The following is a 54,246-nucleotide window of genomic DNA, read 5'->3' on the forward strand; positions in this document are numbered from 1 at the left end:
TGACGCTTCGTCAGTGAACGAAATATGGCGGGAGAGAAAATAAAAAGGCACGCATTGCGCGTGCCTTTCAGCATTAATAGCGGGCTATTTTTCTTCAGCAGGCATATGGCGATACATATAAACGCCGCTCAGCAGGGTGAAAATAAGCGTAAGCGCCGTTAACCCAAAGACCTTGAAGTTCATCCATACGCTCTCCGGCAACCAGAAAGCGACATAAATATTGAGCAAGCCGCAGGCGATAAAAAAGACCGCCCAGGCGAGGTTGAGTCGCGTCCAGACGCTGCCTGGCAGCGTAATCTCTTTACCGAGCATGCTCTGGATAAGCGGTTTTTTCATTACCCACTGGCCCACCAGAAGCGCACCGGCGAAAAGCGCATAAATGATGGTTACTTTCCACTTAATAAACTCAGAATTATGGAAGTAAATAGTCAGGCCGCCGAAAACCGCAACCAGCACAAAGGTAACCAGCGTCATTTTTTCAAGTTTGCGGAACTTGTACCAGCTGTAAACCAGCGCAATGGCGGTTGCCACAATCAGCGCGCCGGAAGCGACGAAAATATCGTAGAGCTTGTAGAAAACGAAAAAGACAATAAGGGGCAAAAAATCGAGTAACTGCTTCATACTTCGGTTCCGTAAGAGAGGGCCTCCCGACTATAACGCCTCGGCCGGGAGGGCGGAAGTTTATTGACGAATAAGCATATATAAACGGAAAAGATAAATGAGCAACAGAGCGGAAATGAGGTTGCTCAGCGTATTAGCAACTATCGCGCCGATGTTAGGGGTCATGGCAGCAAAAGCTGGCGCGATAAACAGCAACAACGTTTTCGCCAGCAGCCAGCCGATAACCGCCGGCGCCACCAGACGCATGTTCCGCCAGGCCAGCTGCATACTGCCGCGCATGGCGGCGAAAACGCCCATTTTATCCTGCACCAGCATCACCGGCGCGAAAGCCAGCACAATCGCCAGCAACACGCCTGGCACTACCACCAGCATAATCCCCATTTGCACAAGAAAAGTGGTCAGGAAGATGAGAATGAACAGGCGCGGCAAAACCGGCGCGGCTGCGCCAATCGCTCTGAGGGCGCTAACGCGCTGGCCTGCGGAGATGAGCTGGATGACCAGCAGCACGCCGCCCGCCAGTATCGCATTGCCAAACAGCCCGGCGAAAGTGGAGGCAGCCGAGGCTTTCAGCAGCACCTGCTGCTGCTCCGGCGTCATGTTGCGCACCAGATCGAACAGGCTGGCGCTGCCCGCCAGATTGTCACCCTCGCTGAGGATCGACATTTCTTCTTCGCCAGGCGTAAAAGCATGCCCGATGATAAGCGTAATAAATGCACAGAGCAGAGCAATCAGCAGCAGGGTAACAAACTGATTACGAAAAAAATTCCCCGTGTCACGGTAAACGGACTTTGCCGTGATAGACATGCACTCTCCTTGAGTTTTAGCGGATGTTAATCTGCGGCCAATTGTACCCTGGATGGCTCCACAGTGGCAGCACTGAGAGGAATGCCGGGCAGCGACGGTATTTCATCCAGCGGCGGCAAGCCCCAGGCGGCGCGCGCCCGGTTGCAGGCATCATTAACAACGCCGTTTTCACCCGACATAGCGAACTCGCGACAAGGGGTGGGACGGTTCTCATAGATAGTGCACCGCACCGACTCGCCGGGCTGGCCTTCCAGCGCCACGCACCGACAAGGCTTTTGCAACGTGCCGCTCATGCAACGTAAAAAGGGGGTGACCTGATCGGTCAGATGGGATGGCACCACGCCGCCGGCATCGTCGCCTTCGGCCCAATAAAAAGAGACTCTAAACCAGGCGCAGCAAGCGCCACACGTCATGCACGGATTCAACTCGCTCATTTCTTACCCGCAACTACATCACGCCAAAAGCCACTAAGAGGAAGCAGCTAAATTAGCCAGCGCCGTGTAAGGCAGCAAGTGAGCGGAATCACAAAATTTTGTTAATTTTTATATGGTCACTGCGTAAATATCAAAAAACGGTTTCTTGCGGATAACCAGGAAATTAATGCAGATCAATGAATGTTAAATTACCGGTTCGAATGTGATCTGCGGCAGATCACTTTATAACTCAATCTGGGTATATTCACCGCGCCAATAAAACCACAACAAGGGAGCGGGATATGAAAAAGTGTGCAATGGCATTAGTGGCGTTGAGCTGTTTGTCGGGCGTGGCGTCGGCGCATGAGCAAGGGGAGTTTTTTATTCGCGCCGGTAGCGCAACCGTACGTCCGACCGAAGGGTCTGATAATGTGCTGGGAATGGGTGGTTTCAACGTCAGCAACAATACCCAACTTGGGCTGACCTTTACCTATATGGCAACGGATAACGTGGGTATTGAGTTGCTGGCTGCAACGCCGTTTCGCCATCGCGTGGGGTTAGGCGCCACGGGAGATATCGCGACCGTGCATCAGTTACCGCCAACATTAATGGCGCAGTGGTACTTCGGCGATGCGCAAAGCAAAGTGCGTCCCTATATTGGCGCAGGTATCAATTACACCACCTTCTTTGACGAAGATTTTAACGATACAGGTAAAAAGGCCGGGTTAAGCGATCTGAGCCTGAAAGATTCATGGGGGGCGGCAGGTCAGGTTGGCGTGGATTATCTTATTAATCGCGACTGGCTGTTGAATATGTCGGTCTGGTATATGGATATCGACACCGAAGTAAAATTCAAAGCGGGCGGCGAACAGCAAAAGATCGATACGCGTCTCGACCCATGGGTGTTTATGTTCTCGGCGGGTTATCGTTTCTGATGGCGCACAAAAAGAAAGAGAAAGCGGTCGCTTGCCGCTTTCTCTTTCTTCACGAAGGGGCGTCAGACGTTCACTGGCTGCCATACATGGCGGTTTCGTCTGGCAAAGTCGGCGAAACGCTGTGGCGCTCTGCCGGTGATACGTTCCACTTCATCTGTCAATCTCGCTTCGGCGCCTTTCGCTATAGCGGTATCCATAGCTGCAAGTGTTTGAGCGTACTCCTGTGGCATTCCCGCATCGATAAAGCGATGCGCCAGCAACGCTTCGCTGAGATTGACATGGCGGACAGGTTTATTAAGCACGCATGTTAGCTGTTGCGCTATATCGTCATAGCTCAGCAATTCAGGCCCGGTTAAGATCGCGTCGCGGTTAAGGGCCGGACCCAGCAACGCTTTTGCGGCCACGGCCGCAATATCTTCTGTATCAATAAACGGGATCTTACCCTGGTCAGTAGCGGAATAAATTTCGCTACTGCTGATAAGCGTTGCAGCGTGCTGTTGTTCAGAGAAATTTTGCATAAACCACGTTGGACGAAGCGCTGCCCATTCTGGGGTATTTTCTTTCAGCCACTGATGTACGGCGCCCATCATCGGCCCGCCGCAAGGAAGAGTCGACGCGCTGAGCAAGACGAAACGACGTACGCCGTGTCGTAGCGCCAGTTCGAGGAAAGGCCGCATGGCCAGCAGCATGGCGGTACTTTCCTGCGGCGCGACCAGATAAAGCGCGTTTATACCCTTTAAGGCTTCACGCCACGTCTCTTCGCGCTGCCAGTCAAACCCGACCAGATGCTTTCCGCCATGGGGATAACGGGTCGCCACGCGATGCTCAATACCCTGCGTCATAAGCAAGCTGGCGAGGCGGCGTCCTGTTTTACCTGTACCCCCCGTGATAAGCACCGTCATGCCTGCTCTCCTTTAAAGGCTGAAGTTAACGACGCCAGGCCGCCCACCGCCTCGAGTACAGTGAGCGGGTTCCAGTAATCGACATAGCGGCTGATGAAGCCATTGTTGGTTGTAATAACCGAAATGTAACGCTGCGAATAAGGCCTGCCTGTGTTTATGCCGCGCCCTTCGCAACGGAATTCCACAATAGTTACATCAGGTCGGTCTGTGCGATAAATCTGTTGGAGTGAAAGCGTGTGAAGCTCAAGCAAGCAGCTAAAAGCACGAAGATAATCCACAACGGCCTCTCTGCCGATGAGTTTTTGTATCGCGCCAGGCGGGGCATAAGGAAATTCCATTACGCCATCGCTCGCGAGCATTTCAGGGAAACTATCACAGCGAGGATCAAGCTGATCCTGTAGCGCCGATTTAAGCAGGGCGGCAAAGGTATCCAGTTCGCTTGCAGGTTTTGTCATAATCAGTTATCACTTTAGTTAGTTGGAACGCAGTCGTTCCATCCAAAATAGAGCTTGAATGAATGGAACGCAAACGTATCGACGAAGTGAAAGCATTAAAGGTTAAACGTCAGCCGAGCGGGGCGGCAGTCATCAAGGAAGAAAAAACGCGGCAGTTGGAAAAGGCGCTTTTTGAGGAGTGGGCCGCAACAGGCTATGCGGCGATGAATATGGAAAATATCGCGCGTCGCGCAGGCGTCGGCAAAGCGGCGCTATACCGGCGGTGGGGGGCAAAGTTTGAAATGGTGAGCGACGTTTTGCCGCGCGTGGGGATAAAGCTTTCCCGGGCAAAAGATACAGGCTCGCTGCATGGCGACCTTACGCTTATGCTGCGTTATTTGCGCGCCTTGCTCCGTCATCGGCTGGTGCAGAATATTTTGCCGGATATCCATGCAGAGATGCTGCGCAACCCACCGCTTGCGGCGATTGTACGAACCGAATTACAAACAGGGCGCAGAGCGCAGGCGGAGCTGTTGTTTCAGCGCGCGGTAACACGCGCAGAGTTACCCGCTGACATCGATGTCGATATCGCCTGCGATCTTGTTGGCGCGCTGGTTTACTGGCGGCTGATAGTGACCCATCAGCGGGCAGATAACCATTGGCTTGAACAATTAACCAAGCTGATTATTCAGGGGTTAGGGGGACAAAAGACAACACCGTCGCAAAATCCGGCCTGATAAAAAAGGCGCGATGATCGCGCCTTTTACCGATCTGGGCCGTTAAGCCGGGCGGCTGGCCGCTTTCATCTGCTGCGCGAAAGCTTTCAGTTCATCCAGCATCGCGTTGTGGTTATTGATGTTGCGCTCAATGATTTTCACCGTGGCGGACCCGGAAATCGCGCCAGCAGCGCCAGCCTCTATAGCGGCTTTCACCTGCGAGGGTTCGGAAATGCCGAATCCCTGAAGCGGCGGCGCGGCGTGGTATTCCGCCAGCTTCTCTATCAGGTGGTGCAGCGGCAACGCGGCGCGGTTTTCCGCACCCGTTACCCCGGCGCGAGAGAGCAGGTAGGTATAACCGCGACCGTAAGAGGCTATCTGACGCAGTAAATCGTCATCAGCATTGGGCGGGCAGATGAAGATAGGGGCGACGTTATGGCGCATCGCCGCCTGGCGAAACGGCGCAGACTCTTCGACCGGCACATCCGCCACCAGCACGGAGTCGACGCCGACTTTTTCGCACTGGGCATAGAATTCATCAATGCCGCGACTGAACACCAGATTAGCGTACATCAGCAGGCCAATCGGAATGGTCGGGTGTTTCTGGCGAATAGCAGCCAGCATTTCAAAACACTGACCCGGCGTAACGCCCGCGGCAAATGCCCGCAGCGTGGCATCCTGAATAGTCGGGCCGTCCGCCAGCGGATCGGAGAAAGGAATGCCCAGCTCCAGCGCATCGGCGCCGCCTTCAATCAGCGCGTCAATGATTTTAAGCGATTGCTCCGGCGAAGGATCGCCAAGCGTCACGAAAGGAACAAATGCGCCTTCCTTACGGGCTTTAAGGTCTGCGAAAAGCCGATCGTAGCGTTCCATTACATTTCCCCTCGTGCTTTAAAAATATCGTGAACGGTGAAGATATCTTTGTCACCGCGACCGGAAAGGTTCACCACCAGCAACTGCTCTTTTTCCGGGTTTTCGCGCATCATTTTCAGCGCGTGCGCCAGCGCGTGAGAAGACTCCAGCGCCGGAATAATGCCTTCGCTGCGACACAGCGCTTTAAACGCCTCCAGCGCTTCGTCATCGGTAATAGAAACATATTCCGCGCGACCGGTGCTGTTAAGGTAAGCATGCTGCGGCCCGACAGAGGGAAAATCCAGCCCGGCGGAAATAGAATAAGACTCTTCAATCTGCCCCTCGTCGGTCTGCATCATCGGCGCTTTCATGCCGAAATAGATGCCAACGCGACCATGCTTAAGCGGCGCGCCATGCTCGCCGGTTTCGATGCCGTGCCCGGCGGGTTCAACGCCAATCAGCCCGACCCGGGTTTCGTCGATAAAATCAGCAAACATGCCGATGGCGTTAGAGCCGCCGCCCACGCAGGCGATAACCGCGTCCGGCAGCCGACCCTCTTTTTCCATAATCTGCGCTTTGGTCTCTTCGCCAATCATGCGCTGAAATTCACGCACAATGGTCGGGAAGGGATGCGGGCCTGCGGCGGTGCCAAGCATGTAATGCGCATTTTCATAGCTGCCGGACCAGTCGCGCAGCGCCTCGTTACAGGCATCTTTCAGCGTGGCCGAGCCGCTGTGCACCGGGATCACTTCCGCGCCCATTAACTTCATGCGAAACACGTTCGGCGACTGACGCTCCACATCCTTGGCGCCCATATAAATGCGGCATTTGAGACCGAGCAGGGCGCTGGCAAGCGCCGACGCAACCCCGTGCTGGCCTGCGCCCGTTTCCGCGATGATTTCCGTTTTGCCCATGCGTTTGGCGAGCAGCGCCTGGCCTAATACCTGGTTAGTTTTGTGTGCGCCGCCGTGCAGCAAGTCTTCGCGCTTGAGATAAAGCGTGGTTTTTGTTCCCGCGGTCAGGTTCTGGCATTTAGTCAGCGCGGTGGGGCGGCCCGCGTAGTTTTTCAGCAGATCGGTAAACTGCGCCTGAAATTCCGGGTCGCTCTGGGCGCTGACAAAAGCCGCTTCCAGCTGGCGCAGCGCGGGCATCAGGATCTGCGGCACATACATGCCGCCAAATTCACCAAAATAGGGGTTCAGTAGAGTCGTCATTCATCGCTTCCTTAATAAGCCCGCAGCGTTCTGAAAACTGCCGCCAGCTTGTTGGCATCTTTGATTCCCGGCTCGCTTTCCACGCCGGAGTTAAAATCGAGCCCTGCGCAGCCAAGCTTCGCCGCCGCCACGCAGTTGTCGGCGCCAAGGCCGCCCGCCAGAAATACGTTATCGAGCTTCTCGCCCGCCAGTAGCGACCAGTCGAAACGCTGACCGCTGCCGCCCTGGCCGTTATCCAGCACATATTTCGCTACATGGTTGAGGTTACGCGGCGGGACAGCCTGCGCCACGCTTAATGCTTTCCAGATCTCCACATTCGCTGGCAGTGCCGCGCGCAGGGCGTCGATATACGCCTGGTCTTCGCTGCCGTGGAGCTGAACCGCGGCGAGCGAAAGGGCGCTGGCAGCCTTAACCACTTCATCCGCAGAGGCATTGCGAAAAACGCCGACATAGCGCAGCGGCGCGCCGCCACTCACCGCTTTCGCCTGCTCAAGGGTGACTGCGCGCGGTGAAGAGGAAACGAATATCAGCCCGCCGTAAATCGCCCCCGCTTCGTACGCCGCCTTTGCGTCTTCCGGGCGCGTTAGCCCGCACACTTTATTTTCACCAAGCAGCACGCGTTTCACGGCGGCGTCGAGATCGGCTTCTTCCATCAGCGCTGAGCCAATCAGAAAGCCGTTGGCGAAATGGCTGAGTTCGCGTACCTGCGCATAGGTGTTAATGCCAGATTCGCTGATAACCGTTACGCCAGCGCCAGTACGCGGCGCCAGTTCGCGGGTGCGGTTGAGATCGATAGAGAGATCGCGCAGATCGCGGTTATTAATGCCCACCACTTTCGCTTCAAGGCGGATAGCGCGCTCCAGCTCGTCTTCGTTGCTAACCTCCGTCAGCACGCCCATATTCAGGCTGTGCGCCACGGCGGCAAGCTGACGGTACTGCTCATCATCCAGCACTGACAACATAAGCAGGCAGGCATCCGCCTGGTAAAAGCGCGCCAGGTAAATCTGATAAGCATCGATAATAAAATCTTTGCACAGCACCGGCTGCGTGACGATGCCGCTGACGATGGGCAGAAAATCGAAGCTCCCGTGGAAATATTTATCATCCGTCAGCACGGAAATAGCCGAAGCGTGGTGCTTATAAACAGACGCAATGCGCGCGGGGTCAAAATCTTCGCGAATCACGCCCTTTGAAGGAGAGGCTTTTTTACACTCCAGGATAAAAGCGGTGCGGGCGCCCTGGAGCGCGTCATAAAAGCTGCGCGCGCTCGGGACCACCTCATTCTGAAAGCTTTCCAGCGGTTGCTGCTGTTTTCGCGCTTCCACCCAAATCGCCTTATCCGCGACGATTTTCGCTAATACGGTTTCCATGCCTTATCCTCTTGCTGCCAGTGCGGTCACACGATCATAAGCGCTGCCGCTGCGTAACACGTCAATCACCCGACGGGCGTTCTTTTTCAAATCTTCTTCGCCATGCAGGCGCATCAGCATCGCGACGTTAGCGGCCACGGCGGCTTCATGCGCGGCTTCACCTTTACCTTGTAACAGGCGGGTGAGAATGTCACGGTTTTCTTCCGGCGTGCCGCCCGCCAGGTCAGCTTGTTCATAGGGCGCCAGACCAAAGTCGTCGGCGCTTAACTGATAGCTGGTGATGTCGCCATTATTCAGCTCGGCGACAAACGTAGGCGCGTGCAGCGATACTTCATCCATCCCGCCGCTGTGCACTACCGCCGCGCGCTGGTAGCCCAGCACGCGCAGCGTTTCGGCAATCGGCAGCACCAGCTCCGGGCTGTAAACGCCAATCAGCGCCAGCGGCGGATGAGCCGGGTTAATCAGAGGGCCCAGCACGTTAAACAGGGTGCGGGTTTTCAACTGCTGGCGGACCGGCATGGCGTGGCGAAAGCCTTTATGGTATTTCGGCGCGAACAGGAAGCAGACGCCCAGTTCATCCAGCGCTTCGCGGGAGGCTTCGGCGTTCATATCCAGATTAATGCCGAAAGCGGCCAGCAGATCGGAAGAGCCTGAACGGCTGGAGACGCTGCGGTTACCGTGTTTCGCCACCTTCAGCCCCAATGCGGCGGCGACAAACGCGCTGGCGGTCGAGATATTAATGCTGTTGCTGCCGTCGCCGCCGGTGCCCACGATGTCAGCGAACAGGTAGTCCGGACGCGGGAAAGGGGCGGCGTCTTCCAGCAGCGCCGAGGCGGCGCCAGCGATTTCGTTCGGGTGTTCGCCGCGTACTTTCATGCTAACCAGCACCGCCGCCAGCTGCTCAGGCTTGAGTTCGCCGCGCACAATGGCGGAGAAAAGCTGGTGGCTTTCTTCGCGGCTGAGCGTTTGTGCCTGATAAAGCTTTTCCAGAATCGGTTGCAGGGAATTTTTCTGCTCGACGTTGGTTTGCGCCCAGGCGAGCGTTTGCTCAAGCAGGCGAGCGCCCTGCGTCGTCAGGATAGATTCCGGGTGGAACTGAAAGCCGCAAACGCGATCGGCGTCGTGACGTACCGCCATCACCATGCCATCGAAATGGGCGTTGACCGTCAGCCCCGCCGGAATATTGCTGCCCACCAGCGAATGGTAACGGGCGACAGGCAGCGGGTTCACCAGCCCGTTGAACATGCCCTGGCCGTCATGCTCGATGCTGGAGGCTTTGCCATGCAGAATTTCCCCCGCCTGGCCGACATAACCGCCATACGCTTCGACAATCGCCTGATGCCCAAGACAGATGCCGATAATCGGCAGCTTGCCGCGCAGGCGGGTTAACAGTTCCGGCATACAGCCTGCCTCAGACGGCGTGCCCGGGCCTGGGGAGAGCATCAGTACCGGGTTATCCATAGTCGCCAGACGATCAATCAGCGTCTGCGCCGGCACATGGTTACGGTAAATAACCACATTGTGGCCGCTCGCCCGCAGTTGGTCCGCCAGGTTGTAGGTAAAAGAGTCGAAATTATCGAGCAGCAGAATGTCGGCCATCAGAAAATCTCCTGTGCGTGATGCGCCTTGGCGATTGCGCGCAGTACCGCGCGGGCTTTGTTTCGGGTTTCATCCGCTTCGGACTGCGGCACGGAGTCCAGCACTACGCCTGCGCCAGCCTGTACGGTGGCAACGCCGTCTTCGACGTAGGCTGAGCGAATAACGATGCAGGTATCCAGATCGCCATGGGCGGTAAAGTAGCCCACGGCGCCGCCATAGCTGCCCCGGCGTTCGCCTTCGGCCGCTGCAATAAGCTGCATCGCGCGCACTTTAGGGGCGCCGCTGAGCGTGCCCATGTTCATACAGGCGCGATAGGCATGCAGCACATCCAGATCTTCCCGCAGTTCGCCTACCACGCGAGAGACAAGATGCATAACGAACGAATAGCGGTCGACCTTAGTCAGGTCCGCTACGTAGCGGCTGCCGGGCGTACAGATGCGCGCCAGATCGTTTCGCGCCAGATCCACCAGCATCAGATGTTCGGAAAGCTCTTTGTGGTCGGTGCGCATTTCAAGCTCAATGCGGCTGTCAAGATCCCTGTCCAGCGTACCGTCGGCGCGGCGGCCGCGTGGACGCGTACCGGCGATAGGGTAAATCTCAATCTGGCGCGAGGCAGCGTCATACTTAAGCGAGCTTTCCGGCGAGGCGCCGAACAGCGTGAAATCGTTATCCTGCATGAAAAACATATAAGGGCTGGGGTTGCTCTTTTTCAGCGTGTCGTACGCCGCCAGCGGCGAAGGGCAGGGCAAGGTGAAGCGACGAGACGGCACCACCTGAAAAATTTCGCCTGCGCGAATCGCTTTCTGCATGTCGCGCACCACCGCGCCATATTCTTCATCGCTCTGGCTGCATTCGCAGCGCATGCTTGCCACTTCCTGCACTGGCAACGGGGCGGCTTGCTGAGTCAACTGCTGTTTGATTTGCTCAATGCGATCCTGCAAACGCTGCTTTTCCTGCGCATGCGGCGTGAACAGGCTCGCCTGAATGCGGGTGCTTTTCTTTTGATGGTCGATAACCAGCAGCGTTTCAGCGAGATAAAAACAGTAATCAGGGCAGCTGTTCGGCGCTTTCAGCGCCGGAAGATCTTCAAACCCCGCGACCAGGTCATAAGCGAAAAGCCCGCCGAAGAACATCGCTTCACGTTCGTTTTCCGGCACGCTTACCAGGGTTTGCAGCATACGGAAAGTATCAAAGACAGAAACAGAACAGAGGCGGGCGTCTTCATCCAGCAACTGGCTTACCGGCGGAAAGCGAAGCTCAAGCCCCTGCGGCTGGCGGCGGTTTTCAACGCCCGCCGGTAAGGCTTCATCCAGCAGTGCAAGTAATGCCGTGCCGTTATCGGTCAGGGCGGAAAGCGTGACAGTGTCACCCATGGCGGTGATGCGCAGCGCGCTGTCTACCAGCAGCAGGCTTTTTAAATCGTTCTTGCTGTCAATATCCGCGGACTCAAGCAGCAGGGTTGCGGGGCGCGCGCCGCAAAGTTGGTTAAACAGCGCCGTTGGGTTTTCACGGTAAACCCCTTCGCTGCTGAGGAGTTCTAGTGCTGGTTTGGCTGTTTGCATTATCGGCTTCCCGTCTGTTCTGTTCAAAAAAAAGCCCGCTTTAAGCGGGCCGGGTATCTGTTTGCGTTACGCATGCGTGAAGACACCGCCCGATTCAGGAAGTACGCCACCCGCCATGCAGAGTCAATGTCGCTTTCATTTTCAGATACCTTTTATAGTGAACTTGCGTACTAGTTAACTGGTTCATGGCGGAATTGTCAACCTCGATTTCAGAAAAACATCAGGAATCGTTATGATGAGCGGCTAACTGAGGATATTTAATTGAGTGGGGCCGTTTTGAGCGAACCTGTTTTAGCAGAGATTTACGATCTGCATAGTCATACAACGGCTTCCGACGGGCGTTTAACGCCCGAGCAGCTTGTCCATCGCGCTGTCGAGATGCGCATTCATACCCTGGCGATTACCGACCATGACACCACGGCAGGCATAGGGGCGGCGCAAATGGAAATCGATCGCGCCGGTTTGCCGCTGCGGCTGATTGCCGGTGTGGAAATCTCCACGCTCTGGGAAAACCATGAAATTCATATTGTTGGACTTGGCATCGACAAGGATCATCCGGCAATGGTGGCTTTTCTTGCTGAACAAGCTGAACGACGTTTGCAACGAGCCAGATTGATTGCCGAGCGTCTGGAAAAGGCGCGTATTCCCGGCGCCTGGGAAGGGGCGCTACGTTTTGCGCAGGGAGGCATGATTACGCGAGGCCACTTCGCCCGTTTTCTGGTGGAAGCAGGGCGCGCAACCGAGCCGGCTAAAGTTTTTAAGCATTATCTTGCCCGGGGGAAAATCGGCTATGTTCCGCCGCAGTGGTGTACAATAGAACAAGCTATTGATGTGATTCATCATTCCGGCGGCCAGGCAGTGGTGGCCCATCCCGGGCGTTACGACCTGAGCGCGAAATGGCTTAAACGGTTGCTTGGCCACTTCGCCCAGGCGGGCGGCGAAGCGATGGAGGTGGCGCAGTGCCAGCAGGCGCCAAACGAGCGCACGCAGCTGGCGTCCTGGTCTAAACAGTTTGGATTGCTGGCCTCCCAGGGCTCCGACTTCCACCAGCCCACGCCCTGGATTGAACTTGGCCGCAAGCTTTGGTTGCCCGCTGGCGTCACGCCGGTATGGCAGCGCTGGACATCGCCGGAAGAAACAAAAGAGAGGGCAGTATGAGTCAGTTTTTTTACATTCATCCGGATAACCCGCAGCCGCGCCTGATTAATCAGGCAGTAGAGATTGTCCGTAAGGGCGGCGTGATTGTTTATCCCACCGATTCTGGTTATGCGCTGGGATGTAAACTTGAAGAAAAAGGGGCGATGGAGCGTATCTGCCGTATCCGTCATCTGCCGGATGGGCATAACTTCACCCTGATGTGTCGCGACCTGTCCGAGTTATCAACTTACTCGTATGTTGATAACGTGGCGTTTCGTCTTATTAAGAACAATACGCCGGGCAACTACACGTTTATCCTTAAAGGCACAAAAGAGGTGCCGCGCCGCCTGTTGCAGGAGAAGCGTAAAACCATCGGGCTTCGCGTGCCGTCTAACCCCATCGCGCTGGCGCTGCTCGAGGCGCTTAACGAACCGATGCTCTCCACTTCGCTGATGCTGCCAGGCAGCGACTTTACTGAATCGGACCCGGATGAGATTAAAGATCGGCTGGAAAAGCAGGTTGACCTTATTATTCATGGCGGCTATCTGGGACAGCAGCCCACCACGGTTATCGATCTCACTGATGACGCCCCGGTAGTGCTGCGTGAAGGGGTCGGCGACGTTAAGCCTTTCTTATAATGTTTTGCAAGGCTATACTACGCGCCCAAAAATCGGGGCGTTATGCGCCCCGAATCCTGTCCGACGCCTGGGAAGGCGACACCTGAAGGAAGCTCAATGAGCGAGAAATTACAGAAAGTGCTGGCGCGCGCCGGCCACGGCTCACGCCGGGAAATCGAAACCATGATCACCGCAGGACGCGTCAGCGTGGATGGCAAAATCGCCACCCTCGGCGACCGTGTGGAAGTGACGCCAGCGCTGAAAATCCGTATTGATGGTCATCTTGTTTCGGTAAAAGAATCGGTCGAGCAGATCTGCCGCGTGCTGGCTTACTATAAGCCGGAAGGCGAGCTTTGCACCCGTAACGATCCTGAAGGCCGCCCCACCGTGTTCGACCGTCTGCCCAAATTGCGCGGCGCGCGCTGGATAGCGGTTGGCCGCCTTGATGTGAACACCTGTGGTCTGCTGCTGTTTACCACTGACGGAGAACTGGCGAATCGACTGATGCACCCCAGCCGGGAAGTGGAACGCGAATACGCGGTGCGCGTGTTCGGCCAGGTTGACGATGCGAAAGTGCGTGAACTGGCGCGCGGCGTACAGCTTGAAGATGGCCCTGCGGCATTCAAAACTATCCGTTTTAGCGGTGGCGAAGGCATTAACCAGTGGTACAACGTCACCCTGACGGAAGGACGCAACCGCGAGGTGCGCCGTCTGTGGGAAGCGGTAGGCGTTCAGGTAAGCCGACTGATTCGCGTGCGTTATGGCGATATTCCCTTGCCGAAAGGTTTGCCGCGCGGCGGCTGGACAGAGCTTGATCTGGCGCAGACGAACTACCTGCGCGAGCTGGTGGGATTGCCGCCGGAAACCTCAAGCAAAGTCGCGGTTGAGAAAGATCGTCGTCGTATGAAAGCGAACCAAATCCGCCGGGCGGTGAAGCGCCACAGCCAGGTGAGCGGAAACCGTCGCAGCGGCGGCGGTCGCAGCGGCAGCTAATCTGCAAATAAAAACGCCCTCAAACGAGGGCGTTTTGCTTTTATTCGCTGTAACGGCAGAAAGCTAGTAATCGATGCCAATTTGCGCCTTCACGCCAGCTTCGAAAGCATGTTTAACCGGACGCAGTTCGCTTACGGTATCCGCATAATCAAGAATATCGCGATGACATCCGCGGCCTGTGATAATCACCGTTTGATGCGCAGGCCGATTTTGCAGCGCCTGCATGACCGTATCCAGCGGCAAGTAATCGTAGGCCACCATATAAGTGAGTTCATCCAGGATAACCATATCCAGCGCAGGATCAGCCAGCATCCGTTGCGCGTGTCGCCACACCTCCAGACAAGCCGCCGTATCGCTCTCACGGTTCTGGGTTTCCCAGGTAAAGCCTGTCGCCATTACCTGAAACTCCACCCCGTGCGGCTCCAGCAAGTTACGCTCGCCGTTAGGCCAGGTGCCTTTGATGAACTGGATCGCGCCCACTTTTTTACCGTGACCGACGGCGCGAGCGGCGGTGCCAAAAGCGGCGGTCGTTTTGCCTTTGCCGTTGCCGGTAAAGACGATGGTTATACCGCGCTCCTGTTGAGCGGCAGCCACGCGGGCATCTACTTTGTCTTTTATTTTTTGCTGGCGCTGCTGGTAACGATCTTCACTCATTCAGCTATCCCCGGTTTGCGGCCCGGCTGGGCGTCGAAACTCATGCCGGTTTTACGGCGGCTGTCATCGCCCATCAGCCACAAATAAAGCGGCATGAGATCGGCGGGTGTTTTAAGTTTATCGGGATCTTCCGTCGGGAAGGCGCTGGCGCGCATTTTCGTACGCGTGCCGCCCGGATTAATGCAATTGACCCGCAATTGTTTATGTTCATCCGCCAGCACCTGCATCATGCCTTCTGTGGCGAATTTAGAGACGGCGTATGCCCCCCATTGCGCGCGCCCCTGGCGCCCCACGCTTGAGGTTGTAAAAACCAGTGAGCCTGACTCGGCTTTCAATAGCAGAGGCAGCAGCGCCTGGGTCAGGAAAAAGGTTGCGTTAACATTCACCTGCATTACTTCAAGCCAGCGCTCCGGTGTTTGTTCCGCCATTGGCGCTATGTCGCCAAGCACCCCTGCGTTATGTAATATACCATCCAGACGGGGCACCACCGCCTCGATTTCACGCGCCACGCGCTGGCATGCCTCGACCGTGGCGCTGGCGTAATCCAGTAAAAACAGGCTGGCAGGAAGAGCGCCGAGACGCGCTATTTCTTCTGCAACCCGACGAAGCTTCTCTTCGTTACGGCCCAGTAAAAGCACCTGCGCGCCATAACGCGCATAGGTTAATGCCGCCTCGCGGCCAATACCGTCGCTGGCGCCTGTGACTAAGATTATGCGATTTTGCAGCAGGTTAGTTTGCGGTTGATAGTGCACGGGCAACTCCTTGGCGCAAGCGTCTGCGAACCAGGACGCTTCATTTGCACAAAAGCGCTTTATGCCTTAATCCGTTCGCCATTTCAATCAGCGATCCAACCATAAGCCCTTAGCTGCAACATTTTGCAACTATTTCATCGCCTTGAAAAAAATCATGAAGCTGACTCGCAGGAGCACGAGTTAACGCGAGACGCACGCGGGCGCGTCGGGTAGACTAACGCCGTTTTGCGATCGTAAAGACAAGGCGGAAACTGTGGATTTAGTTTATGAGTATGGGCTGTTTTTAGCGAAAATCGCGACGGTCGTCGTGGCGTTTGTCATCATTATCTCGCTGATTGCGAATCTGGCTCAGCGCAAAAAACATCAGCGCGGCGAGCTTCGCGTGACCCGTCTGAATGAACAGTATAAAACGATGAAGGAAGAGATAGCCGTCGCGCTGCTCGACCCGCATCAGCAAAAGCAGTGGCATAAAGAGCAGAAGAAAAAAGAGAAGCAGGAAGCGAAGGCGGCTAAGGCAAGGGCGAAACGCGGGGAAAGCTCGCCCTCCGACAAAGCGACGCTTTACGTACTCGATTTCAAAGGCAGCATGGACGCGCATGAAGTCACTTCACTGCGCGAAGAGATCACCGCTGTGCTGGCTGTCGCTAAACCGCAGGATGAGGTGTTGCTGCGCCTCGAAAGTCCGGGCGGCGTCGTGCATGGCTATGGCCTGGCGTCTTCTCAGCTTCAGCGTTTGCGCGAACGTAATATTCCCTTAACCGTTGCGGTAGATAAAGTTGCCGCGAGCGGCGGTTACATGATGGCCTGCGTCGCCAACCGTATCGTCGCCGCACCGTTCGCCATCGTTGGCTCAATTGGCGTTGTGGCGCAGGTGCCGAATTTCAACCGCCTTCTTAAACGCAACGACATTGACGTTGAACTGCATACAGCCGGGCAATATAAGCGCACGCTGACCCTCTTTGGCGAAAATACGGAAGAGGGCCGCGAGAAATTTCGTGAAGATCTCAACGAAACGCATCAGCTTTTTAAGCAGTTTGTACAGACCATGCGCCCTTCTTTAAACATCGATGAGGTGGCGACAGGCGAGCACTGGTACGGTTTGCAGGCCCGGGAAAAAGGGCTGGTTGATGAGATTCGCACCAGTGACGATCTGCTCGTGCAACTGATGCCGCAAAAAGAGCTGGTTAGCGTGCGCTATACGCGCCGTAAAAAGCTGATGGATAAGTTTACCGGCAGCGCGGCCCAGAGTCTGGACCGCTTACTGCTGCGCTGGTGGCAGCGCTCAGAAAAACCGCTGGTCTGAGAAATGAAACGAGGCGCACCGCCTCGTTTTTTAATCCAGCAGCGTATATTTTTCGGAAAGCTGGTGTGCGAGATGTTTAAACATGTTAAACACCGCCGTGCTTTTCGCGGTGGGTAAGCCTTGCTCATCAAGAAAATAGTTGCCCTGAAAGACCAGAACGCCATTTTTCTGTTCGACATGCGTGGCTTCCATACCCGCCAGGTAATCCTCATGCTCGCGGATGATTTTATTCGCATGGGCTAGCAACGTTTCACGATCGATAGGCTGAGTTTTTGCTTGCATAATCCTCTCCTTAAAGACTGCGCGTAGTGTACGCCTCGCAGGGGAAAGGTGGCAAATTTTCCCTGCCCTTCGCAGGGGGATTACGGGCTTTTCCGTGCTGGCATGAATCGCTTTTGCATGCTAATAAAGTTGCGTAACGAATTTTATCAGGTAGAGTGTGACGCTTTCGCAAATCTGGCAACAGAATTGCTTGACATTCAACCTGAAGTTCGTCGTGCCGGTTCAACCTGCACGAAAAACCTGTGGTCTCAACCACCTGACGCGTTTTGGGTCTCTGCGGGCTTAAGCGGTTTCAAGGTTGATATCCATCGACGCTGCCGCAATATAGTAGGCTCGTCGCCAGTGGAAGGTGCAGCAACGTGCGACGAATTCTGGACGAATCCAATCAGGTAAAGGTGAATATGGGTAAAGCTCTCGTTATCGTTGAGTCCCCGGCAAAAGCCAAAACGATTAACAAATATCTCGGTAAAGACTACGTGGTGAAATCCAGCGTAGGCCATATCCGCGATTTGCCAACCAGCGGCTCCGCCCCCAGGAAGAGCGCTGACTCCGCCTCCACCAAAAAAGCGGCCGGCAAGGCCAAAAAAGATGAACGTGGTGCGCTCGTCAGCCGTATGGGCATTGACCCCTGGCACAACTGGGATGCGCATTATGAAGTGCTGCCGGGTAAAGAAAAGGTTGTTTCCGAGCTGAAATCGCTCGCGGAAAAAGCTGACCATATCTATCTCGCAACCGACCTTGACCGCGAAGGGGAGGCCATCGCATGGCACCTGCGGGAAGTGATCGGCGGCGACGACAAGCGTTACAGCCGCGTTGTTTTTAACGAAATTACCAAGAATGCTATTCGTCAGGCTTTTGAAAAGCCGGGCGAGCTGAATATTGATCGCGTAAATGCCCAGCAGGCGCGCCGCTTCATGGACCGCGTCGTGGGCTACATGGTTTCTCCGCTGCTGTGGAAGAAAATCGCCCGCGGGCTTTCTGCTGGCCGCGTTCAGTCAGTTGCGGTGCGCTTAGTGGTCGAGCGTGAGCGAGAAATCAAAGCGTTTGTGCCGGAAGAATACTGGGAAATTGATGCATCGCTTTCCACCCCTTCCAGCGAAACGCTGGCGGTACAGGTTACGCACCAGAATGATAAGCCGTTTCGTCCGGTAAGCCGTGATGAAACTATGGCGGCCGTGGCGTTGCTTAATGGCGCGCAATACAAAGTGGTTGAGCGTGAAGACAAGCCCACCAGCAGCAAGCCTGGCGCTCCCTTTATTACCTCCACCTTGCAGCAAGCGGCAAGCACCCGCCTGGGCTTTGGGGTGAAAAAAACCATGATGATGGCCCAACGCCTTTATGAGGCTGGTCATATTACCTATATGCGTACTGACTCAACTAACCTGAGCCAGGATGCGGTAAGCATGGTTCGCGGCTACATTGACGATAATTTCGGCAAAAAATATCTGCCCCAGGCGCCTAATCAGTACGCCAGTAAAGAAAACTCGCAGGAAGCGCACGAAGCTATCCGCCCGTCAGATGTCAACGTGCTTGCTGAGTCTTTAAAAGACATGGAAGCAGACGCGCAGAAGCTTTATCAGCTGATCTGGCGCCAGTTTGTCGCCTGTCAGATGACCCCTGCGCAGTACGATTCCACCACGCTCACCGTCGCGGCAGGCGATTTCCGCCTGAAAGCGCGCGGTCGTACATTGCGCTTCGACGGCTGGACGAAAGTGATGCCGGCGCTGCGTAAAAACGACGAGGATCGGACGCTGCCTGCGGTGAATGAAGGCGATAAGCTTTCGCTGATTGAGTTAACGCCAGCGCAGCACTTCACCAAGCCGCCAGCCCGCTTTAGCGAAGCGTCATTGGTAAAAGAGCTGGAGAAACGCGGTATCGGCCGTCCATCCACTTATGCGTCGATCATCTCCACGATTCAGGATCGCGGTTATGTACGTGTGGAAAACCGCCGCTTCTATGCAGAAAAAATGGGTGAAATCGTCACCGATCGTCTGGAAGAGAACTTCCGCGATTTAATGAACTACGATTTTACTGCGCAAATGGAAGACAGCCTTGACCGCGTAGCGAACCACGAGGCCGAATGGCGCGCTGTGCTGGACAGCTTCTTTAGCGATTTCAACAAGCAGCTCGATACAGCCGAGAAAGATCCGGAAGAGGGCGGCATGCGCCCAAACCAGATGGTCTTGACGAGTATTGATTGCCCGACCTGCGGTCGCAAAATGGGCATTCGTACTGCCAGTACCGGCGTATTCCTTGGCTGTTCAGGTTATGCGTTGTCACCAAAAGAGCGCTGTAAGACCACCATTAACCTGGTGCCTGAAAACGAAGTCCTGAACGTGCTGGAAGGCGATGATGCAGAAACCAATGCCCTTCGCGCCCGCCGCCGCTGCGTTAAATGCGGCACAGCAATGGACAGCTACCTTATCGATCCAAAACGCAAAATCCATATTTGCGGCAATAACCCGACCTGTGACGGTTATGAGATTGAGGAAGGCGAGTTCCGTATCAAAGGCTATGATGGTCCGGTTGTAGAATGCGAGAAGTGTGGTTCTGAAATGCACCTGAAAATGGGGCGTTTCGGCAAATACATGGCATGCACTAACGATGAATGTAAAAACACCCGTAAGATCCTGCGCAATGGCGAAGTAGCGCCGCCGAAGGAAGATCCGGTGCCGCTGCCGGAACTGCCGTGTGAGAAATCGGATGCCTATTTTGTTCTTCGCGATGGTGCGGCTGGGGTTTTCCTGGCGGCCAACACTTTCCCGAAATCGCGCGAAACACGTGCGCCTCTGGTGGAAGAGCTATATCGCTTTCGCGACAGACTGCCGGAAAAATTACGTTATCTCGCAGATGCGCCCCAGCAGGATCCCGAAGGCAATAAAACACTGGTACGTTTTAGCCGTAAGACAAAACAGCAATATGTTGCGTCTGAAAAGGATGGCAAGGCGACAAACTGGTCTGCCTTTTACGTCGACGGTAAATGGGTTGAAGCTAAAAAATAATGTTTTTTAGTTAGTTAAGGCCGGCAAATGCCGGCCTTTTGCTTTTTATAACACCTTTATTATTTTTTTTACGTATCTATACAGAACAGCTATTAATGATATAGTAGTTATAGTTTTTCACTTTCTTATTATGAAATCGTCTTAAGCCTGCTGCTTCGGGCGGGTGCAACCCTGGATGGTCAGACATGAAACTACAACAGTTGCGCTATATCGTTGAGGTGGTTAACCATAACCTGAATGTTTCCTCTACGGCGGAAGGACTCTATACCTCGCAGCCTGGCATTAGCAAGCAGGTGCGTATGCTTGAAGATGAGCTGGGCATACAAATATTCGCCCGCAGTGGTAAACATCTAACCCAGGTTACCCCCGCAGGGCAGGAAATCATTCGTATCGCTCGCGAAGTGCTTTCCAAAGTCGACGCCATAAAATCTGTTGCGGGTGAGCATACCTGGCCGGATAAGGGCTCGCTTTATGTCGCGACTACGCATACTCAGGCGCGTTACGCGTTGCCGAGCGTCATTAAAGGTTTTATAGAACGTTACCCGCGTGTTTCGCTGCATATGCACCAGGGCTCCCCAACGCAGATTGCCGAAGCGGTATCAAAAGGCAATGCAGATTTCGCTATTGCAACCGAGGCGCTTCATCTTTATGACGACCTGGTAATGCTGCCTTGCTATCACTGGAACCGTTCAATTGTGGTCACGCCCGATCACCCGCTGGCTTCGAAAGAAAGCGTGAATATTGAAGAGCTGGCCCAGTATCCGCTGGTAACCTACACCTTCGGCTTTACGGGACGCTCCGAACTGGATACCGCATTTAACCGGGCCGGATTGTCGCCGCGCATCGTCTTTACCGCAACGGATGCAGACGTGATTAAAACGTATGTCCGCCTGGGGTTAGGGGTAGGGGTCATTGCAAGCATGGCGGTCGATCCCGTATCGGATCCTGACCTGGTTCGCATTGACGCCGACGGTATTTTTACCCACAGCACCACCAAAATCGGCTTCCGTCGCAGTACATTTTTACGCAGCTATATGTATGACTTTATCCAGCGCTTTGCCCCGCATTTAACCCGTGATGTGGTTGATGCCGCTGTTGCGCTGCGCTCTAACGAAGATATTGAAGAGATGTTTAAAGATATCAAACTGCCTGCCAAATAATCCTTCAGGCATCCCCAGCGAAGCGGGGATGCCCATATTTTTATTCTCCCTCCGTAAAATAAGAAAGATAATCACCCGCACTATTATTAAGCGCAGCTCAGCAATGCCCTTATATCCAGGGTGGTTACTGTCACCAATTAGCGACAAAAGTAGAAAATAATAAGCCCTAACGCAAATTTGCCGCTTCAATAATTTATTTCACGTCAAAAGATTAATTATTCGATAGCAAAATGATCGTAAAGGTGCTGGATTTTCGGCTAAAGTTTATTTAGGATTTATCTCATCTGATGATTAGTTGTACCAATTGTTTGGTGTGAACATGATAAGCGATGTCGATTGTATGAGGTTAGCAATGCCATCAGGAAGCGAAGAACCGCGCAGGGATTCGGATCTTAAACGCAAAGCGTGGATGGCCGTCTTCCTTGGCTCGGCGCTGTTCTGGATCGTTGTTGCGCTTCTTGTCTGGCGTTTTTGGGGTTGAAAATGGCTGTTCGCTCGCATTTTTTCAGTCTTAAACGTGAATGTCAGCCTTATGACAGCCGATCTCGTGAGCATGAGCACAAAAATAATCCCACTGGCGAAATACCCGAGCAGTGGGAATTAACAGAACAGCAGCAAGCTTTTATCGCTCTGTTTACTGAACAAGATCACAAAAAACATTAAATCATGCTTTTTGATGTGCGTTGTCATTGTCAATAGCACGTTCATTTTATTTCTCGGTCGTGAGAATAAACCTACACAGCAATAAGGCTGAGCTGATTAAAAATTCAGTTCGGATGGATGGTTTATTTTATTGGTGTGATAGCTATGAATAATCAAACTACCCTCAAATACTGGTCATGGCTTGGTGCATTTTCCGTCTCTGTCCTCTTCTGGAGCCAGATGGTCTGGATCTGCCTGCGCTAACCGTCTGAACGCCCGTTAAACGGGCGTTTTGCCTTTCTGCTCCCCCGTCTTCCCGCCGTTTAGCTTTTCGGGTTGTTATCAAATCGTTACGACATCTTTGTGTTATCTTTAATACAGACCCTGGCGGTTGTCAGGGTATCGCTATCCGAGGATTACAGGAGGAGCTATGTCGTCAACCCTACGCGAAGCCAGTAAGGACACGCTGCAGGCGCTGGATAAAACCTATCATTACTACAGCTTGCCACTGGCGGCCAGGGAACTTGGAGATATCACCCGGCTACCCAAATCTTTAAAAGTGTTACTCGAAAACATGCTGCGCTGGCAGGATAACGAAACCGTTACTGCCGACGATCTGCACGCGCTGGCTGGCTGGCTGAAAAATGCCCACGCCGACCGTGAAATCGCCTATCGACCCGCTCGCGTGCTCATGCAGGATTTTACCGGCGTGCCCGCAGTGGTAGATCTGGCCGCCATGCGAGAGGCCGTAAAACGGCTGGGCGGCGATGTCTCAAAAGTTAACCCGCTTTCTCCGGTCGATTTGGTTATCGACCATTCAGTCACTGTCGACCATTTTGGCGATGACGATGCGTTTGAAGAGAACGTGCGGCTTGAGATGGAGCGTAACCACGAACGCTATGTCTTTCTTCGTTGGGGGCAGCAGGCTTTCAGCCGCTTCAGCGTCGTGCCGCCGGGAACCGGCATTTGTCATCAGGTTAACCTGGAGTATTTAGGCAAAGCTGTCTGGAGCGAGTTGCAGGACGGCGTAATGATTGCTTACCCCGATACGCTGGTTGGCACCGATTCCCATACCACCATGATCAACGGCCTGGGCGTGCTGGGCTGGGGGGTTGGGGGCATTGAAGCGGAAGCGGCAATGCTTGGCCAGCCTGTCTCGATGCTTATCCCTGATGTCGTCGGCTTCCGTCTGACGGGCAAATTACAGGAAGGCATAACCGCCACTGACCTTGTGCTGACAGTGACCCAGATGCTGCGTAAGCACGGCGTGGTAGGCAAGTTCGTGGAATTTTTTGGCGACGGGCTGGATTCTCTGCCGCTCGCCGATCGCGCAACGATTGCTAACATGGCGCCGGAATATGGCGCAACCTGCGGCTTTTTCCCTGTCGATGACGTTACGCTTGGCTATATGCGGCTTAGCGGACGCAGCGAAGAACAGGTTGCGCTGGTGGAAGCTTACAGCAAGGCGCAGGGATTATGGCGTAATCCTGGCGATGAGCCTGTATTCACCAGCGTGCTGGAACTGGATATGGGCGATGTTGAAGCAAGCGTCGCCGGCCCGAAACGACCGCAGGATCGCGTGGCGCTGCCCGATGTGCCGAAAGCGTTTAGCGCCAGCACGGAGCTTGAACTGAATACGGCGCAAAAAGACAGGCAGCCTGTCGCTTATACCCTGAACGGGCATCAATACGAACTGCCGGATGGCGCAGTCGTTATCTCAGCCATTACCTCCTGTACCAATACCTCAAACCCGAGCGTGCTGATGGCGGCCGGACTGCTGGCCAAAAAAGCGGTGACGCTAGGCCTGAAGCGCCAGCCGTGGGTCAAAGCCTCACTGGCGCCAGGGTCGAAAGTGGTGTCGGACTATCTGGCCAGAGCGAAACTTACGCCTTATCTTGACGAGCTGGGCTTTAACCTTGTCGGATACGGTTGTACCACCTGCATCGGCAACTCGGGTCCGCTGCCGGAGCCTATCGAGCAGGCTATCAAAAAAGGCGATCTGACCGTTGGTGCTGTGCTCTCCGGCAACCGTAACTTTGAAGGGCGCATACATCCTCTGGTGAAAACCAACTGGCTTGCTTCGCCGCCGCTGGTAGTGGCCTATGCGCTGGCAGGAAACATGAATATTAACCTGGCGACAGATCCGCTGGGGTATGGTCGCAAAGGCGAGCCGGTTTATCTGAAAGATATCTGGCCGTCCACCCGCGAAATCGCCGATGCCATGGCGCAGGTTTCAACCGAAATGTTCCGCAAAGAGTACGCGGAGGTGTTTGAAGGTACCGATGACTGGAAGGCGATTAAGGTCGAGGCTTCAGACACCTATGACTGGCAAGCGGATTCCACCTACATTCGCCTGTCGCCATTCTTTGATGAAATGCTGGCGGAGCCCGCTCCTGTCCAGGATATTCACGGGGCGCGTATCCTCGCGATGCTTGGCGATTCTGTTACGACTGACCATATCTCGCCTGCGGGCAGCATTAAGCTCGACAGTCCGGCAGGGCGCTACTTGCTTAGCCACGGCGTGGAGCGTAACGATTTCAACTCTTATGGTTCGCGTCGCGGTAACCATGAAGTGATGATGCGCGGCACATTTGCCAATATTCGCATTCGTAACGAAATGGTGCCGGGGGTGGAAGGGGGAATGACCCGTTTGCTGCCTGGCGACGAGGTGGTTTCTATTTATGATGCCGCCATGCGCTATCAGGAAAAAGGCACGCCGCTGGCGGTGATTGCCGGTAAAGAGTATGGCTCCGGCTCAAGCCGTGACTGGGCCGCTAAGGGGCCTCGACTGCTGGGCGTACGTGTGGTTATTGCCGAATCTTTTGAACGCATCCATCGCTCTAACCTTATCGGCATGGGCATTTTGCCGCTGGAGTTCCCTCAGGGCGTCACGCGCAAAACGCTGGGACTGACGGGTGAGGAACGCATTGATATTAGCAATCTGGCGAACATCACCCCTGCGGCTACCGTGCCTGTCACGTTGACGCGCGCGGATGGAACTACAGAAGTGATTGAATGCCGCTGCCGCATCGATACAGGCAATGAACTAACGTATTACCGAAACGACGGCATTCTGCACTATGTCATTCGCAATATGCTGCGTTAACGTTTAAGCGTAAGTAAGAATAAGGCCTGCTGTTGCAGGCCTTGTTTTTATCTTGGCAGCAAGTGGCCCATTTTAGCCGCTTTGGTATCCAGATAATGTTCATTGTTAGGGTTACGCCCCACAATAAGCGGTACGCGTTCAACGATATTAATGCCCGCTTCTGTCAGGATTTCCACTTTGCGAGGGTTGTTAGTCAGTAAACGCACCTCATCAACGCCGAGCAGTTTGAACATATCGGCGCAAAGGGTGAAATCTCGCTCATCAGCAGCGAAGCCCAACTGATGGTTAGCTTCCACCGTGTCATAGCCCTGATCCTGCAATGCATAAGCGCGAATCTTATTCAGCAAGCCTATGTTGCGGCCTTCCTGGCGGTGATAAAGCAAAATACCGCGGCCTTCTTCGGCAATGTGCGAAAGCGCCGCTTCAAGCTGAAAACCGCAATCGCAGCGCAAGCTGAATAACGCATCTCCCGTCAGGCACTCGGAGTGAACGCGAGCCAGAACCGGCTCCTTGCCTGTAATGTCCCCAAACACCAGGGCCACATGGTCCTGCCCGGTCGCCAGTTCTTCGAAGCCCACCATCAGGAAATCGCCCCAGGGGGTTGGCAGTTTGGCTTCTGCCACACGTTTAAGCTGCATGTGATTCTCCAGATTACATGACGCCGCACGGCGTCCGCCAGAATGCTGGCTTTCTGTTATCTTGCTATTTTGCCACAAGGCGGGAGGGTTCGCCTAATCGCGCAGGTTGTCGCTGTTTTTAAGCGCACTAAACGATACATTTCAGAGTTAAGGCTTTTTTTCGGTTATTCTTGAAAGACTTTGCTGAAAAGGAGTGAACATGCTGGCCATTGCTCAACGCACCGCGTTAGGTGCGTTTTTATTAATCATTATGCCATTGTTGACATGGATTTCCGGCTGGCAGTGGCAGCCTGGCGACAGCTCTTTGTGGCTTAAACTGCTGTTCTGGATAACCGAAACCGTGACCCAGCCCTGGGGCATTATCACCCATGTTCTGCTATGCGCCTGGTTTCTCTGGTGTCTGCGATTTCGGCTAAAAGCAGCGTTAACGCTGTTTGCCATACTGGGTATCGCCATTTTGTTGGGCCAGTGGAGCAAGTCATTGATTAAAGAACAAGTCCAGGAACCGCGCCCGTTTGTTATCTGGCTTGAAAAAACACACGCCATCCCGGTTGATGAGTTCTACACTTTAAAGCGCAAGGAACGAGGCGCGCTGGTGAAAGAGCAACTACAGCATGAAACCACTATACCTGACTGGCTGCGCCGCCACTGGCAGAAGGAGACCGGTTTCGCCTTTCCATCGGGTCATACCATGTTTGCCGCCAGTTGGGCATTGCTGGGGGTAGGGCTGTTATGGCCGCGTCGCAGAACCTGGACTATCGCGCTTTTGCTGGTTTGGGCGACAGGGGTAATGGGCAGCCGAATGCTGTTAGGCATGCACTGGCCGCGCGATTTGGTGGTCGCTACGCTCATCTCCTGGCTGCTCGTAACGCTCGCCACATGGATCGCCCAGCGTTTGTGCGGGCCTTTGACGCCGCCGGTTGAAGAGAAAGTGGAGATCAAGGAGCGGGAACAAGACGATAGCTGAACGGTTGATATTTGGTTTTTTAACCTTATTTAATTGAGATGTCCTGTCGCTTTGAGATTTCGCGAAGGGTGCGAAAATGGTAACTTATAATGCGTTACGCTTAAGCCTGGACTGTTTTTTATACGCACGAAGCCACATACGGGAAGTCATGTGAAATATTTACTCATTTTTTTACTGGTACTGGCGATTTTTGTAGTTTCTGTAACGCTGGGTGCGCAAAACGATCAGCAGGTCACGTTTAACTATTTACTGGCGCAGGGAGAGTTTCGTATTTCTACCCTCCTGGCCTTCTTGTTTGCTGCGGGTTTTATCATCGGCTGGCTGATTTGCGGTCTTTTCTGGCTGCGCGTCCGTCTTCAGCTGGCTCGCGCCGAACGTAAAATCAAACGCCTGGAACAGCAAGTCGCCCCTGTGGCTGCGTCTGGTGTCAGCAATACTGCGCCGGCTGTTAAGGATTAATTCGCTATGCTGGAGTTGTTGTTTCTTCTTTTGCCCGTCGCTGCCGCCTATGGTTGGTACATGGGGCGCAGAAGCGCGCAGCAGGCAAAAGATCAAGAAACCAACCGGCTTTCACGCGATTACGTCGCAGGCGTCAACTTTCTGCTTTCAAATCAACAGGACAAAGCCGTAGAGCTCTTTCTCGACATGCTGAAAGAGGATACCGGCACCGTTGAGGCGCACCTGACGCTTGGCAACCTCTTTCGATCGCGCGGCGAAGTGGACCGCGCGATTCGTATTCACCAGTCTTTAATGGAAAGCGCGTCGTTAACTTACGAGCAGCGGTTGCTTGCCGTTCAGCAACTCGGTCGCGATTACATGGCCGCGGGCCTTTACGATCGTGCGGAAGAGATGTTCAACCAGCTGGTGGATGAGACGGACTTTCGCGTTGGGGCATTGCAACAGCTGTTACAGATCCATCAGGCGACCAGCGACTGGCAGAAAGCTATCGAGGTAGCGGAGCGGCTGGTCAAACTCGGCAAAGATAAACAGCGCATGGAAATAGCGCATTTTTATTGTGAGCTGGCGTTGCAGGCCATGGGCAGCGACGATATGGATCGCGCCATGTCGCTGTTAAAGAAAGGCGCCTCCGCTGACCGCAATAGCGCGCGAATTTCCATCATGATGGGCCGTATTTATATGGCGCGCGGCGACTACGCCAGTGCGGTAGAGAGCTTGCAAAAAGTCATTGAGCAGGACCATGAACTGGTTAGCGAAACGCTGGAAATGTTGCAGGTATGCTACCAGCAATTAAATAAACCTCAGGAATGGGCTGAATTCCTCAAGCGCTGCGTAGAAGAAAATACCGGCGCAACAGCGGAACTGATGCTGGCGGAAGTGGTGGATCAGCAAGAAGGGCAGGATACCGCTCAGGTTTATATTACGCGCCAGCTCCAGCGCCACCCCACGATGCGCGTTTTTCATCGCCTGATGGATTACCATCTTCAGGAAGCCGAAGAAGGGCGTGCTAAAGAGAGCTTAATGGTGTTGCGCGACATGGTGGGCGAGCAGGTGCGTACCAAACCGCGTTATCGCTGCCATAAATGCGGTTTTACCGCCTTTACGCTTTACTGGCATTGCCCCTCATGCCGGGCATGGTCCACGATCAAACCTATTCGCGGTCTGGATGGCCAATAAAGCTTCTTTCTACCTTCCTTAGTTACAACATACTTATCTGTCTTATTCGTCATTGCCTGACGCCTCGGCGTTGTATCGCACGTGTCTGGAGAGCAGGGCACGCGAACGCGCCTGTAATTTTCCCCGTCGTGCGGGTAGAATGCTTGCCGTTTATTAATTCGCGCCGCATCGGTGCGCTCTGTCAGAAGGTCTGGTCATGAAGTTATCTGCATCCTCCTCCCGTTCTGTTACTGAATCGCCGATTGTTGTCGCGCTTGATTATGATAATCGCGACAGCGCGCTCGCTTTTGTCGATCGTATTGATCCACGCGATTGCCGCCTCAAAGTCGGCAAAGAGATGTTCACGCTGTACGGTCCGCAGCTAATTGCATCGCTTCATGAACGCGGTTTTGATGTGTTTCTCGATCTGAAATTTCATGATATTCCGAATACCACGGCAAGGGCGGTCGCAGCCGCTGCGGAGCTTGGCGTGTGGATGGTCAACGTGCATGCAAGTGGCGGCGCGCGAATGATGCGTGCGGCGAAAGAAGCGTTAGTGCCTTTTGGCGCCGACGCGCCGTTACTGATTGCGGTTACGGTCTTGACCAGTATGGATGCCAGCGATTTGGCTGATACAGGCATCAGCATGAACCCGGCCGACCACGCGGCGCGTCTGGCGCGTCTGACTCAGGAATGTGGACTTGACGGCGTTGTTTGTTCGGCTCAGGAAGCGGTACGCTTCAAAAGCGAACGGGGCGCAGATTTCAGGCTGGTCACGCCAGGCATTCGTCCTGAGGGGAGCGAGGCAGGAGATCAGCGACGTATCATGACGCCGCAGCAGGCGCAGCAGGCTGGCGTAGACTATATGGTTATTGGTCGTCCAATTACGCAGTCCGCGAACCCGGCTCAGACGCTGCGCGATATTCTGACGTCGCTTAAAAAGGAGGCATGATGAACGATAACAACAGCCGACTAGTCTACTCTACCGATACCGGGCGCATTCAGGAGCCAGAAAAAGCCGTCGAACGTCCAAAAGGCGACGGTATTGTACGTATTTCACGCCAGACGAGCGGTAGAAAGGGCAAAGGCGTTTGCCTGATTACCGGCATTGATGAAGATGACGCGGCGCTTAAAAAAATAGCGGCGGAATTAAAAGCGAAATGCGGATGCGGTGGCTCGGTGAAAGACGGGGTTATCGAAATTCAGGGCGATAAGCGCGATTTAATTAAAAGTCTGCTTGAAGCCAAAGGAATGAAAGTGAAGCTGGCGGGCGGGTAAAATAAAAAAGCCACGGCAGAAACCGTGGCTTTTTTGTCAATTTTGTCAATCTGCTTAAGCCGGGGTCATTATTTGCACTGTTATATTTTTGGCCTTTTTAGACCCGGCTTTAGCAAAACGAGATTAATCTACCTGATGGCCGATGATACCGCCGACAGCTGCGCCGCCCAGGGTACCAAGCGCGCTACCGTCCGTCAGAACAGAGCCGCCGATCGCGCCTGCGCCTGCGCCAATAGCCGTGTTACGGTCACGTTTAGACCAGTTGGAGCATGCGCTAAGAGAGGTTGCCAGAGTGACTGCCAGCAGCGCTGCGGCCACTTTTTTGTAATTTAATGACATAATACTTTCTCCTGAATAATTGATTCACAGAAAGAAGGGACTCTTTAAGTATAGTGGCTTTCTCGCCGCTTAAAGCTTCTTTGTGAAACCGGATGCGATACGGACAAATTAAAAATCACGCTGGTGACAGTTACTTCCTGTTATATCGCTAAACATAATTTTAATTTCTTTAATGGGATCAGACAGGTAAAAAGTCTTAATTCGGGATAAGAATACTCTCAGAGGTAACTGCGCTTGATTAAGCGCAGCCTGGAAATTAAAGCGTGGGGTATTGAGCGACGATATCGACGATGAGTCCGCTCTGTTGTAAAGCCTGATGCGCTGTGGCGTTTAATTTATCATCGGTGATGACGCGGCTGAAATGGCTGGCTGGGCCAAGCGTATAAGGATGTACAGCGCCAAATTTTGAACTGTCGGTGAGAATAATTGCCTCGCTGCCTTTTTCCAGCACAGCGTTAACAACATCGGCGCGCATCATGTCTCTGCCGGTAAAGCCCGTCTCTGGTTGCCAGCCATCAATACCGATGAACGCCTTACTGAAATGCACTTGCTGAATGTACTGCCGGGTTAACGGGCCTACCATGCTTTCGCTTTTTTTCTGGTAAATGCCGCCAAGCAGTATCACTTCACAGGATGTCTCTTTTAACAGGTGCGCGATATAACTGCTAACGGTAATCAACGTAACATTTTTTTGTTCCGCCAGCGTGCGCGCCAGCAGAGCGTTGCTGCTGCCGTTTTCGATAAATATGGTTTCGCCATCATTGACCAGACTGGCGGCAAATTCCGCCAACTGGCGTTTGACAGGGTAGTTATTCATCATACGGGTTTCTACGTCGTCGCTATCGAGCGGGACCGCGAAACCATGGGTGCGGCGAAGGTAACTCTGTTTTTCGAGAAGGTTAAGATCCTGACGGATAGTTACCTCAGACACGCCGGTCGTTTTAGCAAGGTCGGTCACGCTGACGCGTCCCTGGTCAATCACCATCTGTAAAATAAGTTGTTGTCTGGAATTCATATCAGCAAGTTTAAGGCGGTGGCCGCAGCCACCGCATGTCGGTTAAAGCGTATGTTCGGTACGCGCGATAATATCATCCTGAGCGTCAGGGGATAAGGCCGTAAAGAACGCGGAGTAGCCTGCCACACGCACCACCAGGTCGCGATATTGATCGGGGTGGGCTTTGGCATCCAGCAGCGTCTCGCGAGAGACGATATTGTACTGCACGTGCCAGCCTTTATAGACTTCAAAGAAAGTGCGCAGCATCATCATCAGTTTTTCCCGGTCACGCAGATTATCCAGTGTGGACGGGTTAAGTTTTTGATTCAACAGTACGCCGCCAAGAATTTTATCTGTTGGCAGTTTACCCACTGAGCTTATCACTGCCGTAGGGCCGAGTTGGTCAGTACCCGAAGCAGGACTTGCGCCCTCTGCTAACGGTGTTTTGGCCTTGCGACCGTCGGGTGTCGCCATCGTCGCTGCGCCGAAGGGTACGTTGGCGGAGATAGACGAGGTGCCGGCGTAATAGGTGCCGCCGATCGGCCCACGTCCGTAGCGGGTATTGTGATACTGTTTTAGCTCATCAATATAGGTCTGGTAAGCGCGGGACAGCAGCAGATCGACATCATCCATATCGTTGCCATATTTGGGCGCGCTGTTAATGAGCCGCTGGCGCAACTGCTCGCCGGTCAGTCCTTCAAAGTCATTAGCCAGCGCTTCGGCAAGCTGCTTCTGTCCAATTATTCCCTGGTCGAAAACCAGTTTGCGCACGGCCGCTAGCCCGTTGCCGAGGTTGGCTATACCTACCTGTAAGCCGGATACCCAATCATATTTTGCGCCGCCCTGTTTGATGCTTTTACCCCGCTCAATACAGTCGTCCACCAGCGCTGAGCAAAGGATATCGTGGGCGTTCTCTTCAAGTACGGTGTCTACAACGCATTCGATCTCAATGGATTTCTGCGTGTAATAGCGGATCTGGTTATCCCATGCCGCCATCACTTCATCGAAATTATGGAAGTTGCCAGCGGAAAGCGCCTGTTTCTGCGGCAGGAAAATTTCACCGCTGGTGGCGTCACGGCCGCCCTCTAGCGCGGCGAGCATCACCCGCGCAAAGTTGATAAAGCTCATACCGGTGCAGCGATAACCCCATTTGCCGCCCACTGCCGTTTCGATACAGCCAATGGCGGCATAGTCATACGCGTCTTCGCGGCTAACGCCAAGCTTAATAAACTCGCTGATAACAATCTCATCGTTATTAAAGGCTGGCATACCGAAACCGCAGCGAATGACCTGTACGCACGCATCAAGAAAGTCGTTGCTCATGCCGGCATGGTAGCGGACGCTGAGGTTTGGCTGCGTGGATCGCAAACGACCGCAGGATTCCAGCACCGCATAAGAAAGCGGGTTCACGGCGTCAACCGCCTCGCCATTAACCAGTTTCTGGCCGCCAATGGTCACGTTCTGATAAAGCGGGCTGCCTGCTGAGGCTTTCGAGTGCGAGCCGGAGCGGATTTTATTGACCTCCAGCAGCTTCAGCCAGCAGCTTTGCAGCAATTCAATGGCCTGCTCGCGCGTCAGGGATTGTTCAAGCTCTACATCCCGACGATACCAGGGGTAAAGATACTGATCGAGACGGCCAAAAGAGACGGAATGGCCATTCGACTCAATCTGTAGCACCAGTTGAACAAAATAGCTTAACTGCAAAGCCTGCCAGAAGGTGACGGGCGGCTGGTGAGCGATATGCTCGCAGTTTTGCGCAATGGTGAGCAGCTCTTCGCGGCGCGCCTCGCGGGTTTCCTGTTCCGCCATGCTGCGGGCAAGCGTTGCATAGCGCAGAATATGCTCGCTAAGAGCTGCGAAAGTGATATCAATAGCCTTCAAAAACTGTTCTTTGTGCAGATCGTCCCAGTCCGTCAGGGCCAGACGGCTGCGGCGCTCCGCCACTTTCTCGCGCAGACCATCAAGGCCCTTTTCAAGCAGGAGCGGAAAGTTAACCGCAAGGTGGGCATCGCCGGAAGTCATGTTACCTTCCGCTTTAATAATGCCGGTCGCCAGCAATGCTTTCTGTTCGTCAGTGAACATGCCATAGCAGCGATCCTGCACCGTCTGGCCGCGCCACCAGGGGCAAACCTCATGCATCACCGCTTTATCTTCAGGGCTTACGGAAAAGCCTGCGCCTGGACGGTCGCCCAGTTCGTCAATTTCGTTTTCGATCCAGCTTACGGTGTACTCAGGAAAGAAGGGCGCGGCGCGTACCTGGCTTGCCTGGTTGCCGACGATCAGCTCGTCGTGTTTGATCCAGATAGTGCGCTCCGCCAGATGGTGCGCCAGCGCCAGCGCGCGGCGTACCGGCAGCGGCTTATCCTGATGCTGCTGGTAGATGGCGGTATAGTGGCGTGCGCGCTCTGTACAAACCGGCGGCTTAACGATGTGGATTAACGCTTCTTTATGCGCCTTAATACGATTACTCAAAATATTGAGGTTCAGTTCAGTCATGGTAATTATCCTCGAAGCCAGGCCGTCATCCCTTTTTGCCGGGCATACTGCTCGGCGAAAGCCAGCAGTTCCGGCGCGTCAAGCGGGGTCTGCGCAGCCAGATAGGGTTGATCAAGCAGCTTGTATTTGTTGATGCCTAAGGTGTGGTAGGGAAGAAAATGGATTTCTCGTACGCCGATTTCATCGGCGGCAAAATTGGTGATGGCGCGGACAGAGGCTTCATCCGCGTTGAAGCCCGGAATAAGCGGTACGCGTACTGTCATCCTGACGCCAGCTTTTGCGAGGCGACGAAAGTTATCCATCACGCGCTGCGCGCTGCCGTCAGTCCAGGCGAGGAAGCGATCGCCATCGACATGTTTGAGGTCAGCGAGCAGCAGATCGAGAAAAGGCAATGACGGTTCAATATATTTCCACGGCACATGCAGGCAGGACTCGACAGCCGTATGGATACCCGCTTCCCGGCTGCGCCGCAGAAGTTCGCATGCCAGGTCTGGCTGCATAAAAGGCTCGCCCCCGGAGAGGGTAATGCCACCGCCGCTTCTGGCGTAAAACGGTTTGTCGCGCAGCACGCTTGTCATGATAGCCTCTACGCTGCGGGCTTCGCCGCACACGGTAAGCGCCTGGCTTGGGCAACAATCAACCAGTCGCTGCAAATCTTCGCTGTGCAGTTTGTCGCGAGCGATGACGAGCTTTTCATTCAAACGTGTAATCGCATGCGGGCAGGCTGACTGGCAAAGTTCGCAACCTTGCAGGCAGAGTCGCTCATCATAAAGCAGCTCGGCCTCCCGGCTGCGGCTTTCCGGGTTCTGGCACCAGCGGCAACCGAGTGAACACCCTTTGAGAAAGACGACAGTACGAATGCCGGGACCATCATGAGTGGAATATCGTTGCAGATTAAAAAGCATAATCACCTCGTTTAACTTTCTTTCGTAAATTAAATTACTTTCGAATGAAAGCTTTGTTGATGCAGATCAGGTAAAGCTGCGGTGTCGCGATTATGATGACGACAATGTGATCGACTACGTTTCAGGAGAAACCATGGAGCTTTATTTAGATACAGCAGATGTCGCCGCTGTTAAGCGCCTTGCGCGTGTACTGCCGTTGCAGGGTGTTACGACAAACCCGTCTATCGTGGCGAAAGGGGGCGTTCCGTTGTGGGATGTGCTGCCTGCGCTACAGGACGCGCTTGGCGGCGAAGGCAAACTCTTTGCTCAGGTTATCGCTTCCCAGGCTGAAGAGATGGTGAAGGACGCTGAGCGGCTGGTGGAGCGCGTTCCGGGTCTGGTGGTTAAAGTGCCCACCACGGCGGAAGGCCTGGCGGCGATGAAAATATTGAAAAAAATGGGGATCCCAACGTTAGGAACAGCGGTTTACGGCGCAGCGCAGGGGCTGCTTGCGGCGCTGGCCGGTGCGGAATATGTCGCGCCTTATGTGAATCGTCTGGATGCGCAGGGTGGCGACGGCATCGCCATGGTGCAGGATCTACAGCAGTTGCTTAGCTTGCATGCGCCCCATTCAAAAGTGCTGGCAGCCAGTTTTCGCACGCCGCATCAGGCGCTTTCATGCCTGCTTGCCGGCTGCGAAGCAATCACGCTGCCGCTGGACGTTGCCGGGCAGCTCCTCGCCACGCCTGCCGTCAGCGCCGCTATCGCGACGTTTGATAAAGACTGGCAGGAAGCTTTCGGCACGCTCAGTCTGTAACCGAACTGCTCCTCTGAGGAGGAGCGGTTAAATTTCCCAAGGGGATTTTTCCTGCCCCTCATCATTATCCTGGCTTTTACTTTGCGCCAGTAATTCCGCTTTTAAAATTTCCAGATTATTTATCGCTGAGCTGTAATCGCCCGCCACAAGAATATCCAGCACGGTATCAATACGGTGCGCCAGTTGCTTTGGATCCAGAGAATTCATCATGCTTTTCCTTATTCATTCTTCAGGGTTCGTATGATGCTAAAAAGCGCTTTAAAAGAGAAGGTTCTGACGCTATTTCTGGTGGAATAGTGCTAACGGCTTTTTTGCAAATCATAAAGAAAGGTTATAAAACCGCTTCGCTACATACAGAGAATAGGTGCTGTGCAGTAGTCTGATCATGCGTCTAACGCATTCACTCACAAGAGGAAAGACTATGACAGTATTAAACCAACCAACTTGCAAACTCTTTACCGATACTGCTCGTTTCACCCAGCTGTCTGGTTATTATGAAGAAGAGCGCCGCACCGTCTGGATGATGTTGCGCTCGCAGCCGCGCCCTTGTTTCAACCATGCGCTGATAGAAGAGATCATGAATCTTGCCTATCTGGTGCAGCAATCGGGGTTCCGCGTTGACTTCTGGGTGACTGGCTCGCTGGTCCCCGGCATGTATAACACGGGCGGCGATTTAGGTTTCTTTGTTGATTGTATCCAGAACGGTCGCCGCGAGGCGTTGCGGGCCTATGCCCGGGCCTGTGTGGACTGCGTGCACGCTGCATCGCGCGGTTTCGACACCGGCGCCATCTCGCTGGCAATGGTGGAGGGAAGCGCGCTGGGTGGCGGTTTTGAAGCTGCGCTGGCGCACCATTTCGTTCTGGCGCAAAGAGACGCGCGGCTTGGTTTCCCGGAAATCGCCTTCAATCTTTTCCCGGGCATGGGTGGTTATTCGCTGGTGGCGCGGCGTGCAGGCATGAAGCTTGCCGAAGCGCTGATTTACAAAGGCGAATCGCATACGGCGGAGTGGTATGAACAGCATGGCCTTGTCGACGAGCTTTTTGAACCCGGCCAGGGCTACGTCTCTACGCGAACCTTTATCGATACGCTGCAACCCCGTTTAAACGGCGTAAGGGCAATGCTGCGGGCGCGTCAGCGGGTGTTACAACTGCCGCGTTCTGAGTTAATGGATATTACCGAAGACTGGGTTGATGCGGCATTTTGCCTGGAGCCGAAAGATGTGGCCTATATGGAGCGGCTGGTACAACTGCAAAACCGGCATACCGCCTCGGTACTGCGTAAAGTTGGCTAACCTCATTGCCCTGTAAGGGTTGCTGTAGAGCGTTAACTGCCAAAGACGTCGTTGCAGACGACGTCTTTTATGGGGGAGGGCTAACCCATTTTCCGCGTTTGATAGCGTTTATACCACCGCTCAAAAGCGCTGGCAGGCATAGGTTTCGCAAAATAAAAACCCTGACGTTCGGTTACGCCGTTCTTTGTAAGAAACGCATCTTCCTTGAGACTTTCAACCCCTTCGGCGATGACCTGCAAATTAAGCGCCTGCGCGACCGCCACAATGGCGCGCACCAGGGACTGGGAGACCGACTGCTTGTGAATATCGCGCACAAAACTCTGGTCGAGTTTGATGGCGTCGATAGGAAAACGCGCCAGTTGAGAAAGAGAAGAGTAGCCGGTACCAAAATCATCAAGATGAATTTGCGCCCCCAACTGGCTGAATTGTTCAATGACCGACAGCGCCAGTTCTTCATTTTCAATCAGGCAGCTTTCGGTTAATTCAACGTCTATCGGGCAATATTCGAAATTCAAATCGTGCAGCGCCTGTTTGAGATCGCTGAAAATCGTTTGATCCGCCAACTGGCGCGCGGATACGTTAACCGCCACGCGAAGATTAAATCCCTTATCCCGCCATTTCGCGACCTGGCGCACCACATCGAGCATCACCCAGCGCCCCAGCGGCACAATCAGACCGGATTCTTCCGCATAGGAGATAAAATCAAGCGGCGGAATCAAACCACGTTCCGGCGACTGCCAGCGCACCAGCGCTTCCAGGCTGCGTACTTCACCGCGCCAGGTGATTTTGGGCTGATAGTGAATAACCAGCTGGTCGTTATCCAGCGCCTTACGCAGGTTAGTATCAAGCCACAAGTATTCAAACACGCGCTGGTTCATTTCCGGGGAGAAGACGCAAAATTTGCCGCGCCCGCCTTCTTTTGCGGTATACATCGCGGTATCGGCGTTGCGGATCACGCTTTCCCGGTCAGTGCCATGTTGCGGCGCAAGCGAAATGCCCAGCGAACAGCCTGAATAAATCTCGATAAGACCAATGCGAAAAGGTTGTTTCAGACGAGTAAGAATACGCGACGCCATCGCTTCCAGCGCACTCTGCGACGTATGGGTTGCGAGGACGATAAACTCATCGCCGCCAAGGCGCGCCAGCACTTGACCGTCCTCAAGACAGCTTAAAATCGCCAGCGATACCGCCTGCAACAGCTGATCGCCAAACATATGACCATAAGCGTCGTTAACTTTTTTAAAGTTATCGAGATCCAGATAGACCACTCCGACCTGCGTTTCCCCGCGCTCGGCTATGGCTTCGGTTATCATGTCGTGGATGGCATTGCGGTTCGGCAGACCGGTTATCGTATCGGTATTAGCGAGTACGCGTAAACGCTCCTGCGCGCGGCGCTCCTCGGTAATATCGGTACCTGAGCAAATAAGAAATATTTCATTTTTACCGCTGCCGCTGTGCACAAATTTATTTCTGAATAAAAACAATCGCTGCCCTTTACGGGTTTTTATCCAGCGTTCTACCTCATAAGAGTTACCGTTACGAAAAAAGCCGGAAATATTACGTCTTGAAGCGGCCGCTTCGGTAGGACTCATGAAAAGCTTGAAAACGTTCTGGCCAATAACTTCTTGCTCTTTCATTCCGGTATATTCTTCAGATAACCGGTTAAAGCGCTGAATATTGCCAAGCCGGTCGAGAATAACAATGACTGAATTCGCTTCGGAAACCACTTGCTCGGCAAAGGAGAGGCCCTGTACTAAATCGCGCGCCACAGAAGAGGTATCATGCCAGCTCGACGCCGTGCCTGCCCATTCACGCTTGGAAACTTTACGCCCCACCAGATGCAGCGGCGCTTCACAGCCGAAAAGGGAAACGGTCATGGTGACGCTGGAAGTAATTACGGTCATGGCGCGAATTTGTTCTGCCTGCTCCTGGGACAGCGTAATAACCTGGCTGATGTCGGAGTTTTCGCTTGCGGCCAGCTGTAACGCATTGCTGTCGACGGGTAAACGCCAGTAAGGACTGGTAGTGCCTAAATAACGATAAAGCAGGTTTTGCTCCTGTTCGTCTTTCATTCTTTCTCCCGACCCAAGCAATAAGCGCACATGTTATTTCCCACAGGCAAGCTTCGGACAGCGGCTGCCTCAAGGAGACGCAAAACAACCTTGTTTTTATAAATAATAGACAAAAAAGGGTAGCATTCGCAGTAACTTATTCTATTCCCGCAGCGCAAAAGTGTTTCAACGATACGCGAACAATACCTCTTATTGTGGGCATATATTGCTTTTTTTGCGTTGCGAAAAAGAGAAAAAATGATGATGGTCACGCAGTGAAAGGATAAGACAAGATTATCAGAGAAATTTCCCCGGCGTGACCGGGGAAATTAAGCGCGTTTAAGCGGCGGGGCGGGCAATGATGCTGCGGGTTTCCATACGGACTTCCGCAATCGTTACGTCGATAACGTCGGTAACTTTATAAACGGTTTCGCCTTTAATCTGCACGGTACCATTTTCCTGGCTGCATGCCAGTTCATCACGTACAGCGTGCAGGAAGGGGGCCGGAATAAACGCTACTGCGCCGTTATCAACGAGACGCACGCGCATGCCGCCGCGGCTGACGTCGATAATTTCCGCTGCGTAACGCGCATCCGTACCGGCTTTGTCATTAAGGAAACGCGCATAAAGCCAGTCGCCGACATCGCGTTCAGCCATGCGGTTCAGGCGGCGACGTTCCGCCATCTGTACCGTCACGTCTTCTTGCGGACGCTGAGCCGTTTCATTCTTGATAATGGCTTTCAGCAGGCGATGGTTCAGCATATCGCCATATTTGCGAATAGGTGAGGTCCAGGTGGCATAAGCCTCAAGCCCCAGGCCAAAGTGCGGGCCAGGCTCGGTGCTGATTTCAGCAAACGACTGGAAGCGGCGGATGCGGCTGTCCAGGAAGCCTGAAGGCTGCGCGTCCAGTTCGCGACGCAGTTTGCAGAAACCTTCCAGCGTCAGCACCTCCTGCGCATCCACATGCATGCCGTGGTTTTTCAGCAGCGCAGCCAGCTGTTCGGTGTTGGCCGGGTCGAAACCGGAATGCACGTTATAAACACCAAAGCCCAGCTTGTCGCGCAGCACGCGAGCGGCGCAGACGTTGGCGGCAATCATCGCTTCTTCAACCATGCGATTAGCAATACGACGCGGTTCGGCGACAATATCCAGCACTTCGCCTTTATCGCCAAGGATAAAGCGGTAATCGGGGCGATCTTTAAACACCAGCGCGTGATTATGGCGCCACTCGCCGCGGCGAACGCAGATCGCTTGCAGCAGACGGATTTGCTGCGCAATGGCTTCGCTTTCCGGCTGCCAGTCGCCGCTGTTTTCCAGCCAATTGGAAACGTTGTCGTAAACCAGCTTGGCTTTTGATTCGATAATCGCGGCGAAGAAATGAATATCTTCACCGATTGCACCGTCCGCGCCGATGGTCATGCGACAGGCAAGCGCCGGGCGTTGTTCATTCGCGCGCAGTGAACACAGGTCATCAGACAGCTCGCGCGGCAGCATCGGGATGTTAAAGCCCGGCAGGTAGTTGGTGAAAGCGCGAATGCGGGCGGCGCTATCCAGTTTGCTGTTTTCAGCAATCCAGGCAGTAGGGTCGGCGATAGCGACGGTTAACTGAATGCTGCCGTCGGCGGCCTCTTCAGCAAACAGGGCGTCGTCCATGTCTTCGGTGCTGGCGCTGTCGATGGTAACAAAATCCAGCGCGGTTAAATCTTCACGCGTCAGGCCTTCGTCGAGCATCTCAGTCGCCACGCCATTTGGCGCTTCGCGCTCAAGGTTATGGCGGGCGAGCGTTACCCACCACGGCGCGAAATGATCGTCGCCGAATGTAATAAACTGGGTCAGCTCAGCGTAAAAGCTGCGATCGCCTTTGAGCGGGTGACGGCGCATCTCTGCGACAGCCCAGTCGCCCTGTTTAAAGTCATGCTCCACGCCGCGGACGGCGCGACAGGGAATAGCGTCTTTAAGCAGCGGATGATCCGGAATGATGGAAAGACGATCGTCTTTTTTCTGCACCCGGCCGACAAAGCGGGTGAGGAAGGGTTCGACAAGCTCTTCTGGCTCAGCGGATTCCTTTTCCTTTTCCGTATGGATAACGGCAATGATGCGGTCGCCATGCATCACTTTTTTCATCTGCGGCGGCGGAATAAAATAACTTTTCTGCGCATCGACCTCAAGGAAGCCGAAGCCTTTATCCGTGGCTTTTACCACTCCTTCGGCGCGCGGCGTCTGGGAGTGAAGTTGCTGTTTAAGCTGCGCAAGCAGCGGGTTATCCTGAAACATAATATGAATTTTCGTGGCCAAAAGAGCGGCTGACAGTTTTACGCGAATGCGCCCCTCGCGGCAAGCGCTCTTTGGCATCAACGGTGAATGTTTAAGGTCTCAGCGTTCGTCGCCAAGCCCCATTCTGAGACGGTTGATCCAGCCGCATAATCCACTCCAGGCAAGCAGACGCAGCGCCGCCTGCGCATCGTAACCCTGTTCGCGCAGCGGGTTTAGCTGTGCGGCGCTAAAACGGTCAGGCGCGCGGGTAAGCTGCTGCACCGCCTGGATAATAGCGCGCTCTCTCGGGTGATTGTGACTCCACGCCAGTAACGCCCGCTCGCCGTTGCGCATCGCTTCCGGCAGATTGGGCTCCCCGCGCCAGCGCTGCGCGGTTTGGTGAAAACAGGCCGCGCTGCCGTTTATACGCGCGGTCAGCAGCGTCACCAGCGCGCGATCCCCTTCATCGATGCCTTCGCTTAACGCTTCGCAAAGCTCAGGCAGCAAATTCAGAACTTCCGCATCGTAAACCAGCACATGTGAAAGCTCCCGCAACGCCAGCTGAGGCTGGCAGGCGGTCAACGCCTTAAGCTGATTTTCGTTGGCATGGCTAATGGCGACAGGCGGCAGGTCGGCAGCCCAGCGCGGCTCGGGTTGGCTGAAGCGCTCCGGCGGCGCATCCTGCAACATATCCAGCCCCGGCACCCAGCGCACCGGCTGGCCCTGTAGAGCCTGAAAGAGCGCGACCACCCGCGCCTGAAACCCGATAAAGCCGATTATCTGGGTAAAGGTGACCCGGTCATACCAGGAAAGACCGGACTCATCCAGTTGCGCGCGCGCCGTGGCATCAATCACCGTCGGCGAAATGGCAAGCTGGCGGGCGAACTGCGTGATTTGCGTTAAACGGCGGTTGCTTTCGCGCGAGGAGTCTGGCCCCGGTTGTGGAGCGAGCAGGGCGGCGTAATGATTGCACAGGCGCTGTACGCCCCATACCTGTGCGACAGTCAGCGCAGTGCTCAGACGGTCGTAGCTGCTCAGGGTATGCAGCCTGTTAATCGTCACGCTTTCAGGAAAGAGTAACGGGATGAGCTTTCTCGCTTTGTTTATCCATGCCTCTTGCGCAAGCGCGGGATCAGGAGCAAGGGATAAATCAAGCAGCAGACGATCATCAACCCAGGCGGCCTCAGGCACCAGCGGGAGCACGTCAGCCGGACAGCGGCTGGACTGGGTTTCATGATACCAGTGGCTTTTGCCGGAAAAACGGCGTGGTTCCATGGTCATTCCTTGGTCAAAATTGGCGACCCGGAGCACCCTGTTACACAGCACGCCGGGACAGATCACGCTGACTTATCCTGGCGTAACCGCTGGCGGCGATAAAAGATTGTTCGGTGATAATAAATATCAGAAAGGCATAAATGAAAAGGGCAGGTTAAAAACCTGCCCTTTGCGTGAGGGAGTAGCGGATTATTTCAGTTCCAGCTCGTTCATGGCGGCGATGCTAAAGCCGCCGTCTACATGAACCACTTCGCCGGTAATGCCGCCGGAGAGGTCAGAGCACAGGAACGCGGCGCTGTTGCCCACGTCTTCAATGGTGACGGTGCGGCGAATCGGGGTCACCGCTTCGCAGTGCGCCAGCATCTTGCGGAAATCTTTGATGCCGGAAGCCGCAAGGGTGCGGATCGGGCCTGCGGAAATGGCGTTAACGCGCACGCCTTCCGGACCCATCGCGTTCGCCATGTAGCGCACGTTCGCTTCAAGGGAAGCCTTCGCCAGACCCATAACGTTGTAGTTAGGAATAGCGCGCTCGGCGCCAAGGTAAGAGAGCGTCAGCAGCGCGGAGTTCGGGTTCAGCATTTCGCGGCAGGCTTTCGCCATAGCGACAAAGCTGTAAGCGCTGATGTCATGCGCGATTTTGAAGCCTTCACGGGTTACGGCGTTGACGTAATCGCCGTCCAGCTGGTCCGCCGGGGCGAAACCGATGGAATGCACGAAACCGTCAAATTTCGGCCAGACTTTGGCAAGCTCGGTGAACAGCGCGTCGATGCTTTCATCTTCCGCAACGTCACACGGCAGCACAATGCTGGAGTCCAGTTGAGCGGCAAACTCTTCCACGCGGCCTTTCAGCTTATCGTTCTGGTAGGTGAACGCCAGTTCAGCCCCTTCGCGGTGCATAGCCTGTGCGATACCGTAGGCGATGGACAGTTTGCTGGCAACGCCAGTCACCAGAATGCGCTTACCGGTAAGAAAACCCATAGCTTTAATCCTTATAGTCATTGCTTTTTTGGCTTAACAATCAGCAGGTTAACTCAGTTAAGCCAAAAGTGTTCGAAATGAAGGCAAAATTATATCCCACTCACGCCCTGATGTGTCACGCTCTTTTTCCAGCGAATGTGGTGACTTAGGCTGAAAAGACGCCAGGTTCAGCGCGTTTTATCGCCTGTTCGCCGCAAAGCGGTTTCTCAGGGGCCGTGGAACGTTTTGTGCAGCAGGGGCAAAGCAGGCCGCCCCGTTAAAGATTCCTGCACCCGCTAAGTATACCTCAGCCGGGCAGGCATACTGATCCAACCTCAGAATGATAAAAAAAGCCCCTCGCAGTCAGGAGGGGCTTTGGCGCGCTTCAGTAGATAAAATCAGTTATCCAGCGCGTAAGCGATGACATAGTCGCCGCGATCTGGCGACTGTCGCGCGCCGCCTGCCGAAATCAGAATGTACTGTTTGCCATCTTTCGGGGAGACGTAGCTCATCGGGCCGCCCTGGCTGCCTACCGGCAGACGCGCTTTCCACACCTCTTCACCGGTGGAGCTGTCAAAGGCGCGCAGGTAGTAATCCTGGGTGCCGGCGATAAAGACCAGGCCGCCTTGCGTCGCCAGCGTGCCGCCAAGCGTTGGCATGCCGACCGGCATTGGCGCGCGCATTTTGATGCCGAACGGGCCGGTATCCTGCACGGTGCCGACCGGAACCTGCCACACCACTTTCTGGGTTTTCAGGTCGATGGCAGAGAGCGTGCCGAACGGCGGTTTCTGGCACGGAATGCCCAGCGGCGACATAAAGCGGTTTTTGTTAACCGCATAAGGGGTGCCTTTCAGCGGCACCGCGCCCATACCGGTATTAATCGCTTCGCCGCCGTTGCTGCCGCGGGAAATCGCGTCGGTATTCGCCGGGATCATCTGCACCCACAGGCCCAGACGCATATCGTTGACGAAAATGTAATGGTTATTCGGGTCAGTCGAGAGGCTGCCCCAGTTCATGCCGCCAAGCGAACCCGGGAAGCTCAGGGACTTATCGGTACCCGGCACGGTGAACAGGCCGTCATAGCGCATCTCTTTAAAGGCGATGCGGCAGGCGAGCTGGTCGAACGGCGTTGCGCCCCACATATCGGACTCTTTCAGCGTTTGCGCGCCAATCTGCGGCATGCCGACCGAGTGCGGCTGGGTTTTGGTGTACTGTTCGTTCGGGATGTTCCCTTGCTTCATCGGCAGCTCTTTGACTTCTGTCAGCGGCTGTCCGGTCAGGCGATCCAGCACAAAAATCTGGCCCGCTTTGGTGCCGAAGACGACGGCGGGCTTACTGCCGCCCTCTTTCAGCGGGAAATCCATCAGCGTAGGCTGCATCGGAATATCGAAGTCCCACAGATCGTTATGCACGGTCTGATAGACCCACTTTTCTTTACCTGTGGTAGCGTCCAGTGCAAGGATTGACGCGCCATATTTATGATCGAGCGGGGTACGGTTCCCGCCCCACAGATCCACAGTCGAGCTGCCCATCGGGATGAAAACCGTGTTCATCGCCGGGTCGTAAGACATCGGCGCCCAGGAGTTTGGCGTACTGCGGGCATAGTTCTGGCCCGGCATCAGCACGGCGTTAGGGTTATCGTTACCCGGGTCGAAGGCCCAGCGCATTTCCCCGGTTATCACGTCAAAACCGCGTAATACGCCGCCAGGCATATCGGTTTGTACGTTATCCGCAACGCGACCGCCAACAACCACGGTGGTGCCGGCAAGGGTAGGGGCGGAAGTCAGCTGATATTTCGGATTCTGCGCGTCGCCAAGGCCCGCTTTCAGGTCAACCACGCCGTGGTTGCCGAACCCTTCGCAAAACTCGCCGTTGTCGGCGTTAATCGCAATCAGACGCGCATCGATGGTGTTCATCAGCAAGCGGCGCTGACAGCTGGCGTCGGCCGCCATGCTGACGGCTTTCACCGGCGTTGAACCCGGCAGTACAGGCTGCGCTAAGGGTTTGGTTGCGTCGAAATACGCCAGCCCGCGACAGCGGTTCCACACTTCCGCCTGCGCATTAATTTCGCGTTTCCAGAGCTGTTTGCCGGTATTGGCTTCCACGGCGATAACATTGTTATGCGGCGTGCAGAGATAAAGCGTGTTGCCAATTTGCAGCGGCGTTTGCTGATCTTCAGCGCCGTTGCCGGTGGGGCTCTCAGGAATATCGCCGGTATGCATCGTCCAGGCGACTTTGAGATCTTTCACGTTATCACGGGTAATTTGATCCAGCGCGACGAAACGGCTGCCGCCCGGGGTGTTGCCGTAGTAAGCCCAGTCAGTTTGCGCTTTATCCTTTTCAACGGGCACCAGCGGCAACGGCTCGCCTTTAAAAGCGACGGTAGGGTGCGGCACAAACATTTGCCAGAAGGTCACCAGCATGCCGAGCAGGATAATTCCGCTGAAGGACCATGCCGCGGTGCGATGCGTCGGCTTGCCTTCGCGCTTGCGAAGGGCAGGCCAGGTGGCGGCAATCAGCAGCATCAGCCCGGCAGGCACCATCAGGCGCGAAACCAGCGGCCAGAAATCCCAGCCAGCATCAAACAGCGCCCAGATGATTGAACCGAAAAAAACCAGCGCGAACAGCGGGCCGGCGGAAGACTTGCGACGAAACAGCTGAACCGCCGCCAGCAGCATGACGATGCCAGCGATAAGAAAATAGGTGCTGCCGCCAAGCGACAGCAGTTTTCCGCCGCCGATGACGAAGAAAAGGCCGATGGCCAGCAACACCAGTCCCAGCAACGCAGACCAGATACCCAGCGCGCGGGACGGCCGGGTGTGATTTTCAGACATAACTCTTTCTCCAGATAACGCGCCTGCGGGTGGCCTGCGCGAAGTACAACGTGGGATGTGACGGCAAGCAGGATAATTGTCTGCTGACCAGATGCGATAATTATACCATCTGGTTCATTTATGTGAATGCCATTAGCAAAAATTGTTACGAATGAAAGTTGATATGTTAACGATATAGTAGGTTACGAACCGGCTGGGTACGCTTATCGCAGTCATAAAAAAGCCCGGCTAAAAGCCGGGCCAGATGAGAGAAAAAGGGGAAGTTAACGATCTTTACGCCAGGCGTCTGCGGTGAGCGCTTCGCCAAAGTGGCTGGCTATCAATCTTTTCGTCAGGTCGTGCAGGGGAGAAGCCAGCACGTCGGCGGTGCTGCCGCGCTCCACCACTTCGCCCTGATGCATCACCATGACCTGGTCGCTGATGTGCTTCATCATGCCGATATGCTGCGTAACATAGATGTACGCGATGCCCTGTTTCTCCTGTAACTCAAGCATCAGGTTGATCAGCTGTGAGCGCATAGACATATCAAGAGAGGCGAGCGCTTCGTCCGCGACTATCACTTTCGGGCGCAGGATAAGCGCGCGGGCCAGTCCCAGACGCTGTTTCTGCCCTGGCGCCAGCATGTGCGGGTAATAGCTGGCATGATCTTCCAGCAGCCCGACCATACGCAGCGTTTCAATAATGCGTTTTTTACGCGCCTGCGGTTCGAGGTCGGTATTCAGACGCAGCGGAAAATCGAGAATTTGTGAAATTCGCTGGCGCGGGTTTAGCGAAGTGGACGGATCCTGAAAAATCATCCTGATACGCTGGCTGCGAAAAGCGTAATCGCCAAATCGCAGCGGATGATCGTCAATCATCATATCCCCCGTCGTAGGCTCAATCATGCCCGCCAGCATTTTCGCAAGCGTCGATTTGCCTGAGCCGTTTTCGCCGATAATCGCCAGCGTTTGTCTTTCGCGCAGCGTAAAGCTCAGCGGCTTCACCGCCTCTATGGTCTGGCGATGAAACCAGCCGGTACGGTAGCGAAAGGTCTTGCTCAGATTACGGATCTGCAAAAGGGTCTCGACCATTTCACTCTTTCTCCATGTTCAGCGGGAAATGGCAGGCGAAGTAATGGCCGCGCGGGCCGTCCAGGCGCGGCGTTTCGATGCACTTGCGCTGGGCATAGGGGCAGCGCGGCCCCAGGCGGCAGCCAATAGGCAAATGTTCCAGCAGGGGAATGGCGCCAGGCAGCGTATTAAGGCGGCTTTTATGCGGCATCGGGCTGCCGAAGTCGGGAATGGCGCGGATAAGCGCCTGGGTATAAGGATGATGAGGCATCGAGATAAGATCTTCGCTCGGCGCGGTTTCCACCGTCTGCCCGCAGTAAAGCACGTTAATGCGGTCTGCCCACTGGCTCAGCATTTGCAGGTCATGGCTGATAAGCAAAATAGTGGTGTTATTGTTCTGGTTAAGCCGGGTGAGCAGGCGAAAAATCTGCGCCTGAGTGGTAGGCTCCATGGCGTTAGTCGGCTCGTCGGCAATCAGCAGGCGCGGCTGGTTGGCAAGCGCTATTGCTATCATCACCTTCTGGCATTCGCCTTCGGTCAGCTCATAGGGAAAGCTGCGCATCGCATCTTTATGATCTTTAATGCCCACGCGGTGCAGCAACTCAATGGCGCGCCGCTTGCGCCAGCCGAAACGCTGCCACCAGCGCCCTTTATACGTCCAGGCGGGAATATTTTGCATAAGCTGGCGGCCTACGCGCTCAGACGGGTCGAGACAGGACTGCGGCTCCTGAAAAATCATCGACACATTATGGCCAACCAGACGGCGTCTCTCGCGCGGGGAGAGGCGCAGCAGGTCAATGTCGGCGAAGCGCATACGGTCGGCGGTTACGCGCCATGAGTCTTTCGTGACGCCGCAAATCGCTTTGGCAATCAGGCTTTTGCCGGATCCCGATTCGCCTACCAGGCCGCGGATCTCCCCTTCGGCCAGGCTCAGGCTGACACGGTCTACCGCCTTAACCCAGCCTTCCGGGGTTTTCAGTTCAATCGTCAGGTTACGAATATCAAGTAAGGGCATTATTCCACCCCCGCATTAATGGCGCGGCGGACGCCTTCGCCAAGCAGGTTAATCAGCAAGACGCTAATCATGATGGCCGCTCCTGGCAGCATAACGGTCCAGGGCGCCACATAGATAAGCTCCAGCGCGTCGCCGAGCATGGCTCCCCATTCAGGCGAAGGCAGTTGCGCGCCGAGATCTAAAAAGCCCAGCGCGGCGATATCCAGAATCGCCATCGAGAAGGCGCGGGTAATTTCAGCGACCAGCAAAGAGGCGGTATTGGGGAGCACGGCGAACCAGAGAATATTAAAGGTCGTGGCGCCATCCAGGCGGGCCGCCACAACATACTCTTTTTCCAGCTCGTCATGCACCATCGCATAAACCGAACGCACCATGCGCGGCAACAACGCCAGCCAGACGGCGAACATAGCGTGCGTAAGATGCGGCCCGGCGAACGCCACGACAATTATCGCCAGCAGCAGCGAGGGGATAGAAAGCAGCGTATCAAGAATATGATTCATCACGGCCGAGCGCAGGCCATGCGTCGCCCCTGCAAGCACACCCAGCCCCAGCCCGCACAGGGTGGCGGCGAGCGTAACGACAAACGCGCCGCCCACGGTTGGCGTGGCGCCGTTAAGCAAACGGCTCAGCACGTCGCGGCCTAAATCGTCGGTGCCGAGAAAAAATGAAACTTCGCCATAGCGCGACCAGGAGGGCGGCAGCAGTTGATAACCCAGAAATTGCTGATCAATGCCATACGGGGCGAACAGCGAGCCAAACAGGCAGAGCAGCACAAGCGCGCCGCAGCCATAAAGACCGACCATGGCCGACGTATCGCTGTAAAATTTGCGCCAGACGGTCCGCAGAGCGCCAGGCGGACGCTTTTCGCTATAAACGTTATCGTAAGGCATACCAGTCCTTGTGTTTCAGCGGGTTAGCGAGGGCGCCGAGGAGATCGGAAAGCATATTAATCAAAATAACCAGCGAGCCTATTACCATTACGCCTGCGGAAATGGCGGCATAATCTTGCTGGCGAATGGCGTTAATTAACCAGCGTCCCAGTCCGGGCCAGCTAAAAACCATTTCAGTGATCATCGCCAGCGTCAGCATGGTGGAAAATTGCAGCCCCAGCCGGGGGATCACCGGCGGCAAGGCGTTGTGCAGCACGTGGCGGCGTAAAATAGTGAGGCGGGAAAGCCCGCGCGTGGCGGCAGCCTTCACATAATTTTGCTCAAATACCTCCATGGTGCTGATGCGCATCAGGCGCACCACTTCCGTCGTTGGCGCAACCGCAAGGGTCACGACAGGCAACACCATGTGGCGCAGGGCGCTGACAATCATTTCATGGCGCCAGGGGGAATCGGAGAGCCAGGCGTCGATAAGCGCAAAACCGGTGACGTTCTTCACTTCATAAAGCAGGTCGAAGCGGCCAGCCACCGGCAACCAGCCAAGCGTCAGCGAAAAGAAGAGCGTAAACAGCAGCGCCAGCCAGAATACCGGCACGGAAAAGCCCAGCAGCGCCAGCGCGCTGATAAATTTATCCTGCCATTTGCCGCGCATAATGCCTGCGACCATGCCAACCGGTATTCCCACCAGCAGGGCCAGGCCGAACGCTAACAGGCAAAGCTCCATCGTTGCCGGGAAAACTTCGCGAAGCTGGGTGGTGATGAGCTGGCCGTTAATGCTCGATACGCCAAAATCCCAGTGCAGCACGCTTTGCAGCCAGAACAGCCAGGCATTCCAGAACGACGCGCCCTGCAACGGCGCGTGCGGCGTAAAATAGCTCAGGCAAAACCCCACCTGGGTGAGGAAAAAAAGCGTCACCAGCAGCAGCGCCAGACGCCGCAAGGTGTAAATAATCATGGTTTTTTTACCTCCGCGTTGTCGCGGGAGACGCCGGCAAAAGAGGCGTTGCCAAAGGGACTCAGCACAAGGCCTTTCATATCATAACGATAAGCCTGCAAGCGAAGCGAAGAAGCCAGAGGCAACACCGGTAGCTGGTCGGCCAGCCTGTGCTGCGCGGCGGTATAGGCTTCAATCCTCGAAGCCAGCTGCTGCGAGGCGAGCGCTTTTTGCAACAGGTTATCGAAAGGCCGGTCGCACCAGTGGGCGTAATTGGTCTGGGAGTGAATGGCGGCGCAACTCAGCAACGGGCGAAAAATGCTGTCCGGGTCGTTGCTGTCGGTGCTCCAGCCGGCAAGCGTGAGATCGTGGCTCATGTCCATTAGCCGCGCCTCCTGAAAACGTCCCTCCACCGGCACGATTTTGACCTCCACGCCCACCTGCGCCATATCTGCCTGTATCAGCTCGGCGGTTTTAAGCGGGCTGGGGTTCCAGGCCTGGGAGCTGGTAGGCACCCACAGTTGCAGCGTCAGGTTATTAATGCCCAGCTCACGCAGTTTTTCACGCGCCCGGCGCGGGCTGTACTCGGTAATTTTTGACTCATTATCATAAGCCCAGGAGGCGCGCGGCAAAATGGATGACGCGGTTTCCGCCGTACCGTAATAAATGGACTGCATCAGCCGTTGGTTGTTGATAGCAAGCGCCAGAGCGTGCCGCACTTCAGGGTTATCTAAAGGCGGCTTATTGGTGTTGAACGCCAGATAGGCGATGTTCATGCCGGGGCGCAGATTAAGACGCAGACGCGGGTCGTCCCGGAGGATCGTAAGCTGGCTGGCGGCGGGCCATGCCAGAACATCGCATTCGCCGGTCAGCAGCTTCGATAAGCGTCCCGTGCCGCCGGAGCCCAGGTCCACCACAACCTGCGGCATTAGCGGCTGGCCGCGCCAGTACTGGTCATGGCGGATCAGCCGGATATATTGCCCGGCCCGGTATTCGCTGAGTTTAAACGGACCGGTGCCGACCGGTTCCCGGTCAAACTGCTCTTCTCTGTCGAGCACGGTAAGCTTATCGGCATATTCAGCCGACATCACCGAAGCGTAATGCGTGGCGAGATGCCAGAGAAAAGAGGCGTCCGGCTTCGCCAGCCTGAACTCCACCGTACGGCTATCGAGCTTACGTACGCTTTGCACGCTTTCAGCAAATTGCAGGCTGTCGAAATAGGGATAACTGCTGCCGTTCACGGCGTGCCAGGGGTGATTGCGGTCAAAAATACGCTGGAAGCTGAAAACCACATCGTCCGCATTCAGCGTGCGCGTGGGCTTAAACCAGGCCGTGGTCTGAAAATTCACGCCGCTACGCAGATGAAAACGGTAAGTAGCGCCGTTATCCAGCACTTCCCAGCTATCTGCAAGCTCCGGCACCAGCCGGTAGGTATAAGGGTCGACATCCAGCAGTCGATCATAGAGCTGGGCGGCAAGGGTATCGACGATAAGCCCGCTTCCTGCTTTCTGGGGCGTAAAAGTATTAACCTGGCCGTTGACGCAATAAACAAATCCGCTTTGACGAATATCCGCTGGCGGTTGAGCAGGCGCAGCGAATGCCTGGCCGCTTAGCATGCCAAGCGTTAAAAACAGAGGGGATAAAATTCCACGCATAATTTTTAAGTTCTGAAGTCTCTCGTCAAAGTGTATCGCACCTGATACTGCTTCGTAAAAAAAGTCTGCCTCAGCGGGTGTCGTGCTCAACCGGTCTGATGCTTTTTCATTAATGCCCGAAGCTGATGATAAGTCAGGCCCAGCAGCTCGGCGGCCCGCTTCTGGTTATATTTCGCCTGCGCAAGGCTTGTTTCCAGCAGCCTTTTTTCCTGGTCGTGCTGCCACTGACGAAGATCGAGGGGCAACACTGGCGCGGCAGGCGTTGCCTCGGGTTCAGGGTCAGGCAAGCGGGTGCGATTGAACGGGTCGAGAATGATATTGTCTACCGGCTCTTCGCTGTTGCCGTGGCGATATACCGAGCGCTCCACCACGTTTTTTAGCTCGCGGATATTGCCAGGCCAGCCGTAGCCAAGCAGCGTCTCGCGCGCCGGGTCGCTAAAACCGGGAAAGAGCGGCAACCCCAGTTCACGGCACATTTGAATGGCGAACTGATCGGCAAGCAGCATGATGTCGCTGCGCCGCTCGCGCAGGGGAGGGAGGTGCACCACGTCAAAGGCGAGCCTGTCCAGGAGATCGGCGCGAAATTTATCTTCCTCGACCAGCGCCGGGAGGTTGGCGTTAGTGGCGCAAACCAGCCTGACGTTTACCTGCAACGGCTGGCTGCCGCCCACGCGTTCCAGCTCGCCGTACTCAATCACGCGCAGCAGTTTTTCCTGCACCAGCATGGGCGCGGTAGCCAGTTCGTCAAGAAAAAGCGTGCCGCCATCGGCGCGCTCAAAACGGCCCGGATGACGCTTTTGCGCGCCGGTAAACGCGCCAGCCTCGTGGCCAAACAGCTCTGAATCAAGCAGATTTTCATTCAGCGCCGCGCAGTTAAGGGAGATAAGCGGCCCCTGCCAGCGGCGTGAGAGATAGTGCAGGCGATTCGCAATCAGCTCTTTACCTGTGCCGCGCTCGCCAATAATCAGCACGGGCTTATCCAGCGGCGCAAGCCGGGAGACCTGTTCAAGCACTTCAAGAAAGCTGTTGGCCTCGCCAATAAGATTATCTTTGTATTCAGGCATGATGAATTTCACCATTTGTTGGTGGATATCACCACTGTAGCCTGGTTTGCCGCAGCGGTAAAATTCTCGTAAACAAGGAAAATCAGGTGGTTGCAAAACTGGCACGCTAATTGAATTAAGCAACCAAGCAGGGCGACAGCCGCCTGAATAATGAAAGAGGATTATGTTATGGGTATTTTTTCTCGTTTTGCCGACATCGTGAACGCCAACATCAACTCGCTGCTGGAGAAAGCGGAAGATCCGCAAAAGCTGGTGCGCCTGATGATTCAGGAGATGGAAGACACGCTGGTTGAAGTTCGTTCAACATCCGCCCGCGCGCTGGCGGAAAAGAAACAGCTTGCCCGTCGTATTGAGCAGGCGACCGCCCAACAGAACGAATGGCAGGAAAAAGCCGAACTGGCTCTGCGTAAAGATAAAGAAGATTTAGCTCGCGCTGCGCTTATTGAGAAACAAAAGCTCACTGACCTCATCACTGTGCTGGAAGACGAAGTGACCCAGGTTGATGAAACGCTGGAGCGCATGAAGAAAGAAATTGGCGAGCTGGAAAGCAAACTGAGCGAAACTCGCGCCCGTCAGCAGGCTCTGACGCTGCGCCATCAGGCGGCTTCTTCTTCCCGCGACGTTCGCCGTCAGCTCGATACTGGCAAGATTGATGAAGCAATGGCCCGTTTCGAGTCATTTGAACGCCGTATCGACCAGATGGAAGCGGAAGCGGAAAGCCACCGCTTTGGTAAACAAAAATCTCTCGACCAGCAATTCTCCGACCTGAAAGCGGATGACGAAATTAGCGAGCAGCTGGCGGCGCTTAAAGCACGCGTCCAGCGTGACGAGCAGTAAACAACTAGCAGTAAAAAACTAAAAGGGCTGCGGCAGTGAGCTGCCGCAGCGACTCACCTGTAAGGAGTACACATGAGCGCTCTTTTTCTTGCCATTCCGCTAACCATTTTTGTGCTGTTCGTGGCTCCCGTCTGGCTGTGGTTGCATTACAGTAACCGTTCTTCCGGCGAGCTGAACGTAAATGAACGCCAGCGGCTGGCGCAGTTAACGGAAGAGTCCCGACGGATGCGCGAGCGTATTCAGTCGCTGGAGCAAATTCTGGACGCAGAGCACCCCAACTGGAGAAACAGCTAATGACGAGTGCATTTAACGGCCGCAAGCTGTGGCGTATTCCGCAACAAGGCATGCTTAAAGGGGTGTGCGCAGGCCTTGCGCATTATCTTAACGTGCCGGTGAAGCTGGTTCGGCTGATTGTGGTGCTGTCGCTCTTTTTCGGGCTGGCGTTCTTTACCGTTGTTGGTTACATCATTCTCACTTTCGCGCTCGATCCTATGCCTGCGGAAGCGATGGATAACGAAACGCCGGCCACCAACAGCGAGCTGCTGGATGCCGTCGACGCTGAACTGGCCGCGGGCGAAAAGCGGTTACGTGAAATGGAACGTTACGTCACCTCAGACGCCTTTAACCTGCGCAGCAGGTTCCGTCAGCTATAGTAATAGAAAAGCATTACGAGGAGGGCTGATGAACGAGACATCCCGCTGGCAAAGGCTGACGCGCACGGCGAAGCCTGGGCTGAAACTTGCCACTAAACTGGTGGCGTTAACGGCGCTGCGATACGGGCCGGCAGGCATTGCCGGCTGGGCAGTAAAATCCGTTGCCCGCCGCCCGGCGAAAATGCTGCTGGCGTTTGCGCTGGAGCCGTTGTTACGGCGCGCGGCCAATAAAATTTCTTCGCGATACGTTGAAAAACCCCGCCGCAAATAGCGGCGGTTTTTCTTTTCGTCAATTTATTCCTGCCTGTTATTCATCATTAAGGTGATGCTGCCAACTTACTGATTTAGTGTATGATGGTGTTTTTGAGGTGCTCCGGTGGCTTCTGTTTCTATC

53 protein-coding genes and 1 other annotated feature are annotated in these 54,246 nt (G+C 54.8%); of the genes, 23 read left to right on the forward strand and 30 right to left on the reverse strand.

Annotated elements, in window-relative coordinates:
- Positions 1–84 precede the first annotated feature (84 nt).
- From DW56_RS03870 to DW56_RS21260, 3 genes are read right to left on the reverse strand one after another with little or no spacing between them, the layout of a single operon-like run.
- The gene (locus tag DW56_RS03870; RefSeq protein WP_024553077.1) at positions 85–621 is read right to left on the reverse strand and encodes a septation protein A; all 537 of its coding nucleotides are present in this window, start codon (positions 619–621) and stop codon (positions 85–87) included.
- 60 nt (positions 622–681) lie between these two features.
- Positions 682–1,425 (reverse strand): YciC family protein, encoded by a 744-nt coding sequence (locus tag DW56_RS03875; RefSeq protein ID WP_024553078.1) that lies wholly within the window; start codon positions 1,423–1,425, stop codon positions 682–684.
- 26 nt (positions 1,426–1,451) lie between these two features.
- Positions 1,452–1,859 (reverse strand): YkgJ family cysteine cluster protein, encoded by a 408-nt coding sequence (locus tag DW56_RS21260; protein ID WP_024553079.1) that lies wholly within the window; start codon positions 1,857–1,859, stop codon positions 1,452–1,454.
- 281 nt (positions 1,860–2,140) lie between these two features.
- On the opposite strand from DW56_RS21260, the gene ompW reads away from it, so the two are divergent.
- Positions 2,141–2,773 (forward strand): outer membrane protein OmpW, encoded by a 633-nt coding sequence (ompW, locus tag DW56_RS03880; protein ID WP_024553080.1) that lies wholly within the window; start codon positions 2,141–2,143, stop codon positions 2,771–2,773.
- Positions 2,774–2,835: 62 nt separating this feature from the next.
- Here ompW and DW56_RS03885 read toward each other — a convergent pair whose 3' ends face one another.
- Complete coding sequence (locus DW56_RS03885; RefSeq protein ID WP_024553081.1) at positions 2,836–3,675, reverse strand: ergot alkaloid biosynthesis protein; 840 nt, start codon at positions 3,673–3,675, stop codon at positions 2,836–2,838.
- Positions 3,672–4,130 (reverse strand): nuclear transport factor 2 family protein, encoded by a 459-nt coding sequence (locus tag DW56_RS03890; RefSeq protein ID WP_024553082.1) that lies wholly within the window; start codon positions 4,128–4,130, stop codon positions 3,672–3,674. Before DW56_RS03890 ends, DW56_RS03885 begins: the two co-directional genes overlap by 4 nt.
- 62 nt (positions 4,131–4,192) lie before the next feature.
- On the opposite strand from DW56_RS03890, the gene DW56_RS03895 reads away from it, so the two are divergent.
- Complete coding sequence (locus DW56_RS03895) at positions 4,193–4,846, forward strand: TetR/AcrR family transcriptional regulator (RefSeq protein ID WP_024553083.1); 654 nt, start codon at positions 4,193–4,195, stop codon at positions 4,844–4,846.
- Between the two features lie 42 nt (positions 4,847–4,888).
- On the opposite strand, the gene trpA is transcribed toward DW56_RS03895, so the two are convergent.
- From trpA to DW56_RS03920, 5 genes are read right to left on the reverse strand one after another with little or no spacing between them, the layout of a single operon-like run.
- The gene (trpA, locus tag DW56_RS03900) at positions 4,889–5,698 is read right to left on the reverse strand and encodes a tryptophan synthase subunit alpha (RefSeq protein WP_024553084.1); all 810 of its coding nucleotides are present in this window, start codon (positions 5,696–5,698) and stop codon (positions 4,889–4,891) included.
- Entirely contained in the window at positions 5,698–6,891 is a 1,194-nt protein-coding gene (trpB, locus tag DW56_RS03905; protein ID WP_024553085.1) for a tryptophan synthase subunit beta, read from the reverse strand. The genes trpA and trpB overlap by 1 nt, the downstream gene beginning before the upstream one ends.
- A gap of 11 nt (positions 6,892–6,902) precedes the next feature.
- Positions 6,903–8,261, reverse strand: a complete 1,359-nt coding sequence (gene trpCF, locus DW56_RS03910; protein WP_024553086.1) for a bifunctional indole-3-glycerol-phosphate synthase TrpC/phosphoribosylanthranilate isomerase TrpF — start codon at positions 8,259–8,261, stop codon at positions 6,903–6,905.
- 3 nt (positions 8,262–8,264) lie between these two features.
- On the reverse strand, positions 8,265–9,860 hold the full coding sequence (gene trpD / locus DW56_RS03915) for a bifunctional anthranilate synthase glutamate amidotransferase component TrpG/anthranilate phosphoribosyltransferase TrpD (protein ID WP_024562181.1): 1,596 nt from the start codon (positions 9,858–9,860) through the stop codon (positions 8,265–8,267).
- Positions 9,860–11,422, reverse strand: coding sequence for an anthranilate synthase component 1 (locus DW56_RS03920; protein ID WP_024551684.1), 1,563 nt, complete (start codon positions 11,420–11,422; stop codon positions 9,860–9,862). Before DW56_RS03920 ends, trpD begins: the two co-directional genes overlap by 1 nt.
- Positions 11,423–11,447: 25 nt before the next feature.
- Positions 11,448–11,540: a sequence feature (Trp leader region), on the reverse strand.
- 158 nt (positions 11,541–11,698) lie between these two features.
- On the opposite strand from DW56_RS03920, the gene rnm reads away from it, so the two are divergent.
- The 3 genes from rnm (at position 11,699) to rluB (ending at position 14,169) form a co-directional block, all read left to right on the forward strand.
- Complete coding sequence (gene rnm, locus DW56_RS03925; protein WP_024551685.1) at positions 11,699–12,580, forward strand: RNase RNM; 882 nt, start codon at positions 11,699–11,701, stop codon at positions 12,578–12,580.
- Positions 12,577–13,197 carry an L-threonylcarbamoyladenylate synthase gene (locus DW56_RS03930; RefSeq protein ID WP_024551686.1) on the forward strand — a complete coding sequence of 207 codons (621 nt, stop codon included), beginning with the start codon at positions 12,577–12,579 and terminating at the stop codon, positions 13,195–13,197. Before rnm ends, DW56_RS03930 begins: the two co-directional genes overlap by 4 nt.
- A 96-nt stretch (positions 13,198–13,293) precedes the next feature.
- Positions 13,294–14,169, forward strand: coding sequence for a 23S rRNA pseudouridine(2605) synthase RluB (rluB, locus tag DW56_RS03935; RefSeq protein ID WP_024551687.1), 876 nt, complete (start codon positions 13,294–13,296; stop codon positions 14,167–14,169).
- A gap of 63 nt (positions 14,170–14,232) precedes the next feature.
- Here the strand turns inward: rluB and cobO are convergent, their stop codons facing one another.
- Entirely contained in the window at positions 14,233–14,823 is a 591-nt protein-coding gene (gene cobO / locus DW56_RS03940; protein WP_024551688.1) for a cob(I)yrinic acid a,c-diamide adenosyltransferase, read from the reverse strand.
- Positions 14,820–15,575: a YciK family oxidoreductase gene (locus DW56_RS03945; RefSeq protein ID WP_024551689.1), complete on the reverse strand. Its 756-nt coding sequence runs from the start codon at positions 15,573–15,575 to the stop codon at positions 14,820–14,822. Before DW56_RS03945 ends, cobO begins: the two co-directional genes overlap by 4 nt.
- 253 nt (positions 15,576–15,828) lie before the next feature.
- Between DW56_RS03945 and sohB the strand changes: the two genes are divergently transcribed.
- Positions 15,829–16,878: a protease SohB gene (sohB, locus tag DW56_RS03950; protein WP_024551690.1), complete on the forward strand. Its 1,050-nt coding sequence runs from the start codon at positions 15,829–15,831 to the stop codon at positions 16,876–16,878.
- Positions 16,879–16,908: 30 nt separating this feature from the next.
- Here the strand turns inward: sohB and DW56_RS03955 are convergent, their stop codons facing one another.
- A complete protein-coding gene (locus DW56_RS03955; protein ID WP_024551691.1) occupies positions 16,909–17,160 on the reverse strand; it encodes a YciN family protein in 252 nt (83 codons plus the stop codon).
- Positions 17,161–17,561: 401 nt separating this feature from the next.
- Between DW56_RS03955 and topA the strand changes: the two genes are divergently transcribed.
- The 6 genes from topA to acnA all read left to right on the forward strand — a co-directional run bounded on the left by topA (position 17,562) and on the right by acnA (position 25,070).
- Positions 17,562–20,162, forward strand: a complete 2,601-nt coding sequence (gene topA, locus DW56_RS03960) for a type I DNA topoisomerase (RefSeq protein ID WP_024551692.1) — start codon at positions 17,562–17,564, stop codon at positions 20,160–20,162.
- Between the two features lie 185 nt (positions 20,163–20,347).
- On the forward strand, positions 20,348–21,322 hold the full coding sequence (gene cysB, locus DW56_RS03965; protein ID WP_024551693.1) for an HTH-type transcriptional regulator CysB: 975 nt from the start codon (positions 20,348–20,350) through the stop codon (positions 21,320–21,322).
- Positions 21,323–21,662: 340 nt separating this feature from the next.
- On the forward strand, positions 21,663–21,803 hold the full coding sequence (locus DW56_RS21270; protein WP_234409181.1) for a YmiA family putative membrane protein: 141 nt from the start codon (positions 21,663–21,665) through the stop codon (positions 21,801–21,803).
- A 2-nt stretch (positions 21,804–21,805) separates the two neighbouring features.
- Positions 21,806–21,985, forward strand: coding sequence for a hypothetical protein (locus DW56_RS22665; protein ID WP_110875882.1), 180 nt, complete (start codon positions 21,806–21,808; stop codon positions 21,983–21,985).
- A 144-nt stretch (positions 21,986–22,129) separates the two neighbouring features.
- On the forward strand, positions 22,130–22,228 hold the full coding sequence (gene ymiC, locus DW56_RS22820; protein WP_234409180.1) for a small membrane protein YmiC: 99 nt from the start codon (positions 22,130–22,132) through the stop codon (positions 22,226–22,228).
- 166 nt (positions 22,229–22,394) lie between these two features.
- Positions 22,395–25,070 (forward strand): aconitate hydratase AcnA, encoded by a 2,676-nt coding sequence (acnA, locus tag DW56_RS03970; RefSeq protein WP_024551694.1) that lies wholly within the window; start codon positions 22,395–22,397, stop codon positions 25,068–25,070.
- Between the two features lie 47 nt (positions 25,071–25,117).
- Here acnA and ribA read toward each other — a convergent pair whose 3' ends face one another.
- Positions 25,118–25,708: a GTP cyclohydrolase II gene (ribA, locus tag DW56_RS03975; protein WP_024551695.1), complete on the reverse strand. Its 591-nt coding sequence runs from the start codon at positions 25,706–25,708 to the stop codon at positions 25,118–25,120.
- A gap of 199 nt (positions 25,709–25,907) precedes the next feature.
- On the opposite strand from ribA, the gene pgpB reads away from it, so the two are divergent.
- The 5 genes from pgpB to yciH all read left to right on the forward strand — a co-directional run bounded on the left by pgpB (position 25,908) and on the right by yciH (position 29,567).
- Positions 25,908–26,675: a phosphatidylglycerophosphatase B gene (pgpB, locus tag DW56_RS03980; RefSeq protein ID WP_024551696.1), complete on the forward strand. Its 768-nt coding sequence runs from the start codon at positions 25,908–25,910 to the stop codon at positions 26,673–26,675.
- A gap of 150 nt (positions 26,676–26,825) precedes the next feature.
- Entirely contained in the window at positions 26,826–27,134 is a 309-nt protein-coding gene (locus DW56_RS03985) for a LapA family protein (RefSeq protein ID WP_024551697.1), read from the forward strand.
- Positions 27,135–27,140: 6 nt separating this feature from the next.
- On the forward strand, positions 27,141–28,310 hold the full coding sequence (gene lapB / locus DW56_RS03990; protein ID WP_024551698.1) for a lipopolysaccharide assembly protein LapB: 1,170 nt from the start codon (positions 27,141–27,143) through the stop codon (positions 28,308–28,310).
- A 196-nt stretch (positions 28,311–28,506) separates the two neighbouring features.
- The gene (pyrF, locus tag DW56_RS03995) at positions 28,507–29,241 is read left to right on the forward strand and encodes an orotidine-5'-phosphate decarboxylase (RefSeq protein WP_024551699.1); all 735 of its coding nucleotides are present in this window, start codon (positions 28,507–28,509) and stop codon (positions 29,239–29,241) included.
- Complete coding sequence (yciH, locus tag DW56_RS04000) at positions 29,241–29,567, forward strand: stress response translation initiation inhibitor YciH (RefSeq protein ID WP_024551700.1); 327 nt, start codon at positions 29,241–29,243, stop codon at positions 29,565–29,567. Before pyrF ends, yciH begins: the two co-directional genes overlap by 1 nt.
- 123 nt (positions 29,568–29,690) lie before the next feature.
- Here yciH and osmB read toward each other — a convergent pair whose 3' ends face one another.
- The 4 genes from osmB to DW56_RS04020 form a co-directional block, all read right to left on the reverse strand.
- Positions 29,691–29,906, reverse strand: coding sequence for an osmotically-inducible lipoprotein OsmB (osmB, locus tag DW56_RS04005; RefSeq protein WP_007681389.1), 216 nt, complete (start codon positions 29,904–29,906; stop codon positions 29,691–29,693).
- A 256-nt stretch (positions 29,907–30,162) separates the two neighbouring features.
- Complete coding sequence (gene yciT, locus DW56_RS04010) at positions 30,163–30,921, reverse strand: DNA-binding transcriptional regulator YciT (protein WP_024551701.1); 759 nt, start codon at positions 30,919–30,921, stop codon at positions 30,163–30,165.
- 42 nt (positions 30,922–30,963) lie between these two features.
- Positions 30,964–33,396 (reverse strand): formate C-acetyltransferase/glycerol dehydratase family glycyl radical enzyme, encoded by a 2,433-nt coding sequence (locus tag DW56_RS04015; RefSeq protein WP_024551702.1) that lies wholly within the window; start codon positions 33,394–33,396, stop codon positions 30,964–30,966.
- Between the two features lie 5 nt (positions 33,397–33,401).
- Positions 33,402–34,301: a glycyl-radical enzyme activating protein gene (locus tag DW56_RS04020; protein WP_024551703.1), complete on the reverse strand. Its 900-nt coding sequence runs from the start codon at positions 34,299–34,301 to the stop codon at positions 33,402–33,404.
- A gap of 133 nt (positions 34,302–34,434) precedes the next feature.
- Between DW56_RS04020 and fsa the strand changes: the two genes are divergently transcribed.
- Positions 34,435–35,097 carry a fructose-6-phosphate aldolase gene (gene fsa / locus DW56_RS04025; RefSeq protein WP_024551704.1) on the forward strand — a complete coding sequence of 221 codons (663 nt, stop codon included), beginning with the start codon at positions 34,435–34,437 and terminating at the stop codon, positions 35,095–35,097.
- Positions 35,098–35,124: 27 nt separating this feature from the next.
- On the opposite strand, the gene DW56_RS04030 is transcribed toward fsa, so the two are convergent.
- A complete protein-coding gene (locus tag DW56_RS04030) occupies positions 35,125–35,304 on the reverse strand; it encodes a YciZ family protein (protein WP_024551705.1) in 180 nt (59 codons plus the stop codon).
- Positions 35,305–35,518: 214 nt separating this feature from the next.
- On the opposite strand from DW56_RS04030, the gene DW56_RS04035 reads away from it, so the two are divergent.
- The gene (locus DW56_RS04035; RefSeq protein ID WP_024551706.1) at positions 35,519–36,388 is read left to right on the forward strand and encodes a crotonase/enoyl-CoA hydratase family protein; all 870 of its coding nucleotides are present in this window, start codon (positions 35,519–35,521) and stop codon (positions 36,386–36,388) included.
- Positions 36,389–36,468: 80 nt separating this feature from the next.
- Here the strand turns inward: DW56_RS04035 and pdeR are convergent, their stop codons facing one another.
- The 11 genes from pdeR to pspF all read right to left on the reverse strand — a co-directional run bounded on the left by pdeR (position 36,469) and on the right by pspF (position 52,362).
- Positions 36,469–38,460, reverse strand: a complete 1,992-nt coding sequence (pdeR, locus tag DW56_RS04040; RefSeq protein ID WP_024551707.1) for a cyclic di-GMP phosphodiesterase — start codon at positions 38,458–38,460, stop codon at positions 36,469–36,471.
- Positions 38,461–38,778: 318 nt separating this feature from the next.
- The gene (locus DW56_RS04045) at positions 38,779–40,713 is read right to left on the reverse strand and encodes an exoribonuclease II (protein ID WP_024551708.1); all 1,935 of its coding nucleotides are present in this window, start codon (positions 40,711–40,713) and stop codon (positions 38,779–38,781) included.
- Between the two features lie 99 nt (positions 40,714–40,812).
- Positions 40,813–41,967, reverse strand: coding sequence for a CMD domain-containing protein (locus DW56_RS04050; protein ID WP_029589732.1), 1,155 nt, complete (start codon positions 41,965–41,967; stop codon positions 40,813–40,815).
- Between the two features lie 189 nt (positions 41,968–42,156).
- Positions 42,157–42,945 (reverse strand): enoyl-ACP reductase FabI, encoded by a 789-nt coding sequence (gene fabI, locus DW56_RS04055; RefSeq protein WP_024551710.1) that lies wholly within the window; start codon positions 42,943–42,945, stop codon positions 42,157–42,159.
- 377 nt (positions 42,946–43,322) lie between these two features.
- Positions 43,323–45,758, reverse strand: coding sequence for a glucose/quinate/shikimate family membrane-bound PQQ-dependent dehydrogenase (locus tag DW56_RS04060; protein WP_029589733.1), 2,436 nt, complete (start codon positions 45,756–45,758; stop codon positions 43,323–43,325).
- Between the two features lie 263 nt (positions 45,759–46,021).
- Positions 46,022–46,828 (reverse strand): putrescine export ABC transporter ATP-binding protein SapF, encoded by an 807-nt coding sequence (gene sapF, locus DW56_RS04065; protein WP_024551712.1) that lies wholly within the window; start codon positions 46,826–46,828, stop codon positions 46,022–46,024.
- A 1-nt stretch (position 46,829) separates the two neighbouring features.
- Entirely contained in the window at positions 46,830–47,822 is a 993-nt protein-coding gene (sapD, locus tag DW56_RS04070) for a putrescine export ABC transporter ATP-binding protein SapD (RefSeq protein ID WP_024562186.1), read from the reverse strand.
- Positions 47,822–48,712: a putrescine export ABC transporter permease SapC gene (gene sapC / locus DW56_RS04075; protein WP_024554797.1), complete on the reverse strand. Its 891-nt coding sequence runs from the start codon at positions 48,710–48,712 to the stop codon at positions 47,822–47,824. Before sapC ends, sapD begins: the two co-directional genes overlap by 1 nt.
- Positions 48,699–49,664, reverse strand: a complete 966-nt coding sequence (gene sapB / locus DW56_RS04080) for a putrescine export ABC transporter permease SapB (RefSeq protein ID WP_024554796.1) — start codon at positions 49,662–49,664, stop codon at positions 48,699–48,701. The genes sapC and sapB overlap by 14 nt, the downstream gene beginning before the upstream one ends.
- Complete coding sequence (sapA, locus tag DW56_RS04085) at positions 49,661–51,298, reverse strand: ABC transporter substrate-binding protein SapA (RefSeq protein WP_024554795.1); 1,638 nt, start codon at positions 51,296–51,298, stop codon at positions 49,661–49,663. Before sapA ends, sapB begins: the two co-directional genes overlap by 4 nt.
- 86 nt (positions 51,299–51,384) lie before the next feature.
- Entirely contained in the window at positions 51,385–52,362 is a 978-nt protein-coding gene (pspF, locus tag DW56_RS04090; protein WP_024554794.1) for a phage shock protein operon transcriptional activator, read from the reverse strand.
- A 168-nt stretch (positions 52,363–52,530) separates the two neighbouring features.
- Between pspF and pspA the strand changes: the two genes are divergently transcribed.
- The 4 genes from pspA (at position 52,531) to pspD (ending at position 54,123) form a co-directional block, all read left to right on the forward strand.
- Positions 52,531–53,199, forward strand: a complete 669-nt coding sequence (pspA, locus tag DW56_RS04095) for a phage shock protein PspA (protein WP_024554793.1) — start codon at positions 52,531–52,533, stop codon at positions 53,197–53,199.
- Positions 53,200–53,271: 72 nt separating this feature from the next.
- Positions 53,272–53,493, forward strand: coding sequence for an envelope stress response membrane protein PspB (pspB, locus tag DW56_RS04100; RefSeq protein WP_024554792.1), 222 nt, complete (start codon positions 53,272–53,274; stop codon positions 53,491–53,493).
- Positions 53,493–53,852, forward strand: a complete 360-nt coding sequence (gene pspC, locus DW56_RS04105; RefSeq protein WP_024554791.1) for an envelope stress response membrane protein PspC — start codon at positions 53,493–53,495, stop codon at positions 53,850–53,852. Before pspB ends, pspC begins: the two co-directional genes overlap by 1 nt.
- 28 nt (positions 53,853–53,880) lie before the next feature.
- On the forward strand, positions 53,881–54,123 hold the full coding sequence (pspD, locus tag DW56_RS04110; protein ID WP_024562187.1) for a phage shock protein PspD: 243 nt from the start codon (positions 53,881–53,883) through the stop codon (positions 54,121–54,123).
- Positions 54,124–54,246: the final 123 nt, after the last annotated feature.

This window comes from Franconibacter helveticus LMG 23732 (assembly GCF_000463115.2).
Lineage (GTDB): Bacteria > Pseudomonadota > Gammaproteobacteria > Enterobacterales > Enterobacteriaceae > Franconibacter > Franconibacter helveticus.

What these genes read in the sequence shown, in the direction of transcription:
- trpA (WP_024553084.1), bottom strand. Translation starts at nt 5,698, where the DNA reads ATGGAACGCTACGATCGGCTTTTCGCAGACCTTAAAGCCCGTAAGGAA.
- sapD (WP_024562186.1), bottom strand. Translation starts at nt 47,822, where the DNA reads ATGCCCTTACTTGATATTCGTAACCTGACGATTGAACTGAAAACCCCG.
- pspB (WP_024554792.1), top strand. Translation starts at nt 53,272, where the DNA reads ATGAGCGCTCTTTTTCTTGCCATTCCGCTAACCATTTTTGTGCTGTTC.
- DW56_RS04060 (WP_029589733.1), bottom strand. Translation starts at nt 45,758, where the DNA reads ATGTCTGAAAATCACACCCGGCCGTCCCGCGCGCTGGGTATCTGGTCT.
- ribA (WP_024551695.1), bottom strand. Translation starts at nt 25,708, where the DNA reads ATGCAGCTTAAACGTGTGGCAGAAGCCAAACTGCCAACCCCCTGGGGC.
- pspC (WP_024554791.1), top strand. Translation starts at nt 53,493, where the DNA reads ATGACGAGTGCATTTAACGGCCGCAAGCTGTGGCGTATTCCGCAACAA.
- DW56_RS04020 (WP_024551703.1), bottom strand. Translation starts at nt 34,301, where the DNA reads ATGCTTTTTAATCTGCAACGATATTCCACTCATGATGGTCCCGGCATT.
- DW56_RS03870 (WP_024553077.1), bottom strand. Translation starts at nt 621, where the DNA reads ATGAAGCAGTTACTCGATTTTTTGCCCCTTATTGTCTTTTTCGTTTTC.
- DW56_RS03875 (WP_024553078.1), bottom strand. Translation starts at nt 1,425, where the DNA reads ATGTCTATCACGGCAAAGTCCGTTTACCGTGACACGGGGAATTTTTTT.
- topA (WP_024551692.1), top strand. Translation starts at nt 17,562, where the DNA reads ATGGGTAAAGCTCTCGTTATCGTTGAGTCCCCGGCAAAAGCCAAAACG.
- pspF (WP_024554794.1), bottom strand. Translation starts at nt 52,362, where the DNA reads ATGCCTGAATACAAAGATAATCTTATTGGCGAGGCCAACAGCTTTCTT.
- pspD (WP_024562187.1), top strand. Translation starts at nt 53,881, where the DNA reads ATGAACGAGACATCCCGCTGGCAAAGGCTGACGCGCACGGCGAAGCCT.
- ompW (WP_024553080.1), top strand. Translation starts at nt 2,141, where the DNA reads ATGAAAAAGTGTGCAATGGCATTAGTGGCGTTGAGCTGTTTGTCGGGC.
- DW56_RS04030 (WP_024551705.1), bottom strand. Translation starts at nt 35,304, where the DNA reads ATGAATTCTCTGGATCCAAAGCAACTGGCGCACCGTATTGATACCGTG.
- DW56_RS04050 (WP_029589732.1), bottom strand. Translation starts at nt 41,967, where the DNA reads ATGGAACCACGCCGTTTTTCCGGCAAAAGCCACTGGTATCATGAAACC.
- DW56_RS03895 (WP_024553083.1), top strand. Translation starts at nt 4,193, where the DNA reads ATGGAACGCAAACGTATCGACGAAGTGAAAGCATTAAAGGTTAAACGT.
- fabI (WP_024551710.1), bottom strand. Translation starts at nt 42,945, where the DNA reads ATGGGTTTTCTTACCGGTAAGCGCATTCTGGTGACTGGCGTTGCCAGC.
- sapC (WP_024554797.1), bottom strand. Translation starts at nt 48,712, where the DNA reads ATGCCTTACGATAACGTTTATAGCGAAAAGCGTCCGCCTGGCGCTCTG.
- DW56_RS03920 (WP_024551684.1), bottom strand. Translation starts at nt 11,422, where the DNA reads ATGCAAACAGCCAAACCAGCACTAGAACTCCTCAGCAGCGAAGGGGTT.
- osmB (WP_007681389.1), bottom strand. Translation starts at nt 29,906, where the DNA reads ATGTCATTAAATTACAAAAAAGTGGCCGCAGCGCTGCTGGCAGTCACT.
- sapF (WP_024551712.1), bottom strand. Translation starts at nt 46,828, where the DNA reads ATGGTCGAGACCCTTTTGCAGATCCGTAATCTGAGCAAGACCTTTCGC.
- trpD (WP_024562181.1), bottom strand. Translation starts at nt 9,860, where the DNA reads ATGGCCGACATTCTGCTGCTCGATAATTTCGACTCTTTTACCTACAAC.
- yciH (WP_024551700.1), top strand. Translation starts at nt 29,241, where the DNA reads ATGAACGATAACAACAGCCGACTAGTCTACTCTACCGATACCGGGCGC.
- rluB (WP_024551687.1), top strand. Translation starts at nt 13,294, where the DNA reads ATGAGCGAGAAATTACAGAAAGTGCTGGCGCGCGCCGGCCACGGCTCA.
- DW56_RS22665 (WP_110875882.1), top strand. Translation starts at nt 21,806, where the DNA reads ATGGCTGTTCGCTCGCATTTTTTCAGTCTTAAACGTGAATGTCAGCCT.
- ymiC (WP_234409180.1), top strand. Translation starts at nt 22,130, where the DNA reads ATGAATAATCAAACTACCCTCAAATACTGGTCATGGCTTGGTGCATTT.
- cobO (WP_024551688.1), bottom strand. Translation starts at nt 14,823, where the DNA reads ATGAGTGAAGATCGTTACCAGCAGCGCCAGCAAAAAATAAAAGACAAA.
- fsa (WP_024551704.1), top strand. Translation starts at nt 34,435, where the DNA reads ATGGAGCTTTATTTAGATACAGCAGATGTCGCCGCTGTTAAGCGCCTT.
- DW56_RS04015 (WP_024551702.1), bottom strand. Translation starts at nt 33,396, where the DNA reads ATGACTGAACTGAACCTCAATATTTTGAGTAATCGTATTAAGGCGCAT.
- pgpB (WP_024551696.1), top strand. Translation starts at nt 25,908, where the DNA reads ATGCTGGCCATTGCTCAACGCACCGCGTTAGGTGCGTTTTTATTAATC.
- DW56_RS03885 (WP_024553081.1), bottom strand. Translation starts at nt 3,675, where the DNA reads ATGACGGTGCTTATCACGGGGGGTACAGGTAAAACAGGACGCCGCCTC.
- sapB (WP_024554796.1), bottom strand. Translation starts at nt 49,664, where the DNA reads ATGATTATTTACACCTTGCGGCGTCTGGCGCTGCTGCTGGTGACGCTT.
- DW56_RS21260 (WP_024553079.1), bottom strand. Translation starts at nt 1,859, where the DNA reads ATGAGCGAGTTGAATCCGTGCATGACGTGTGGCGCTTGCTGCGCCTGG.
- DW56_RS03890 (WP_024553082.1), bottom strand. Translation starts at nt 4,130, where the DNA reads ATGACAAAACCTGCAAGCGAACTGGATACCTTTGCCGCCCTGCTTAAA.
- pdeR (WP_024551707.1), bottom strand. Translation starts at nt 38,460, where the DNA reads ATGAAAGACGAACAGGAGCAAAACCTGCTTTATCGTTATTTAGGCACT.
- yciT (WP_024551701.1), bottom strand. Translation starts at nt 30,921, where the DNA reads ATGAATTCCAGACAACAACTTATTTTACAGATGGTGATTGACCAGGGA.
- acnA (WP_024551694.1), top strand. Translation starts at nt 22,395, where the DNA reads ATGTCGTCAACCCTACGCGAAGCCAGTAAGGACACGCTGCAGGCGCTG.
- DW56_RS21270 (WP_234409181.1), top strand. Translation starts at nt 21,663, where the DNA reads ATGAGGTTAGCAATGCCATCAGGAAGCGAAGAACCGCGCAGGGATTCG.
- pyrF (WP_024551699.1), top strand. Translation starts at nt 28,507, where the DNA reads ATGAAGTTATCTGCATCCTCCTCCCGTTCTGTTACTGAATCGCCGATT.
- sapA (WP_024554795.1), bottom strand. Translation starts at nt 51,298, where the DNA reads ATGCGTGGAATTTTATCCCCTCTGTTTTTAACGCTTGGCATGCTAAGC.
- DW56_RS03955 (WP_024551691.1), bottom strand. Translation starts at nt 17,160, where the DNA reads ATGCAAGCAAAAACTCAGCCTATCGATCGTGAAACGTTGCTAGCCCAT.
- pspA (WP_024554793.1), top strand. Translation starts at nt 52,531, where the DNA reads ATGGGTATTTTTTCTCGTTTTGCCGACATCGTGAACGCCAACATCAAC.
- trpB (WP_024553085.1), bottom strand. Translation starts at nt 6,891, where the DNA reads ATGACGACTCTACTGAACCCCTATTTTGGTGAATTTGGCGGCATGTAT.
- lapB (WP_024551698.1), top strand. Translation starts at nt 27,141, where the DNA reads ATGCTGGAGTTGTTGTTTCTTCTTTTGCCCGTCGCTGCCGCCTATGGT.
- cysB (WP_024551693.1), top strand. Translation starts at nt 20,348, where the DNA reads ATGAAACTACAACAGTTGCGCTATATCGTTGAGGTGGTTAACCATAAC.
- DW56_RS04035 (WP_024551706.1), top strand. Translation starts at nt 35,519, where the DNA reads ATGACAGTATTAAACCAACCAACTTGCAAACTCTTTACCGATACTGCT.
- DW56_RS04045 (WP_024551708.1), bottom strand. Translation starts at nt 40,713, where the DNA reads ATGTTTCAGGATAACCCGCTGCTTGCGCAGCTTAAACAGCAACTTCAC.
- DW56_RS03930 (WP_024551686.1), top strand. Translation starts at nt 12,577, where the DNA reads ATGAGTCAGTTTTTTTACATTCATCCGGATAACCCGCAGCCGCGCCTG.
- trpCF (WP_024553086.1), bottom strand. Translation starts at nt 8,261, where the DNA reads ATGGAAACCGTATTAGCGAAAATCGTCGCGGATAAGGCGATTTGGGTG.